The sequence below is a fragment of the Lysobacter sp. CA199 genome (genome assembly GCF_052078715.1).
In the GTDB taxonomy this organism is placed as follows: domain Bacteria; phylum Pseudomonadota; class Gammaproteobacteria; order Xanthomonadales; family Xanthomonadaceae; genus Lysobacter.
In genome coordinates this window covers 449,582-504,282 of record NZ_JBQJIL010000001.1, presented here as the reverse complement: position 1 = coordinate 504,282, position 54,701 = coordinate 449,582, and the positions used below count along the sequence as shown (strand labels likewise).

The following is a 54,701-nucleotide window of genomic DNA, read 5'->3' as shown; positions in this document are numbered from 1 at the left end:
GTCGGCGTTCGTCTACATCGTGGTCCGCAACAAGTTCTGGACCTTGTTCGCGCTGTTGTTCGGCATGGGTTTCGCGGTGATGCTGGAGCGCGCGGGAGCGGCCGGCCGCGATTTCCGTCCGATCTACCTGCGCCGCAGCCTGGGCTTGCTCGCGATCGGCTTGATCCATGCCTGGCTGATCTGGGCCGGCGACATCCTGGTGACCTACGCCTTGAGTGCGTTCGTGCTGCTGACGCTGCGCCGGCTGTCGGGCGAGGCATGGCTCAAGCTGGGCCTGGCGCTGTACCTGAGCGCGGTCGCTTATATGTTGCTGATCGCGGCGGCATTCACGGTGCCGGGCGTCGCTCAAGCCAACCCGACGGCGGTGGCGCGCGCGCAGGCCGAGCATGTCGCGGAAATCGTCGCGTACGGCCAAGGCGATTACTTCGCCGCGACCGCGCAGCGGCTGCGGTTCTTCGCCGAGAACACGATGGGCGGATGGAGCCTGATGCTGCCGCTGTCGCTGGGTCTGTTCCTGATCGGCGCCGGGCTGGTGCGCAGCGGGATCGTCGCCGATCCGGCCCGGCACCGCGACGCGTTGCGCGCGATGGTCGGTTACGGCTTGCCGATCGGCGCGGCCGCGACCGCGGCCAGCGTGATGCTCGACAGCGCGCCGTCGCTGGTGTTGTTCAGCGCTTCCTCGATGCTCGCGCAGACCCTGCACATGCTCGCGGGCTTGCCGCTGGCGCTGGCGCTGATCGCCGCGGTGCTGCTGATGCTGCAGGCCGGCGCGCGCTGGCCCTTGCGCTTCGCGCCGGCCGGCCGCATGGCGCTGAGCAACTATCTGGCGCAATCGTTGATCGCGACCTGGACGCTCTACCACCACGGCCTGAATCTGTGGGGACGGCTGTCGTTCGCCGAGCTGTTCGGCGTGGCCATGGTCTTGTTCGCGCTGCAGATGATCGCCAGCGCGTGGTGGCTGCGCCGTTACCGCTTCGGGCCGGTGGAATGGCTGTGGCGCGCGTTCGCGTACTGGCGGCGGCCGGCGATGCGCTTGCGCGGCGACGGCTAGGCGCGCGGGACGAAGAACGGCCCGCTTGCGCAGGCCGTTCGGTGTCGCGACGACTTCAGCGGATAAGGCGACGGCTCAGTTCACCTGCACCGCGGTCCAGGCGCGGGCGAGGGTGGTGTACTCGGCCGAAGTGTTGCCGTACAGATCCGCGGCGGCCTGCAAGGTCCAGGTGCGCGCCTGCGGATAAGTGGTGCTGGAGACGAAGTAACGGGTCAGCGCGCGGTACATGATCGCGCCGATCTTGTCGCGGCCGACGCCGGCGATCGTGGTGTCGTTGTTGCATACCAACTGGGCCTTCGTATAGTTGAAACCGCTCGGCACCACCGAACCTTCCGAAGCAAGGTAGAACACGCGGTTGAGCACTCCGGAAGTGAAGTGCGGATCGAAGGGACCGCGCGCATAGGTCTGCGATGCGGTGAATCCGCCGCTGGGGTAGCACACCTTCGACTTGCCGTCGGCGTCCTGCTTGAACATCTGGCGCAGGGCATTCTTGTCGCCCGGATTGCTGATGAAGATTTCCTCGCCCAACAGGTAGTCGCCCGGATCGTTCGGATTGCCGACGCTGAATTCGACCAGGGTGCCGAAGATGTCCGAGATGCCTTCGTTGATGCCGCCGGAGTCCTTGATGTTGTAGTAGCCCAGGCGCGCGGTCGCGCCGGTCACGCCGTGAGTCATCTCGTGGCCGGCTACGTCCAGCGCGACCAGCGGGCGATAGGTGACGCCGTCGCCGTCGCCGTAGAGCATCGACGAGCCGTTCCAGTAGGCGTTGACCAGATTGGTCGGGCCGTAATGCACATAGCTCTTGACCCCGCGGCCGTCGTTGAAGATGCCGTTGCGGCCGTGGATGCTCTTGTAATAGTCCCAGGTGGCGGCGACGCCGTAGTGAGCGTCGGCTGCGGCCGAGGCGCGGTCTGAGGTGGTGTTGTTGCCCCAGGTGTTGTCGGCGTCGCTGAACACCGTGCCGCTGGCGCTGCTGCGATTGCCGGCGTCCAGGGTCTGGCCGTTGCCGCGGCTGGGATCGGTCATCTGGAATCCGCCGGAGACCGAGTTGGTGACGATGCCGACGTTGCCCAGGGTGAGGCTGCGACCGGTGCCGTTGGCGGCGGCCGAATGGACGCGATCGTCTTCCTGCAGCAGCTTGCCGTTGCCGGCGTCGATGAAGTAGCTGATGTTGCCGGGCGCGGGATCGGCGCGGCGTTCGCCGAGCACGTCGACCTGATAGGCGAGGGTCGGCTCGACCGCGCGCGCGAACACCACCAATTGCGTCGAGGCGACCGAGGTCACCGTGCCGTCGAATGCGGCACCGGCTTCGATCCGCGCTTGTTCGGCGCTGATCTTGGGCTGGATGTCGGGACGGCCGAAGGTGCGCACGTTGTCGCCCTGGCTGATCGACTTGAGCTCGCCGTCCTGACTGTGCACGACGAAGTCGCCGCCGATCACCGGCAGGCCCTGGTAGCTGCGCTCCATGCGCACGTGCTCGGTGCCGTCGCGGTCGATCATCACGTCGCGGGCGATGAAGGCATCGGCCTGGACGCGATGGATTTCCTGCGCGGCCGCACCGGAGAGCAGTCCGCGCGCGCGGCTCGCGGCAGGCGAGGCGTCGGCTTGCGTCGGCGAATCGGAAGCCGTGGCCAGCTCGCTGCCCGGACGCGCGCCGGCGGCGCCGGCGATCGCGCCGAGCGCGGCGTGGTCGGATGCGGCAGGTTGCGCGAACGAAGCGGTGGCGTGCGCGGCCTGCGTCGGCCGCGATGCGGCGGCGGCTTTGAGCGAAGACGTCGGTGCCGGGGTGGAGTCCGCGCCGATCTGGGTGGACAAGGCGACGAGCGCGGCGACCACGGCCGTGCTCAGCAGAGCGGTCTTGAGTTGCATGCGTTTGGATCCCCTACAAGATGGATGGAATGTGCTCGCGCGCCTTCTCGCGAAAGTGCGCAAAACAAGCGCTCCCGAACCGATGGGAGACTCATCGACATTGAATGGCTGTGTTTTATTTGTCGGCGAGCATTGACGACCTTATGCCTGCGGCGCCGATGCACGCAGCGAAAACCAGCGCAAGGCGTCACACAATCGCGCCGGCCAGTTCGCAGCGCGTCACAGAACTTCACAGGGGAATAAGCGGAGCGCGATGCAGGGCCTCGTCGATGCGTTGGCTTGCGGCGTGGACGCGAACGCGTCGCCGGCGCGATCGGCTCGGGCGTCGCTGCACCCACGGTGGGAGGGCCTTCAGGCCGATGCTTTTCGTCCGGCTCGCGGCGATCGGACACGAAGACGCAGGGGTTGGAGCCCCTCCCACGGCACCGCGCCACCGCCAGCTTGCGCAAAGCCTCGCTAGCGGACCGGCGGCGACGCGCATGGGTGAAACCCTGTATCCGATCGGCATCGCAACCGCCTCGGTGCGGGGCCGGTACTATGTCGCGGTGCCGTATACGACGGCGCATGCCATTGCCGCGCGCGGGCGCGGAACCGTTCGGAGCCAGCGATGGAGCACCATGGGCGCAGTGCAGGTGGATGAGGCTCGGGCCGACCCGGCGACGGGCCGGCGCGAGGACGTGGTGATCGTGGGCGCCGGCGTGATCGGCCTGACCTGCGCGCTGGCCTTGCTGGCCGACGGTCGGGGAGTGCGGGTGCTCGACGCCCGCTCGCCGGGCGCCGGCAGCTCGCACGGCAACTGCGGCACCATCACCCCCAGCCATGCCACCCCGCTGGCCGCGCCGGGCGTCGTTGCCCAGGCACTGCGTTGGATGCTGACCCCCGACGCGCCCCTGTACGTGCATCCCAGATTCGACCCGCAACTGTGGCGTTGGCTGCTGGGATTCGCGGCGCGCTGCAATCCGCGCGACTGGCGGGCCAGCGCGCAGGCCAAGGCGGCGTTGCTCAACGATTCGCGTGAGCGGCTCGAAGACTGGGTCAGGCGGTACGGCCTGGTCTGCGAGTTCGACAGTTCCGGCGTCGACTACGTATTCCGCGATGCTGCCGCGTTCGCCGCCGGCCAGCACGAGCTCGACCTGCTGCGCGAGTTCGGCGTGCAAGTCGAACTGATCGACGGCGCGGCGTACGAAGCGCAGGATCCGGCGTTCAAGCCCGGCGTCGCCGGCGCGATCCGTTTCGATCACGACGCGGTGCTGCGGCCGGACAAGTACGTGGATGCGCTCGTGCGCGCGGTGACCGAGCGCGGCGGCGAGATCGTCGAGAACTGCGCCCTGCGCGGAGCGCAACGCGGTGACGACGGCATCGAACTGGACACCTCGCGCGGGCCGATGCGCGCGCGAGAGGCGGTGATCGCGCTCGGCGCGTGGTCGCCGCAGCTGTCCGAAGCGATCGGCCTGCCCGCGCTCAAACGGGTGATGCAGCCGGGCAAGGGCTATTCGATCACTTACGACCGTCCCGCGCTGACCCCGCGCCGGCCGGTGGTGCTGCGCGAGCGCAAGGTCTGCGTGACCATGTGGGACAGCGGCTTCCGCCTCGGCAGCACGATGGAATTCTCCGGTTTCGACGACAGCCTCAACCCGCGCCGTCTGGCGGCGCTGGAGCGCGGCGCGGCCGAATATCTGCACCAGCCCGTCGGCCCGGTCGAGCGCGAGCGCTGGCAGGGCTGGCGGCCGATGAGCATCGACGACGTGCCGCTGATCGGTCGCGTGCCCGGCCGCGACGGCCTGTGGCTGGCCACCGGCCACGGCATGATGGGCGTGAGCATGAGCGCCGGGACCGGCCAGTTGATAGCCGACCTGATCGCCGGCCGCGAAACCGCGATCGACCCGCATCCCTACCGACCGGAGCGTTTCGCTTGAACGCAGACGAACAAGGCAAGACCCATTTCGACCTGATCGTGATCGGCGGCGGCTCGGGCGGCCTGGCCGGCGCGTTCCGCGCGGCCGAGTACGGCGCGCGCGTGGCGCTGCTGGAACCGGCCTTGCTCGGCGGCACCTGCGTCAACGTCGGTTGCGTACCCAAGAAGGCGATGTGGCTGGCCGCCGACATCGCCGGAAAATTGCGCATGGCGCAGTCGCTGGGTTTCGCCATCGACCAGCCCGAAGGACGGCGCTGCGAGCTGGATTGGCCGACCTTCATCGTTCACCGCCAGCGCTACATCGCCAACATCCACGAAAGCTACCGCAAACGCCTGGACGCGAGCGGCATCGTGGTTGCGCCGATGCGCGCGCACCTGCTCGACGCGAATACGGTGGAATGCGAGAACGGCGCGCGGTTGAGCGCGCCGCGGATCTTGATCGCGACCGGCGGCCATGCGGTCAAGCCGGAGATTCCCGGCGCCGAACTCGGCGGCACCTCGGACGATTTCTTCGGCTGGAGCGCGGCGCCCGAGCGGGTAGCGATCGTCGGCGCGGGTTACATCGCGGTGGAACTGGCCGGCGTGCTGCAGGCCCTGGGCAGCCGGGTGGAAGTGTTCGCGCGCGGCCCGCGTCTGCTGGAGGGTTTCGACGCCGAACTCACCGCGCAGTTGTCCGACGATTACTGCCAAAGCGGCGTGCGCCTGCATTTCGGTCATGCCATCCAGGCCCTGGAAGCCGACGGCGAGCGCGTGCGCGTGCGCGGCGCCGACGGATCGCTCAGCGAAGCCTTCGACAAGGTGTTGTTCGCGACCGGCCGCCGGCCGAACACCGCGCGCATGGGGCTGGAACGACTCGGCGTGAAGCTGGACGCGCGCGGTCATATCGTCGTCGACGAACTGCATGCGACCAGCGTGGCCGGCGTGAACGCGGTCGGCGATGCGACCAGCGATGTGCAACTGACCCCGGTCGCGATCGCCGCCGCGCGGCGACTGATGGATCGCGTCTACGGCAAGCGCGAAGGCCAGCTGGATCAGCAGAACATTCCGACCGTGGTGTTCTCCCATCCGCCGATCGGCAAGGTGGGGCTCACGGAAGACCAAGCCAGGGCGCGACATGGTGACAATCTGCACATCTACCGCGCCGGTTTTCGGCCGATGCTGTACGCCCTGGCCGAGTCGCCGCAGCGCAGCTTGTTCAAGTTGATCTGCGTCGGCCAGGAGCGCCGCGTGGTCGGCATCCATCTGCTCGGCGATGCAGCCGACGAGATGCTGCAGGGCTTCGCGGTGGCGCTCAAGCGCGGCATCACCCTGGACGACCTGCGTGACACGGTCGCCATCCATCCGACCAGCGCCGAGGAAGTGGTGCTGATGCGTTGAAAACCGAAGCGAGAGGGGAACACACGGCATGAACGGCAACGATCGTAAGTATCCCCCGCATCGGATCCTGAGCGCGGCGAAGATTGCCAGGATTGCGGCGCTCGCGGCCGGCGCGGCATTCGCGGTCGGCGCGCAGGCCGCGGACTTCGACATCGCCGACCTGCTCGGCGCGCCCCAGCCCGAACAACTGACTGCAGCGCAGGGCGCGCCACTGCTGGCCTGGGTCGCCAACGAGCGCGGCGTGCGCAATCTGTGGGCCGCGCGCGCGCCGCAGTTCGCGCCGCGCCAGCTCACCGCCTTCGACGAGGACGACGGTCAGGTGCTCGGCGCGCTGCAGTTCAGCCGCGACGGCCGCTGGCTGGCCTATGCGCGCGGCGGCGGCGCCGACGCGGCCGGCAACAACAGCAATCCCACCGGCGATCCGGACGGGCAGGAACAAGCGGTGTGGCTGGTCGCCAGCGACGGCTCGGCCAAGCCGCAGCGCATCGCCGCCGGTCGCGCGGTGCAGTTCGCGCCGAACGGCGATGCCTTGATCGTGCAGGGGCGCGGCATCGGCTGCTATCCGCTGCCGGGCGCGACCGCGCCGGGCTGGTGCAAGGAAGCGTTGATCAAGACCCGCGGCGCCAACAGCGCCGCCGAGTTCTCGCCCGACGGCAAGCTGCTGGCCTTCAGCAGCAATCGCGGCGACCACGCGTTCGTCGGTGTGCTCGATCTGGCCGCGCGCTCGGTGCGCTGGATGGGCGCGGATTTCTACAACGACGCCAACCCGGTGTTCTCGCCCGACGGCCGCAGCATCGCCTTCCTGCGCACCGCCGCCACCCGCGGCGGCGAGGCGTTCGATCTGACCAACGCCCACCCCTTCGAAATCTGGACCGCCGACGCCAACACAGGGCTTGCGAAAAAAATCTTCCACTCCAAGCAGACCGCCGGCGGCTACGCCCAATTCAGCGCCACCCCCTTGCTGTGGAGCCGCGACAACCGCCTGATCTTCGCCTCCGAACAAAGCGGCTGGCTGCATTGGTACGCGATCTCGCCCGAAGGCGGCGCGCCGTCGCCGTTGAGCCGCGGCGAGTGCGAGGCCGAAACCGTCGACCTTGCCGACGACGGCGCGTTCTTGTTCAGCGGCAACTGCGCCCAGATCGATCACCGGCAGATATTCAGCGTCGATGCCAAGGGCGCGGCGCAGACCCTGCTCAGCGCGAAGGACGAGATCTCCACCGAACCGACCGTGCTCGCCGGCGGCGAGTGGATCGCGTTCCGCCATGCCGACGCGCGCCGGCCGACCGCGATCGCGGTGATGCCGCGCACCGGCGGCGAACCGCGGCGGATTTTCCCGGCGCGACTGCCGGCGCAATTCCCGCTCGACCGGCTGGTCGAGCCCAAGACCATGACTCTGCGCGCCAGCGACGGGGTGATCTCGCATGCGACCGTGTTCGAGCCGCCGGCCGGTTTCAAGGGCAAGCGGCCGGCGTTGATCTACGTGCACGGCGGCCCGATCCGGCAGATGCTGCCGGGCTGGCACTACAACAGCTACTACTACAACGACTACGCCAGCAACCAATGGCTGGCCAGCCGCGGCTACATGGTGCTGGCCTTGAATTACCGCGACGGCACCGGTTACGGCCAAGCCTTTCGCCGGGCCGAAAAACAGGGGCCGCGCGGAGCCTCCGAGTACCAGGATGTGCTCGCCGCGCAGGCCTGGTTGGCCCAGCGCGCCGACGTCGACCCGCGCCGCATCGGCATCTACGGCGGTTCCTACGGCGGTTTTCTGACCGCCTCGGCGCTCGCCCGCAATTCCGACCTGTTCGCCGCCGGCGTCGATCGCCACGGCGTGCACGACTGGCGCGAGAGCGCCAAGGGCGGCGACAACAGCGGTTCGTGGGGCATCAAGCCCGACGAGTTGGAAACCGCATTCAAGTCCTCGCCGGTCGCGCATATCGACGGCTGGCGCTCGCCTGTGCTGATCGTGCACGGCGACGACGATCGCGCGGTCAAGTTCGCCCAGAGTATCGATCTGGTCGGACGTCTGCGCGAACGTAAGCTGCCGGTGGAAACCCTGGTCGTTCCGGACGAGGATCACTTCTTCCTGCGCTACGCGACCTGGCTTCAGGTGCATCGCAGTACCATGGACTTCTTCCGCCGGCACCTGCCGCCCGGCGCCGACTGACATCCCCGCATGAACGTCCCGCATCCGACCGAACCGGTTTTCCAACTGCATCGCGGCAGCGCGCCGCTGCTGATCAGCCTGCCGCACGACGGCTCGCTGATTCCCGAGGCTTTCAAGGCGCGCATGGTCGAATCGGCGCGTCGCGCGCCCGATACCGACTGGCACGTCTCGCGCCTGTACGCATTCGCGCTCCAGCTGGGCGCCTCGATCCTGGTGCCGCGCCATTCGCGCTACGTGGTCGACCTGAACCGGCCGCCGGACGACGTCTCGCTGTACCCGGGCCAGAACACCACCGGCCTGTGTCCGGCCGTGCAGTTCAGCGGCGAGGCGGTGTATCTGGACGGCCAGGCGCCCGATGAAGCCGAAGTGGCCGAGCGGGTCGAACTGTACTGGCGGCCGTACCACGAAACCCTGGTCGCCGAACTCGACCGCATCCGCGGCGAGCACGGCCGCGCGGTGCTGTGGGAAGGCCATTCGATCCGCGGCGAAGTGCCGTTCCTGTTCGAGGGGCGGCTGCCCGACCTCAATCTCGGCACGGCCGCCGGCGCCAGTTGCCTGCCGCAACTGCAGGCCCGGCTCGAAGGCATCCTGGCCGCGCAGAACGACTACGACTGGATCGCCAACGGCCGCTTCAAGGGCGGTTACATCACCCGCCATTACGGCGATCCGGAGATCGGCGTGCAGGCGGTGCAGTTGGAGCTGAGCCAGCGCAACTACATGGACGAAGACAGCTTCGCCTTCGATGAGGCCAAGGCCGCGCGCCTGCAGCCGCTGTTGCGGGAGTTGCTGCGCGCGACCCTGGAATCGCAGGACGCATGAATTCGGCGCGCTCAGCGACGCGACGCGGCGCGTCTTCTTCGCCGGGCGATGGTTCGCCAAGCGACGCCGCCGTCGCAACCGAAACCTCGGCTGCGGTCGTGGTCGAAACCGCGCCGTCGCGCAGCGCTGCGGCCAAGCGCGTCGTATCCAAGGCCGCTACAGCCCCGACCCAAGCCGCGGCGCTCAGCCTGACTCAAGCGCGCGCGCTGCATCTGCACGCGCAAGGCCTGCTGACGCGGCCGCGCAAGCGCGCGGCGCGGCCCGATGCGCTGGCGGCGATCGCGCGCATGCAACTGCTGCAGATCGACACCATCCATGTCGTCGCGCGCAGTCCCTACCTGGTGCTGTTCTCGCGCCTGGGCGCTTACCCGGCGCATTGGCTGGAGGAGTTGCTGGCGCAGCGCGAGATATTCGAAATCTGGGCGCACGAAGCCTGCTTCGCGCCGATGGACGACTACCTGCTGCACCGCAACGCCTTGCCGCAACGCCAGCACCATTGGGCGATCCGCAACGCCCAGCATCATCGCCAGACCAGCGGCGCCAAGATCGATCGCCTGCTGGCGCATATCCGCGAACTCGGTCCGGTCAAATCCTCGGACTTCGAACGCGATCAGGCGCGCGTCGGCGCTGGCGGCTGGTGGGGCTGGAAGGACGAAAAACGCTGGCTCGAAACCGGTTTCGCCCTCGGCGAGTTGATGGTCGCGCGGCGCGAGAATTTCCAGCGGGTCTACGATCTGAGCGAACGCGTGGCCGGTATCGCCGTGTCGGGCTGGGACGGCACGCCGATCGATGCCGATACCGTGCGACGCGAGACCTTGCTTAAATCCGTGCGCGCGCTGGGCGTGGCTCAAGCGCGCTGGGTCGCCGACTATTTTCGTCTGCGTCCGCGCGTGCGCGATGCCGATCTGGAACCACTGGTCGCGCAAGGCGCCTTGCTGCGGGTGGAAGTCAAAGGCTGGAACGCGCCGGGCTACGTGCATCGCGATCATGCCGTCGCCCTGGCCGCCGCTTCGACTGGCCGTTTGCGCGCGACGCATTCGACCTTGTTGTCGCCGTTCGATCCTTTGGTCTGGGATCGCGAACGCGCCAGCGAGTTCTTCGGTTTCGACTACACCCTGGAGTGCTACACGCCCGAGCCCAAGCGTCGCTACGGCTACTTCGTGCTGCCGATCCTGGTGCGCGGCCGCCTGGTCGGCCGGCTGGATGCGAAGGCGCATCGCGCCAAGGGCGAGTTCGAAGTCAAGGCGCTGTATCTGGAAGAGGGCGTGGTCGCCGACGAGGCATTGGCGGCGGACATCGCCCGGGCCATCGTCGACTGCGCGCGCTGGCATGAAACGCCGAAGGTGAAATTGGGGCGTTGCCGCCCGGTTGCGTTCGCGAAGTCGCTCAAGGCCGCGCTGGCTGCGCTGATTTGAACGCGCTTGTTGGAATGGATCGCGGCCGCAGCCGATCCGCGTGATCGATGCGATCAGCAGACCAGAAAGCCCAGTACGATCACGTCGTCTTCGCGTAGCGGAAAGTCGCGATCCTGGCGCGCGCAGTGTTCGCCGTCGCCGCGCAGGACGTGGATGTCGACGTATTCCTCTTCGCCGCTGCGAAGGTCGCGGTGAATGAAATAGCGGCCGTTGTGATCCTGCGATTCGACGATCGCGACCGCGTACTCGGCCTCGTAGGCCGCGATCGCCTCGCCGAGAGAGGCGGCTCGCACCGACAGGCTTTCGTCGGGCATGCCCATTACTTCGGTGCGGTGCTTCGGGCCTTGGATCGAGGGCATGCGACGAGTCTTTGTCGGTTCGGTTCGGATTGCACAGGGCAGGCGCGATGGCCCGCGAGCGTCAGGCGCGATCGGCCAGCACCATATACGCCGCCAGCAGCCCCAGCAACGGAATCATGTTCAAGACCAACGCCGGCACCGCCAGCGAGCGGCGCTCGCCGCGGAACAGCGCGGTGATGCCCAGCAGCGAGCCGAACAGCCAGCTGGCGGCGCTGTACATGATCGCCTTGCCGGTGCAGCGCAGGCTCCAGTCGCCGCATTGGCTTTCCGGGGTCAGCGCGAACACCACCAGCCAGGCCAGCGCCGGGCCGATCAGCAGCGCGCACCAGGCCAGCACGCCGAACAAACGTCCGCTGGAGTCGCCGGGCGCCTTGCGCCTGATAGCTTCGCTTTCATAGGCCATGGGCACGTTCCTCGCCGTTGGAACGGCTGTTGGAGCGCACGAGGCAAACGCCGCATCCTTTCATTTTGATCTCCCGATGCATGCCGATGCCGGCAGATTGCCGTAAGGCGCCGCATGGCTGCGTGATTATGCGGCTGCGGCGATCGATGCCGGATGTGCCGAAAAAGTAACGCCGCCTGGCGGCGGCGTTTGAGGCGATGGAGCCAGGTTGAGCCTGCCGCGTCTTCGGGCGGACGATGCGGCGATCCGATCGGACTGCGCAGGGCCGCAGGCCCGTCAGACTTCAAGCGTAGCCAGGTCGCCCTTGGTTTCCAGCCAGCTCTTGCGGTCGCCGGCGCGCTTCTTGGCCAGCAGCATGTCCATCAGCGAATGAGTCTGAGCGTTGTCGTCGATGGTCAGCTGGACCAGCCTGCGGGTGTCGGGGTGGATGGTCGATTCGCGCAACTGCGAGGCGTTCATCTCGCCCAGGCCCTTGAAGCGGGTGACGTTGATCGCGCCGCTCAGGCCCTTCTTGCGGTCGCCCTTCTCGCGCTCGATCTTCTCCAGCAGGATGCGCTTTTCCTCTTCGTCGAGCGCGTAGAACACGGTCTTGCCCACGTCGACGCGGAACAGCGGCGGCATCGCCACGAAGATGTGGCCGGCCGCGACCAGCGCCGGGAAATGGCGCAGGAACAAGGCGCTGAGCAAGGTCGCGATGTGCAGGCCGTCGGAGTCGGCGTCGGCCAGGATGATGACCTTGCCGTAACGCAGCCCGGTGATGTCTTCCTTGCCCGGATCGCAGCCGATCGCCACCGCCAGATCGTGCACTTCCTGCGAAGCGAGCACGCTGCCAGAGGCGACTTCCCAGGTGTTGAGGATCTTGCCGCGCAGCGGCAGGATCGCCTGGAAATCCTTGTCGCGGGCCTGCCGCGCGCTGCCGCCGGCCGAGTCGCCTTCCACCAGGAACAGCTCGGTGCGCGAGAGGTCCTGCGAACTGCAATCGGCGAGCTTGCCGGGCAGGGCCGGGCCCTGAGTGATCTTCTTGCGGACGATCTGCTTTTCGGTCTTCAGACGCGCGGCGGCGCGCTCGATCGCCAACTGGGCGATGCGCTCGCCCAGTTCGGTGTGCTGGTTGAGCCACAGCGAGAACGCATCGTGCGCGGCGCCTTCGACGAAGCCGGCGGCCTGGCGCGAGGACAGGCGTTCCTTGGTCTGACCGCTGAACTGCGGATCGGTCATCTTGATGCTGAGCACGAACGCGACCCGGTCCCAGACGTCTTCCGGCGCCAGCTTGACCCCGCGCGGCAGCAGGTTGCGGAAGTCGCAGAACTCGCGCAGCGCGTCGGTGAAGCCGGTGCGCAGGCCGTTGACGTGGGTGCCGTGCTGGGCGGTCGGGATCAGGTTGACGTAACTCTCTTGGGTCAGCTCGCCGTCGGGCGCCCAGGCCACCGCCCAGTCGACTACTTCGGTGTCTTTCTTGAGCTGGCCGACGAACAGGTCCGGCGGCAGCAGCTCGCGCTGCGGCTGGCCTTCGCGCAACTCGCCGGACAGATAATCGCGCAGGCCGTCCTCGAAGTACCACTCGGTGCGCTCGCCGCTGGCTTCGTCGAACAGCTTGACGTTGAGGCCGGGGCAGAGCACCGCCTTGGCGCGCAGCACGTGTTTGATCGAGCGCAGGTTGATCTTGGGTGTGTCGAAGTACTTGGCGTCGGGCCAGAAGCGCACGCGGGTACCGGTGTTCTTCTTGCCGACCGTGCCGACGATCTCCAGCGGGGTGGCGCGGTCGCCGTCCTTGAAGGTCATGCGGTATTCGTTGCCGTCGCGCTTGATGTGCACTTCGACCAGCTTGGACAGCGCGTTGACCACGCTCACGCCGACGCCGTGCAGGCCGCCGGAGAAGGTGTAGTTCTTGTTGTTGAACTTACCGCCGGCGTGCAGGCGGGTCAGGATCAGCTCCACACCGGGGACTTTCTCCTCCGGATGGATGTCCACCGGCATGCCGCGGCCGTCGTCGGAGACCTCGCAGCTACCGTCGGCGTACAGGGTCACCTCGATCGTGCGGGCGTGGCCGGCCAGGGCCTCGTCCACCGAGTTGTCGATGACTTCCTGGGCCAGGTGGTTCGGCCGGGTGGTGTCGGTATACATGCCCGGGCGGCGTTTGACCGGGTCCAGTCCGGAGAGGACTTCGATGTCGGCGGCGTTATAGCGACTGCTCATTAACTGTTGGGCGTGGCCGTGGTGTTCGGAGCGGCGAGGATGAACACGGCGGGCGGGGTGGTCAAGCCGCGCGGTGTGAAGAGTGGCCGGGAAGCTTGCGCGGCGGGCGTCTCGCAGTTTGAGACCGCGCGGGCCGGAGCGGCCCGCGCGCGGAACGGGTCGGATGCGGGATCGCCGCCGACCGGTATCCTCATCGCTTGATATTGCCGGTTCAGCCCACAGCATGGGGGCAAGGGTTAGGGTCCGCCGCGTCGCCAGTGGAAAGGAACCCCCAAGGCGTATCGCGAGCCCGTCCAGCCCCGCCGGGCCGGCCCGCGACCCAGGTTCCCATTCGTAGGAGGCCACACCATGAAGATCAATCTGCGCAAAGCCAGCAAGCTGCTGCTCCCCGCCGCCATCGCCGCTGCCCTGACCGTGCTGATCGCGCCCAGCGCGTTCGCCCAGCAGGATCCGCAGGCCGATAAGAAGGCCGAAGACGCCAAGAAGGCCGAGGATGCGAAGAAAGCCGAGGCCAAGAAGAAGGCCGACGCGGAAAAGAAGAAGTCCGGCGACCGCGGCGTCGAGCCGGAGGAAGAAGGCGACAAGTAAGTCCGGCTCGTTCGGACGGCTCGCTCGAAACGACCAACGCCCCGGCTTGCCGGGGCGTTGGTCGTTTCGGGGCTGCTATTTTCTGCGAACCGGGCGAGTCGTATCGTCCGCCACCGCGAAACGGACGGGGGCGCTCTTGTCGAATCATCGCTTCACCACCGGGTTCGGTCTGTTGTTGGCCTGCCTCTTCAGCTTGCCGCTGTTCGCGCGCGAGCCGCGCTACACCGTGGTCCGGATCGATCCGCGTACGCAGACGCTGGGCCTGTATCTGCGCGACGAGCAAGGCCGGATGCTGCAGTCGCCGGCGCGACTGGACCGCTGGCTCGCCGCGCGCGGCCAGCACCTGCGTTACGCGATGAACGCAGGCATGTACGAGCCTGACTACTCGCCGGTCGGCCTGTTGGTCGCCGACGGTCAGGAACTGGCGCCGCTCAATCTGCGCGAAGGCGAGGGCAACTTCTACCTCAAGCCCAATGGCGTGTTCTTGCTGTCCGATGAAGGCGCGCGCGTGGTCGAGTCCTCGCGCTATCGCGCCGTGTCCCGGGGCGTACGCCTGGCGACCCAGTCCGGACCGCTGCTGCTGCAGGACGGACGCATCCATCCGCGCCTCGATCCACAGTCGACATCGCGGCATATCCGCAACGGTGTGGCGGTCAAGGACGGCATCGTCTTGCTGGTCATCAGCGACACGCAAGTGAGCCTGTACGAATTTGCCGCCTATTTTCGCGATGAGCTGCAGTGCCGCGATGCCTTGTACCTCGATGGCACCGTGTCGAGCCTGTATGCACCGGAATTGCGCAGGAAGGATTCGCGGGCCAAGCTCGGTCCGATGTTCGGGGTGATCGAATAGCGGCCCGGGCCGGCCTAAACAAACGCCGCCGGCCTGGAATCCCTAGCGCCAGAACCTCGGTGGTAACCGGGCAGGGCGCCCGGCCCTCCAGGTTTGGCGGCTGTCGTCTGGAGTCTGCTGCCTGCCTGGCGGCGCACGGTTCGGGGGCGGCGATGGAGCCGACCGAACCTCCGCCAAATCCCGCAGCAGCGGGCTGCGTGCCCGCTTCGGTATCGCCGCGGCGCTGTCAAGCAGTCGCAGCTTCACGCCCCAGCCTGTAAACTGCGGCTTTCCAGCGGCAGCAAAATCCATGACTCCCCTGATTTTCGTCACCGGCGGCGTGGTGTCCTCCTTGGGCAAGGGCATCGCAGCGGCCTCGTTGGCGGCCATCCTCGAAGCGCGCGGCCTGCGCGTGACGATGATGAAGCTCGACCCCTACATCAACGTGGACCCGGGCACCATGAGCCCGTTCCAGCACGGCGAGGTCTACGTCACCGACGACGGCGCCGAGACCGACCTGGACCTGGGCCATTACGAGCGCTACCTGCGCACGCGGCTGAGCCGCAAGAACTCGATCACCACCGGACGGATCTACGAGAACGTGATCCGCAAGGAACGTCGCGGCGATTACCTCGGCGGCACCGTGCAGGTGATCCCGCACATCACCGACGAGATCAAGCGCCTGATCGTGGAGGCCACTGAGGGCTTCGACGTGGCCCTGGTCGAGGTCGGCGGTACGGTCGGCGATATCGAGTCGCTGCCGTTCCTGGAAGCGATCCGCCAGCTGCGCACCGAGCGCGGCCCCGAGCACGCGTTGTTCATGCACCTGACCCTGGTGCCGTACATCGCCGCGGCCGGCGAGCTCAAGACCAAGCCGACCCAGCATTCGGTCAAGGAACTGCGCTCGATCGGTATCCAGCCCGACGTGCTGTTGTGCCGCAGCGAACAGCCGCTGCCCGACGGCGAGCGCCGCAAGATCGCCTTGTTCACCAACGTGCCGGAAAAGGCGGTGATCTCGGCGGTCGATCTGGACAATATCTACAAGCTGCCGCAGTGGTTCCATGAGCAGGGCCTGGACGCGATCGTGCTCGACCGTCTGCGCCTGCAGCCCGGTCCGGCCAACCTGAGCGAGTGGAACGAAGTCGTCGATGCCTCCGAGCATCCGGTCGACGAGGTCACCATCGCCGTGGTCGGCAAGTACATCGACCATCAGGATGCGTACAAGTCGCTGTCCGAAGCGCTCAAGCACGGCGGCCTGCGCCAGCGCACCAAGGTCAAGCTGAAGTGGCTCGAATCCAGCGAGATCGAGCGCGACGGCGTGGAGCCGCTCAAGGGCGTCGACGGCATCCTGGTGCCCGGCGGCTTCGGCGATCGCGGTTTCGAGGGCAAGGTCGCCACGGCCCGGTACGCGCGCGAGAACAAAATCCCGTATTTCGGCATCTGCTACGGCATGCAGGCGGCGGTGGTCGATTACGCGCGTCATGTGGTCGGTCTGGAAAACGCCAACAGCACCGAGAACGACAAGCACAGCCCGCATCCGGTGATCGGCCTGATCACCGAGTGGCGCACCGCCACCGGCGAGCTCGAGCGCCGCAGCGAAGCCAGCGACCTGGGCGGCACCATGCGCCTGGGCCTGCAGGACCAGCGGATCAAGCCCGGCACTCTGGCGCGCGAGTTGTACGCCAAGGACGTGGTCGGCGAGCGTCACCGCCACCGCTACGAGTTCAACAACCGCTACCGCACCCAGCTCGAAGACGCGGGCCTGGTGATCGCGGCCAAGTCGATGGACGACCTGCTGGTCGAAATGGTCGAACTGCCGCGCAGCCAGCATCCGTGGTACCTGGCCTGCCAGGCGCACCCGGAATTCCTGTCGACGCCGCGCGATGGCCACCCGTTGTTTATCGGCTTCGTGCGCGCCGCGCGCGAGGCCAAGGCCGGCGGCAAGTTGTTGAAGGAAGTGCGGGGATGAGCCCGGCCGTGCGGGCTGCGCCCTTCGAGTCCCAGGCGCTGAAACTCAGCGCCTGGCTGGCGGTGGCCTGCCTGGTCGTGCCGCTGCTGGGCGCGGCGGGATATCAGTATTGGCTGCGGAGTACCGGAGCGGGAGACGGCTTCGGGATGATGGGACTGTTTTTCGTGCTCGGCACGGCCGCGATCGAAGTGCCCTTGTTGATTTTCACCGTGATCGTGCTGGTGACCGGTGTGGTGGACCACCTGCGCAATCGTCGGGCCGCCAAGTCGGCGCCCGGATCGACACCCTGATCAATTGGAAACACACCATGAAACTGTGCGGTTTTGAAGTTGGTCTTGACCAACCGTTCTTCCTGATCGCCGGCCCCTGCGTGATCGAGTCGATGCAGTTGCAACTCGATGTCGCCGGCCAGCTCAAGGAAATCACCTCGGCGCTGGGCATTCCCTTCATCTTCAAGTCCAGCTTCGACAAGGCCAATCGCACCTCGGCGACCAGCTTCCGCGGCCCGGGCATGGAGGAAGGGCTCAGGGTGCTGGCCGAGGTCAAGCGCCAGATCGGCGTGCCGGTGCTCACCGACGTGCACGAATACACGCCGATGAACGAGGTCGCCTCGGTCGTCGACGTGCTGCAGACGCCGGCCTTCCTGTGCCGGCAGACCGATTTCATCCAGAACGTGGCCCGCGCCGGCAAGCCGGTCAACATCAAGAAGGGCCAGTTCCTCTCGCCCTGGGAGATGAAGCACGTCACCGCCAAGGCCAAGGCCACCGGCAACGAGGCGATCATGGCCTGCGAGCGCGGCGCCAGCTTCGGCTACAACAACCTGGTCAGCGACATGCGCTCGCTGAGCGTGATGCGCGACACCGGCTGTCCGGTGGTGTTCGACGCGACCCATTCGGTGCAACTGCCCGGCGGCATGGACGGCAAGTCCGGCGGCCAGCGCGAGTTCGTCCCGGTGCTGGCGCGCGCGGCGATCGCGGTCGGCGTCTCGGGCGTGTTCATGGAAACCCACCCGCGCCCGGAAGAAGCCCTGTCCGACGGCCCCAACGCCGTGCCGCTGCCGAAGATGCGCGGCCTGCTGGAGACCCTGGTCGAACTGGACCGGGTCACCAAGAAGAACGGGTTTTTGGAACAGGACTTCTGATGCGGCGCGGCTGGGGGATCGGGGTGTCGCGAGGGCTCGTGCTGCTGACGGGCCTCGGTCTGGTCTGCGCCCCGGCCATGGCCTGCAGGACGGTTCCCGCGCATCAGCCGCCGGCTGCGGTCGAGGTGGCCGATACCGCCGCATGGATCTTCATCGCCCACGTCGAGACGGTTCACCCGCTGACCCCGGAACAGGATGAGTTGGCGATGCGCATCATGTCCGGCAACGTACCCATGAACGTGAGTTTCAGTTTGCCGACGCAACTGGCCGATGCTTCGTTGAAGCGCGCTCTCAAGGGCGCGGGGGACGGTGCGAAACCGCTGGTGCTGCAAAGCGATGTCAGCAACTGCGGCTTACCGCTCAGCGCCGGCGCCGACTACCTGATCCTGGCCAACCCGCCGAAAAATGCGAACGACGGCATACGCCCCTTGGCCGGTTCGTTCAAACTCGACGACACTGCGGCCAGCCGAGCCAAGCTCGCCGAACTGCAAGCCCACCTTTCCACTCAGACCTCCTCGACCCCATGACCTCGATCACCCAGATCCACGCCCGCGAAATCCTCGACAGCCGAGGCAACCCGACCCTGGAAGCCGAAGTCACCCTGGCCGACGGCAGCTTCGGCCGCGCCCTGGTCCCCTCCGGTGCCTCCACCGGCAGCAAGGAAGCCGTGGAACTGCGCGACGGCGACAAGACCCGTTACCTCGGCAAGGGCGTGCGCAAGGCGGTCGAGAACGTCAACACCACCATCGCCCAGGCCATCAAGGGCCTGGATGCGACCGATCAGGCCGGCCTCGACCGCCGCATGATCGACCTGGACGGCACCGAGAACAAAGGCCGCCTGGGCGCCAACGCGCTGCTCGGCGTTTCGCTGGCCAACGCGCACGCCGTGGCCGCTTCGAAGAAGCTGCCGCTGTGGAAGTACCTGGCCGGCGACCGCCAGGCCGTGTTGCCGGTGCCGATGATGAACATCATCAACGGCGGCGCGCATGCCGATAACAATGTCGACCTGCAGGAATTCATGATCCTGCCGGTCGGCGTGCCGACCTTCGCCGAGGCGCTGCGCGCCGGCGCCGAGGTGTTCCACGCGCTCAAGTCGGTGCTCAAGGGCCGCGGCCTGAGCACGGCGGTCGGCGACGAAGGCGGTTTCGCGCCGGACCTGCGCAGCAACGAGGAAGCGCTGGAAACCATCCTGGAAGCGATCGGCAAGGTCGGTTACAAGGCCGGCGAAGACATCCTGCTGGGCCTGGACGTGGCTTCGACCGAGTTCTTTGATAACGGCAAGTACCACCTGGTCGGCGAGGGCAAGCGCCTGACCAGCGAGCAGTTCGTCGACTTCCTGGCCAACTGGGCCGCGCAGTACCCGATCGTGACCATCGAAGACGGCATGGCCGAAGACGATTGGAGCGGCTGGAAGCTGCTGACCGACAAGATCGGCAACAAGGTGCAACTGGTCGGCGACGATCTGTTCGTGACCAACCCGAAGATCTTCAAAGAGGGCATCGACAAGAGCGTGGCCAACGCGATCCTGATCAAGGTCAACCAGATCGGCACCCTGACCGAAACCCTGGAAGCCATCGCCATGGCCGACCGCGCCAAGTACGCAGCGGTGGTTTCGCACCGTTCGGGCGAAACCGAGGACACCACCATCGCCGACATTTCCGTCGCCACCACCGCGACCCAGATCAAGACCGGTTCGCTGTGCCGCAGCGATCGCGTGGCCAAGTACAACCAGTTGCTGCGCATCGAGGAAGCCCTGGGCGCGGGCGCCCGTTACGCCGGTCGCGACGCGTTCGTGTCGCTGCGCCGCTGAGTCCGGTCTGAGCGCTATGGCTCCGATGGCGGGCAAACGCTGGCTGGCCGTGCTGGTACTGGCCTTGCTGGGGTTGCTCGCCTTTCTGCAATACCGCCTGTGGTGGGCCGGCGGCGGCAGCGGCGGCAGCGTCGCTGCGCTACAGGCCCAGGTCGACGGGCAGACCCGCGACAATCAGGGGCTGCAGCAGCGCAACGGCTCGCTGGCGGCGGAAGTGGAAGACCTCAAGTCCGGCGAGGCCGCGGTCGAGGAACGCGCGCGCAGCGAGCTGGGCATGATCAAGCCCGGCGAGACCTTCTATCGCGTGGTCGAAGCCAAGCCGCAACAGCCCGGCCCGAATGCGGCTGCGGCGGTCAGCGCGGTGCAGAACGGCCCGGCGGCCGACGATCGCACGACCGATGAAGAACCGGGGCTGGAAGAACAGGTCGACGAACCGCCGACCGAAGTGCCGCCGCAGACACCGCCGCCGCAACCCATGCCCGCGCCTGTGCAAGAACGGCCCGGGCATTGAGGCAGGCGATGAAGCGCGCGCGCGATGGCGTGGTTCTCGCCGCTGGCTCGATGGAGGTATCGGGCGCTTGGGATGTTCGCGACGTCTCGCGAAACCAGCGCGGCAGATGCGACCAGCGCAGCGCGGGCGATGCGCGAAATGGAAATAACCGGCGAAAATCGAACACCGTCGTTTCGGCGTTCGCCGGAACCAGGGAAGCCATGAGGGCGGGAGTGGCGATGACGGCATCGATTCAAGCCGCGAAACCGGCCGCCCGCGCGCGCATCGGCGGCAAGCTTCGCAACCGGTGGCTCGCATGATTTGGGCCGTGCTTCCCGCCGCCGGCCGCGGCCAGCGCTTCGGCGGCGACACGCCCAAGCAGTATCTGCGCGCGGCCGGAAAACCGCTGATCGAACACGCGCTCGACGCCTTGCTGTCGCATCCGCGCGTGACCGGCGCGATGGTCGCTTTGTCGGCCGGCGACGCCTTGTGGCCGGGCTGGACGCAGTTGCACGGCAAACCGGTGCTGCGCTGCGTGGGCGGCGGCGAACGCGCCGATTCGGTGCTCGCCGCCTTGCGCGCGCTGCCGGCCGAACTCGGCGACGACAGCCTGGTGTTGGTGCACGACGCGGCGCGGCCCAATCTGCGCGGCGAGGATATCGGTCGGCTGATCGATGCGGCCGAAGCCTCGGAACAAGGCGCGATCCTCGGCGCGCCGTTGCGCGACACGCTCAAACGCGCGGGCGAGGGCTGCATCGTCGGCACCGAGCCGCGCGGGGGATTGTGGCGCGCATTCACGCCACAGGCCTTCCGTCGCGCGGCGCTGACCGCGGCACTGGCCGATGCCGCGGCGGCGGGCGTGATCGTCACCGACGAGGCGTCGGCGATGGAGCGCATGGGCGTGCGCCCGCGTCTGGTCGAAGGCCGCGAGGACAATCTGAAAGTGACCACGCCGGCGGATCTGGCGCTGGCTGAGTTTTTGCTGGGCAAACGCTGAGCGCGAGGAGGAAACCGATGGCGAGGATCGCGAGGATGATCGGCGTGCTGATCTGCCTGGTCGCGTTGATGGTCGCCGCTTTCGCGATGCTGGCCTTGCTCGACCCGGCCGGCGCCCAACTCGCCAACGATGCCGACCCCTTCGGCACGCCGCCGTCGACGGCGGCGTTATTGGGTCGGTTAGCGGTTTCGCTGGCTGTCATGGCCGGCGGAATATGGCTATTGTTGCGCCCCCGCGGCGGCCGCGCGCGACGCGACCGCCGATCCACGCCCGAACCGATCTCCGGCCAGCGCGGCACCTCCAAGGAATCTCAATGAACATCCGCATCGGCCAGGGCTACGACGTCCACGCCTTCGGCGACGGCGACCACGTCATGCTCGGCAGCGTGCGCGTGCCGCACGATCGCGGCGTGCTCGCCCATTCCGATGGCGATGTGGTGCTGCACGCGCTGTGCGACGCCATGCTCGGCGCGCTCGCGCTCGGCGACATCGGTCAGCACTTTCCACCCAGCGACGAACGCTGGCGCGGCGCCGACAGCCGCCAGTTCCTGCGCCATTGCAATGCGCTGGTCGGACAACGCGGGTATCGGCTCGGCAACTGCGATGTGACCGTGGTGTGCGAACGGCCCAAGGTCGGTCCGCATGCGCTGGCCATGCGCGAGGCGATCGCCGCCGATCTGGGCGTGGCGCTCGATGCGGTCAGCATCAAGGCCACCACCACCGAACAACTGGGTTTCACAGGGCGCCGCGAAGGCATCGCGGCGATGGCGGTCTGCCTGTTGGTCGGCGCATGAGCGACGCGCGCGATCCAGCCACAGATGCGGCCCTGCCGCGCGCCAACGGCGAGGCGGCCTTGCGCGCGCGCATCCGCAGCGCGCCGGAGGATTTTCGGGTCGAGGAGTTGCCGGGTTTCGCCGCCACCGGCAGCGGCGAGCATCTGCTGCTGACCGTGGAAAAGCGCGGCATGAACACCGCCTTCGCCGCCAAGCGCCTGGCGCAGTGGGCCGGCGTGGGCGAGGTCGCGATCGGTTATGCCGGACTCAAGGACCGCCACGCGGTCACCGTGCAGCGCTTCAGCGTGCATCTGCCCAAGCGGGTCGCGCCGGATCTGGCGGCGCTGGAAAGCGATGAGCTGCGCGTGCTCGAACACCACTGGCACGCGAAGAAATTGCCGCGCGGCGCCTTGGCCGGCAATCGTTTCGTATTGACGCTGCGCGAGGTCGAAGGCGAGCGCGAGGCGATCCAGACGCGATTGCAGCGCATCGCCGAACGCGGCGTGCCGAATTATTTCGGCGAGCAGCGCTTCGGCCGCGAAGGCGACAACGTCGCCAATGCGCTGGCGATGTTCGCCGGCCGCCGGGTGCAGCGCGAACAGCGCAGCATGCTGCTGTCGGCGGCGCGTTCGGAATTGTTCAACCGGGCGTTGGCCGCGCGCGTGCGCGACGGCAGTTGGGACGGCCTGCGCGCGGGCGAAGCGCTCGCGGGCGAGGTCTGGTCGTTGGCCGGCAGCCGCAGCGTGTTCGGCCCGGAGCCGTGGAGCGAGGCCTTGGCGCAACGCCTGGCCGCGTTCGACATTCACCCCAGCGGGCCGTTGTGGGGCCGCGGCGAGCTGCGCAGCCAGGACGCGGTGCGCGCGTTGGAGCTCGAGGCGATGGCCGGCGAACAGGCCGCGTCCTTGCGCGCCGGGCTGGAAGCGGCCGGCCTGGATCAGGAGCGGCGCGCGCTGCGTTTGCGTCCGGATGGGCTGAGCTGGCGATGGCTCGCCGACGACGCGCTGGAAGTTTCGTTCGTGTTGCCGGCGGGCGCGTATGCGACGGTGGTGTTGGCCGAACTCGGCCGGATCGAGGGCGCGCGATAGTACGACCCGTCGCATGGCGGCGAGCGAGGCGGTTTCAAAGCCCCCACGACCACCGATCCCGCCCCTGGACAGGCCGCATTCGGACACCGCGAACGACCGCTCGTCGGGTGGTATCGATGGGCACTGGCTCACGGTTTTCGCCGGCGTATAAGCCGAGTTAACAGCCGGCAGGGGCCGGTTGCCGCCCGGCGGCCAGCGCGGCCGGGTTTCATGCACGTCAGGGAGCTCAGGTCATGAACGCATCGTTGCGTGTTGCCGTCCTGTCGTTGTCCATTCTCGGTCTGGCCGCTTGCGCCGGTACTCCGACCAAGACCGCCTACGCCGCACCGGGTTTGTCCAAGCACGCGATCGAGGGCATGGACCGCGACAGCCAGTACGTGTCCGCGGTCGAGCGCGTGGCGCGGCGTCGCGGCATCGATGTGGTCTGGGTCAATCCGCCGGACCGGCGCAAGTTGGCTCGCACGCCCACGCCGTAGCGGCGAACCGGCCGTCGCGTCGGCGCGCGCGTCGACGCAGCGGCCCGATCGGCCCGCAACGGCTCAACGCCGCCGCTGCGGTTTGGCCAGCAGCACCAGCACCGCTCCGGTGCCGCCCTGCGCGGGCGGCGCGGAGTGGAAGGCGAGGATGTCGGCGCGTTGCCGCAGCATCCGGTCGACCAGATTCTTCAATACCGGCGCACCGCGGCTGTCGAGGTAATCGCTGACGCCGTTGCGGCCCTTGCCGTGGATGATCCGCACGCAGCCCAGTTCGTGCGCGCGCGCGTCGTTGAGGAAGGCGCGCAGCAGCGCTTCGGCTTCGCGCGCGCGGCTGCCGTGCAGATCCAGTTCTTCCTGCGCCGAGATCTCGCCGCGGCGCAACCGCGCGAACACCTTCGGCGGCAGCTCGTCGCTGCGATAGCTCAGCGCGTCGCCGGCCTCCAGCAGGCTTTCGTCCAGAGCGTGGCGGAATTCCTCGCGCGCCAGCGCTTCGTCGCGCTCGGCCATGCGCGGACGCGGCTTGGGTTTCGGCGCGGCCGGCGGCGGGGCCACTTCGGGCAGGCGACGGACCTCGCCGATCGCGGCACGAAACAGGGCCGCGTCGTCGTCGCCGTCGGTATCCGGGTCGGGGCGGTCGGGCAGGGGCGTCATCGGTACAGGATAATCGCCGCGCGGGGCGGAGCGCCGATCGCGCACGCCCCGATCGGCCAATTCCCGCGCGACGGGGAGAATAAAAGCCCCGGCCCTTCCTTGGGACCTGCGACCCGTCGGTAATCGGGCCAGCACCGGGGAAACACTGGCGAGGAGGGCGCGTGCCGCGCTTACTCCGTGCACCGCGCGCGTGGCGGCGATGCCGTACGAGAAAGTTGACCATGCGCGGCCGCGGGCGCGAGGTGGGTACTGTCAAAACTGACAGGTGCGGGGGCGAGCTCAGGGCAAGCGCGCGAGCGAGCGTTCGTTTGCCGGGATGGGCGTGGGGCGATACGAAATCGCGAGAACCGCGCGTGGATTCGTCGCATGCGCGAAGTCAGGGCGCCGCTGAGGCGGCGAGTGAGGCGAGAGTTCAATCGGCTGATTCGGCAAAGTCTTTGCGGCGCGGTGCCGTTGCGGGCATCGATTGGACGCGGGCGTCGTCGCTAACGAGTCTGGGCAGGTTGCGTCGACGTTGTATTCGCGCGGTCGCCGCTCGCGCCGCTCCTACGGTCGCCCTATGCAGGAGCGGCGCGAGCCGCGACCGCGAAACCTCATCTGCGACGAACCCGCCGGCCCGCGCTCACAGCACGATCAACCCCAGCGCGACCGCGCGCGCGCAGGCCGCGCGCCGGCCCTTGACGCCGAGCTTGCGCGAGACCTGTTGCAGGTGGAAGTTCACCGTGCGCTCGCTGATGCGCAGGATCATCGAGATTTCCCACGAGGTCTTGCCGATCGCCGACCAGCGCAACACCTCGCATTCGCGATCGCTGAGCTTGGCCGAACCGACTGGGCGGCGCAGCAGGCGATCCATCGCCGCGTGCATGCAACTGACGAAGTACACCGATTCGCCTAGCACCGGCAGCAGCTCGCGCGGATCGAGTTGCGACTTGTGGGTGAAGGTGGTGAAGGCCCAACTGGTGCCCGGCGACCAACTCGGCACGGTGATGCCGCCGTGCAGGCCGAATTCACCGGCCTGGGTCAGGGTTTTGCGCGTGCGCAACGCCAGGGTAATGCGCGGCACCTCGTAACTGGTGTGGCCGCGCGAATTCCACGCCACCGCCGGGAGGCCTTCGCGCGAAAGCACGATGCGCGGATCGGTCTGCTCGGATTGGGGCATGATCAGCTTGGGGTAGGTCTTCGACCAATCGCTGTCGAAGTCCTCGAAGAACACGAAGTCGCTGCCGCCGCTGAGCGGCTCGCGCAGCCGGGTGGCATAGCCGTGATGCTGGAACCCGGCCGCCCGCGTAAAGGCGGTCGCGGCCGCTTTGACCTCGTCCAGCGTGCCGGCGCGCATTACGCGATCGATATGATCCCAGTACTCCATGCCGTACCTGTATACCTGCGTCCCGGCGGGTCGAACCCATCATACGCCCCCGCGTTGGGGCTCGCGGTACGCGAAGGCGGTCGCCCTATCGGGTATCATTCAGCCTCTGATTGCCTGTCTTTTTACCAGCGGAGACTCATGCGCGTATTGGTCAGCAACGACGACGGCGTCGACGCGCCCGGCATCCGCATCCTCGCTCAGGGGCTGCGCGAGGCCGGTCACGAAGTGCTGGTGGTCGCTCCCGATCGCGATCGCTCCGGCGCCAGCAACTCGTTGACCCTGGACATGCCGGTACGGGTGAGCCAGCTCGACGAACGCACCTGGCGCGTGTACGGCACGCCGACCGACTGCGTTCACCTGGCCCTGGCGGGGATGTTGCAACTGGAACCCGATATCGTGGTGTCCGGGATCAACACCACCACCAACATGGGCGACGACGTGATCTATTCAGGCACCGTCGCCGCGGCGATGGAAGGCCGTTTCCTCGGCCTGCCCGCGGTGGCGATGTCGCTGGCGCACGGCGATGGCGAGGAGCGTCACTACCAGACCGCAGCGCGCGCGGCGGTGGAGATCATCGCCCGCCTGCGCACCGATCCGCTGCCGGCCGACACCATTCTCAACGTCAACGTGCCCGATCTGCCCTGGGCGCAGGTCGCCGGTTTCGAGGTCACCCGGCTGGGCAACCGCCATCGCGCCGAGGCCTGCATCCAGCAGACCGATCCACGCGGCCGCGCGTGGTGGTGGATCGGTCCGGCCGGCGCCGAAGCCGACGCCGGTCCGGGCACCGACTTCCATGCCGTGCGCACCGGCAACATCTCGATCACCCCGATCCACGTCGATCTGACCCGTTACCAGGCGCTGGAACAAGTCGCCAGCTGGGTCGGTGGCCTGGCCGCGGCGCTGGACGCACCGCAGCCCGAAGGCGCGAGCGTGGAGGGCGGGGCATGATCCAGCGCATGCGTTTGCAGCCCGAGGCCATCGGCAGCGGCCTGACCTCGCAGCGGGTGCGCGACCGCCTGGTCGAACGCTTGCGCGAGGCCGGCATCCGCGACGAGCGCGTGCTCAACGCGATCCGCACCGTGCCGCGCCATCTGTTCGTCGACGAAGCCCTGGCGATGCGCGCTTACGAAGACACCGCGCTGCCGATCGGCCACGGCCAGACCATCTCCCAGCCGTGGGTGGTGGCCAAGATGACCGAAGCGCTGTTCGAGGACGGCGTTCCGGGCAAGGTGCTGGAGATCGGCACCGGCTCGGGCTATCAGGCCGCGATCCTGGCCGCGCTGGGCCTGGAAGTGCACACCGTCGAACGCATCGGCGAGTTGTTGCGCACCGCGCGCAAGCGCTTCCGCCAGCTTGGCCTGAACGTGCGCAGCAAGCACGACGACGGCCGCATCGGCTGGCCGGAGAACGGCCCCTTCGACGCGATCATCGTCACCGCCGCCGCGCCGGCCCTGGTCGATGCGCTCACCGACCAGCTCGCGGTCAACGGCACCTTGATCGCACCGGTCGGCGCCTCGTCGTCGCAGTCGCTGCTCAAGTTGCGCAAGGACGCCGAAGGCAATATCAGCCAACACACGCTCGCACCGGTGGTCTTCGTGCCGCTGCTGTCGGGCATGATCGACTGACCCCCGCAGCCGACAGGAACGCACGCTTTGAAGATTTTCGGCCCGCTCTACGAGCGCACCATCACCTGGGCACGGCACAAGCACGCGCCGGCTTATCTGACCGGTTTGAGTTTCGTCGAGGCGATCATCTTCCCGGTGATGCCCGAGGTGATGCTGGCGCCGATGTCGGTGGCGCAGCCCAAGCGGGCGTTCTGGTTCGCGACCTTGAGCTTGACCGGTTCCATGCTGGGCGCCTTGGTCGGTTATTTCCTGGGCCATTACGCCTTCGAAGCGCTCAAGCCGATGTTCGCCGCGCTCGGTATGCTGCCGGCGATCGAATCGGGCATCGCCACGGTGCAGGCCAAGATGGCCGAGTCGCCGTGGGCGGTGTTCTTGTTCCTGGTGCTCGGCGGCTTCATGCCGATTCCGATGAAGGTATTCACCTGGGCGTCGGGCATCGTCGGCGTGCCTATGCTGCAATACGTGCTGAGCATGCTGATCGGCCGCGGCAAGCGCGTGTACCTGCTCGCGCTGGCGATCCGCATCGGCGGCGAACGCGCCGAGGCGGCGTTGCGGCGCTACATCGAGCCGATCGGCTGGATCGCCACCGCGCTGGTGGTCGCCGCCGTCGCCTGGTTGGTCTGGCGTTCACAACACTGAGCCACTGCTGCCGCCACACTGACGGCGGCGGCTGCACCTTCCAGATCCAATCCGCGCGAGCAGCGGCGCAGCAAGAGGACAGGCATGAGCAAGACGACCCGAACCCCGACCCTGGCGATGGCCGCCTGCATCCTGGCATCGCTCGCCCTGATCGGTTGTTCGAGCACCGTCGTCCGCGAGCCTTCCCGCGGTGGCCGTCCGACTTCTTCGCGGCCCAGCGGCGCGCGTCCGGCACCGGCGGCCTCCAAGCCGAAGTACGGCGCCACCTACACCGTGCAGCGAGGCGAGGGCCTGTACCGCATCGCCGCCAACAACGGCATCCAGATGGCCGATCTGGCCGCCTGGAACAATCTCTCGCCGCCCTACAGTCTCAACCCCGGCCAGCGCCTGCGCCTGTATCCGTCCGGCGGCGAGCGGCCCGCTTCCGGATCGCCTTCGACCGGCGCCGCGCCGCCGCGCGCGAGTGCGCCGGCGCCTGCGCCGGCCGCGCCGGTCAACAGCGGCATCCGCTGGCGCTGGCCCGCCGACGGCCCGTTGCTGGGCCGTTACGTGGCCAACGAACCGACCAAGCAGGGCGTCGACATCGGCGGCGCCAGCGGCACGCCGGTGCGCGCGGCCGCCGACGGCGTGGTGGTGTATTCGGGCACCGGCCTGGTCGGTTACGGCGAGCTGATCATCGTCAAGCACAACGAACAATGGCTGTCGGCTTACGGCCACAACCGCAAGCGCCTGGTCAACGAAGGCCAGGTGGTCAAGGCCGGCGACCAGATCGCCGAGATGGGCCGCAGCGGCGCGGCGCGCGACATGCTGCACTTCGAGGTGCGCTACAACGCCAAGCCGGTCGATCCGATGTTGTATCTGCCGGCCAAGTGAGCCGGGGGCACGCAGGCGTCGGCCGGATGCGCGAACCTCGAGTCCGGCGGCGATGATTTCGCGAGCGTGAGGGCGCGCTGAGCGCGAAACTGTCTGAAGGATCAGCATGTCGGCATCGACGGATGAAGCGCAAACCCAGCCGCTGAGCGAACTGGAAATCGATCGGCTCACCGAACTCGATTCGGGCGGGTATCTGGAGGCGCTGGCCTTCCTGGTGGTTCCCATCGTTACGGTGATCGTGTCCGACCGCTACAGCGCCGGCATGGTGTGGCCGGTGGTGGTGACGAGCTGCGTCGTGTTCGGCCTGATGCTGCTCGGCCACTTCGGCGTACGCGCGGCCATCAGGGCGGATATCGATGCGGGCATCAAGCGGTTCGCGACCGCGCGGGTCGTCAAGCTGATCGAATCCGACGAGTATCCGTTCTATCGCCTGGAGATGCTCAGCGAGGAAACGCCGGCGCAGACATTCCGCTTCACCGCGCGGCCGTCGCTGAACCTCAAGATCGTGGAGAACGAACGCGTCCGGATCGCTTATGCGCCGGCCAGCAAGACCATCATGAATATCGTCGCGGCGTCGTGCGAGTACGCATTCGCCGCCGAGAAGCAGATTTAGGCGGCGACCGCGGCCCGCCCGCCGATCAGCGACGGCTTGGGCGGCGGGGAGGGCAGTTTCGAACGCAGATAATCCAATCCGCGTCGATCCGGCGACGGGCCGTCGATGTCGTCTTGAGATTGGCTGGCGGTCATGGGCGAACTCCGAAACAACTATCGCTTTCAGTCCGAACCGAACTGATCCGGCCGGGTCGGTCGATATCGGCCTTCCGGCAACGATTCGTTCGTACGCCGATTCGAAGCCGAAGCGAATGGCCCATCGGTTCGAGTTCAAACGAAAACAGCGAAACGCGTCGTGGTTCTTCGCTTGCCATCGGTCGGCGATATCGAGCCGATTATCGTCGTGCACGACGAATCGCGTTTTCGCGGCTGAAAGTCACCGATGCAAGTGACTGGCGAATGAATGGTGACCGATGGCTACCGACGAGCGGCTCGCTGATGTCGACCGGCGGCGCGGCTGCGTTGGCAATACGCACTCACTTCTCGATTCGGCGAGTTAACTGCCAGCGAAGTAAATGAACTGATTGCGCCGCGACTGTACTGATGCGGCTTTTGGCGAGTGCGCTTGCGCGCAAAAAATAGCGACCGGCTGTCGCAGATCGAAATCGTATCGATCGCGCCCCGGCCGCATTCGAATAGTTGTTCGATATTTCGCGTGCTAGTGTCGCGCCGCGCTGGGAAGGGGGCGGCGAACGAAACTCACATAGCGCGATGGATCGCACCACAGCGGAGGGAGCCGCGACGCAAACGCATAGCCGGGAAACCAAACCATGTTGAATTTGACCCTAGACGATACGGGCCGCCAGACGGACGAGCTCGAGACCCCCGCGACTTTCGACGCGAAACCGGAAACCCGCCAGCAGTTGAGTCACAGCGAGCGCAATGCGCTGGCCGCAAAAAGCGGCGGATATTGGAAAGTGCTGGGGGCGTTGTTGATCGGCGCCGCGATAGCCGGATCGTTGGCGCTGCCGTTGGGCTTCGGCGCGGGCGTGGCCTTCGTGGCGGCGTCTCTTGCTTTCATGTTGTCGCTGAATTTTCCGATTGCGGAAAACCGCGGACGTTATGTGCGCGACGACATCGAGTTGGGAACCAAGGCGGCCGTCAGCGGCCGGGTCGTGGCGATGCGCATCGGTGGAGGCCGCTTGCGCTCGCATTGCGTGCTCACCCTGCTCAGCGACCGCACCCCCGCGCACACCTTGCAGTTCAAGCTGCCGCGTTCGGCCTACGCGGTGTTGCGCCAGGAGCAGCCGGTAACCGTCTGGTACGCGCCGTCCAGCGGAATCGTGCTGGAGTTGAATTCGGCTTCGTATCGGTATCGCCTGGGCGATAACGAACACGCGGCGCGGGTTTAAGGTTCGCTCCGCATTCGAAGCGGCGAAGCAGTAGCCCCTCTCCCGCAAGCGGGAGAGGGAGAGAGACAAGGATTGAGCCAAGTCGGCTCGTCAGAGTTTCTCGCGCTGCACGCACAGCGACGAAGGCCGCTTGTAGTCGTAGCCCCAGGTACGGAAGCCGGCGCTGTCCACATGCAGACGACGCGCGTCGTAGAAACCCAGGCCGAACCCGGTCGCCGGTCCGCGTTTGCGCCAGAACGCGCACAGCGACTGCGCGTCGATATCGGCGGCGAGGTCGAAATCGTAGGCGCCGCCGCTCATATGCCGGCTGCGCGAGCTGCCGCCTTCGCAGCGATTCAAGGCTGGCTCGCGGTAAGCGGACGTGATTTCGGCGCCTTCCAGCAGGTCGGCGCGGCGTAGCTCACCGATCAGACGCAGCGTGCGTGCGGTATCCGGCCAAGCGGGTTTCGGCGGCAACGCGAATTCGGCTGCGCCGCACAGTCGCCAGCGCCGTCCGGAGCGTAGCAACTCGCTCATCGGCACGAGATCGGCGACGCCTTGAGCACGCAGATAACCCCGGTATTCATCGGCTTTTTCGCGTTGGCCGCCGGCGAGCCAAGTTTCATAGCGTTCGGCAGGCGAGGGCGCGCGGCAGCCGGCGATCAGAATCGCCAAGGTCAGACACGAACACCACGCTGCGGTGAAACGAATGTTCGAGTCTGTAGTTTTCTTCGGGCTGCTCGCTGTAGGAGCGACGCGAGTCGCGACTGCGACCTCTAAGTTCCGACGCAGCCGCGATGTCGCGGTCGCGACTCGCGTCGCTCCTACAGTCGGATAGGGGCTGGTCGCGGTATTGGCGGGTTGCTTCGAACAGGCCGCGCGCGAACTCACGCGCCGAGGACGAATCCGGCGACCACGCGCCGGCCTTCGCCGGCCAGCACGTTGAAGGTGCGCGCGGCGGCGGCGTTGGTCATCGATTCCAGCCCGACGCCGCGGCGCAGGCAGGCGGCCAGGGTCGCGGCGGGCGGAAACGCCTGGGTCGCGCCGCAGCCGAGCACGATCAGCTCCGGTTCCAGCGCGAACAGCGGCTCGAGTTCTTCGATGCTCAGCGTGCGCGCACCGCCCACCGCCCAGTCCTCGATCAGTTGGTTCGGCGCCAGGATGAAGCTGCGCTCGAGCCGGCGTTGGTTCACCAGGGCGGCCTGGCCGTCGGCGCCGCGCAAGAAGAACTCGTGATCGGGGTTTTCCAGAGTCAGTAGCATGGGGTGAAGATTTGGGATGGGTGATTCGTTAAAGCGATCGCGTGGTCTCGTCGAAGATCTCGGAATCCCGAATCCCGGCCTCTCAGGCCCGCGGCAACACGATCTGCCGCTTGTCCTTGCTGGCCCGGTACAGCACGGCGGTGTGGCCGATGCGTTGGACCAGGGCGGAGTCGGTACGGGCGGCAATCTCACCGATCAGTGAGTCGCGACCCTCGCGGTCGTCGGCGCCGACCTTCACCTTAATAAGCTCGTGGTGCTCCAGGGCCAGATCGATTTCGGCGATCAAAGTGTCCGTCACCCCCTTACCGCCGACCTGGAGCATCGCTTTGAGGTCGTGGGCCAGTCCGCGCAGGAAGCGGGTCTGGGCGGAGGTCAGCAGGGTCGGCATCGGGTCACACGAACGGAGCGGGAAGGGCGCTCAGGGTATCATGGCGCCCCCAACCCTCACCGGGACGGCCGCCCGCCCATGGCGACCCGCAGCAAATCCAGCCAGCGCTGGCTCAAGGAACACTTCTCCGACCCCTTCGTGAAGAAGGCCAAGGCCGAAGGCTTGCGCTCGCGCGCGGCCTACAAACTCGAAGAACTGGTCGAACGCGACCGCCTGCTCAAGCCGGGCATGGTGGTGGTCGACCTCGGCGCCGCCCCCGGCGGCTGGTCGCAGTGGATCCGCACCGAGCTGGACCGGCTCAACGCCAAGCAGCCCGGGCGGATCATCGCCCTGGACATCCTCGACATGCCCGGACTGGCCGGGGTCGAGTTCATCCTCGGCGATTTCCGCGAGGACGAAGTGCTGGCCCGGCTGGAAGCCGGCCTGGGCGGGCAAAGCGTGGACCTTGTGCTGTCGGACATGGCCCCCAATATGAGTGGCGTGGACGCGGTGGACCTGCCGCGGGCGATGCACCTTTCGGAGCTGGCGATGGATTTCGCCGACCGGCACCTGAGGGTCGAGGGCACGTTCCTGATCAAGCTGTTCCAGGGCGTGGGTTTCGACGATTACGTGCGCGAACTGCGCCGTCGCTACGCCAAGGTCTCGATCCGCAAGCCGGCGGCCTCGCGCAAGCGGTCGCCGGAGGTGTACGCGCTGGCACAGGGCAAGAAGGCGGCGGCGACCTGAGCGTAAGACAAACAGGTTGTTGCGCCGAAGGCCGAACCGGCCGAATCTCGTCAGGTGCCCGGTCGCGGGTGTGTGACAATCTGGGCGTTACCACCGGCGCACGAGGCGTCGGAGGACACCGACCCTACGGGGTCGCAGGGTAGGAAATACATGAACGATTTGGCCAAGAATCTGCTGCTCTGGGTGATCGTCGCCGTCGTATTGATGGTGGTGTTCCAGGCGTTCGGTCCGCGCACCCCCGGCACCGAGGCGCTCGCCTACAACGACTTCATCAGCCAGGTCCAGAACGATCGCATCAAGGAGGTCAAGATCTCCGATGACGGCACGACGATCACCGGCAAGCGCAAGGACGACAGCACGTTCACGACCTACAGCACGCGCGACCCGTACCTGATCAACGACCTGATCAACCACAAGGTCGTCACCGAGCAGACCCCGCCGTCGAGCAGCCCGTCGCTGATCATGATCCTGGTCAACGTGCTGCCGTGGCTGCTGTTCATCGGCATCTGGGTCTATTTCATGCGCCAGATGCAGCAGGGCGGCAGCAAGGGCGCGATGAGCTTCGGCCGTTCGCGGGCCAAGCTGCAGGGCGAGGACCAGGTCAAGGTGACTCTGGCCGACGTCGCCGGCTGCGACGAGGCGAAGGAAGAAGTCGGCGAACTCGTCGAGTTCCTGCGCGATCCATCCAAGTTCCAGAAACTCGGCGGCAAGATTCCGCGCGGCGTGCTGATGGTCGGCCCGCCGGGTACCGGCAAGACCCTGCTGGCCCGCGCTATCGCCGGCGAGGCCAAGGTGCCATTCTTCTCGATCTCCGGTTCGGACTTCGTCGAAATGTTCGTCGGCGTCGGCGCCAGCCGCGTGCGCGACATGTTCGAGCAGGCCAAGAAGCACGCACCGTGCATCATCTTCATCGACGAAATCGACGCGGTCGGTCGTCATCGCGGCGCCGGCCTGGGCGGCGGTCACGACGAGCGCGAGCAGACCCTCAACCAGTTGCTGGTCGAGATGGACGGTTTCGAAGGCGGCGAAGGCGTGATCGTGATCGCCGCGACCAACCGCCCCGACGTGCTCGATCCGGCGCTGCTGCGTCCGGGCCGTTTCGACCGTCAGGTCGTGGTCGGCTTGCCCGACGTCAAGGGCCGCGAGCAGATCCTGCGCGTACACATGCGCAAGTTGCCGCTGGCCGACGACGTCGTGCCGATGACCATCGCCCGCGGCACTCCGGGTTTCAGCGGCGCCGACCTCGCCAATCTGTGCAACGAGGCGGCGCTGTTCGCCGCGCGCGAGAACGGTAAGGAAGTGCGCATGGAGCATTTCGACCGCGCGCGCGACAAGATCATGATGGGCACCGAAAACCGCTCGATGGCGATGAGCGAGGACGAGAAGAAGCTCACCGCGTATCACGAGGCCGGCCATGCGATCGTCGGCCGTCTGGTCCCGGATCACGACCCGGTCTACAAGGTCACCATCATCCCGCGTGGCCGCGCGCTGGGCGTGACCATGTACTTGCCCGAGGGCGACCGCTACAGCTACAACAAGATCAATATCGAAAGCCGGCTGTGTTCGCTGTACGGCGGCCGCGTCGCCGAAGAGCTGGTTTTCGGCGCCGACATGGTCACCACCGGTGCGTCCAACGACATCGAGCGCGCCACCAAGATGGCCCGCAACATGGTCACCAAGTGGGGTCTGTCGGAACTCGGTCCGATCACCTACGGCGAAGAAGAGGACGAAGTCTTCCTCGGCCGTTCGGTGACCCAGCACAAGAACGTGTCCGACGAGACCGCGCGCAAGATCGACGAAGTCGTGCGCAGCATTCTCGACAACGCCTACTCGCGCACGACCGATATCCTCAGATCCAATATGGACAAGCTGGAAGTGATGGCTCAGGCCTTGCTGCAGTACGAGACCATCGACGCTGGCCAGATCGACGAGATCATGGAAGGCCGCGATCCCGGTCCCCCGGCCGACTGGATCAAGTCTGGCAAGACCAGCAAGGACGACAAGGGTCGCCCGGGCGCGATCGGCGGGCCTGCGGCGCAGACTTGATCGGCTCGAGTTTGATCGGTTGAAGCCGCGAAAGCGGACACCGCTGAGAAATACGAAAGCGCCGGAGCTTGCTCCGGTGTTTTCTTTTGTGCGGCTGGTGGTGAGGTGGGGCTGAGTCGCTCGTGGTCGAAAGGCGTCGGGGCTCAAGCGCCTCCCACAAAAGACTTCGGGCTGAAGTTGCCCTCCGGGAGACTTCGGGCTGGAGTTGCTCTCATAAAGACTTCAGGGCCGAGGTCGCTCTCACAAGAAGTTTCGAAACTTGCGCTGCGATGTCGGCGCCTCTCCTGAGCGAAGCGCGAAGTCTTTTGTGGGAGGCGCTTCAGCCCCGACGCTTTTCGATCCCACCTGATCGAGACCGCGGCAAGGCCTCCGAGTCCGCATCGCCCGGCAAGCGGTTAGCATTCGAACCATCGTCGCCCGCACGGAACCGCCCATGTTCGACCTCGCCCCCACCCTGGACTGCAACGGCCGCCGCCTGACGCTCGACCGCCCGCGTGTGCTCGGCATCGTCAACGTCACGCCGGATTCCTTCTCCGACGGCGGCGCCCACGACACGCTCGAAGCTGCGGTCGCGCATGGACTACGGCTGGCGCAGGAAGGCGCCGACGCACTCGATATCGGTGGCGAGTCGACCCGGCCCGGCGCCGATGAAGTGCCGGTCGAGGAGGAACTGCGCCGCACGATTCCGGTGATCGAACGGCTCGCGCGCGAGACCTCGCTGCCGATCAGCATCGACACCTCCAAGCCCGAAGTCATGCGCGCCGCGGTCGCCGCCGGCGCCGGCCTCATCAACGACGTCTACGCGCTGCGCCGCGAAGGCGCGCTGGAGGCCGCGGCGGAACTCGGCGTACCGGTGATCCTCATGCACATGCTCGGCGAGCCGCGCTCGATGCAACACCAGCCCGAGTACGACGACGTAGTCGCACAGGTGCACCGCTTCCTGGCCGAGCGCATCTTCGCCGCGGAGATGGCCGGTATCGCCAAGAAGCGTATCGTCATCGACCCCGGCTTCGGCTTCGGCAAGACCCTGCAGCACAACCTCACCTTGTTGGCGCAGCTCGAGCGTTTCGCCGAACTGGGCGTACCGGTGCTGGCCGGCCTGTCGCGCAAACGCAGTATCGGCGAACTCACCGGCCGCGAGGACGCGCGCGAGCGCATCCACGGCTCGGTCGCCGCGCACCTGATCGCGGCCCAGCGCGGAGCCAAGCTGCTGCGCGTGCACGACGTTGCCGCGACCGTCGATGCGATCAAGGTATGGGAAGCGGTGGCGGCGCAGCAGCCCCCCAAGCGCGCCGCATCGCCCGCGCCGCCGAAGTGGCCCGACGACGAATGAGCGGGCTGTCGATCGCGTAAGCATCCTTGTCCACAGCGATTGTGGACATCGATAGAACCAAGCGTTCATTCGAACCCAGCACCGATCTTGCGCTAACCCGAACTCCCTGTAGGAGCGACGCGAGTCGCGACCGCGACCTGCGGTTTACGACGCAACTGCGAGGTCGCGGTCGCGAATTTCGTCGCTCCTACAGGAGGCGCTTGCGGGGACGATCCTGAGGCGAAAACGAACTGGCGATAATTTAGCCAAACTTGCCGGACCCTTGCGATGCAAAGCGTGAAACACGATTCCACTGTGTGTATCCGCAGGTTTATCCACAGCGCGTGTGGACATCGATAGCGTCAAGCATCCATTCGAACCCAGCACCGATCTTGCGCTAACCCGAACTCCCTATAGGAGCGACGCAAGTCGCGACCGCGACCTGCGGTTTACGACGCAACTGCGAGGTCGCGGTCGCGACTTGCGTCGCTCCTACAGGAAGCGCTTGCGGCGACGATCCTGAGGCGAAAACGAACTGGCGATAATTTGGCCAAACTTATCGAGCCCTTGCGAGGTAAGGCGGGAAACATGATTCCACTGTGTGTATCCGCAGGTTTGTCCACAGGCGCTGTGGAAATCGCGAATGCAGTGTTCGCGAAGGCGAAGATCGCTCGCGACCGGGGACGCCGATTTCGCCGTTCAAGTCAAGAAAATTTACTGGTCAAATTTTCGCCAACCCTCTTGCAATGCTTATGCCGCAACGCTTCGCGCGGCGTGGTCCAGAATCTGTCCGCAGGTTTGTCCACAGGCTGTGTGGACAACCGTAACCGGGTGGTCAAAAAATAGACAAACCGCCGCAATCCGTTGCGGGGCCTGCGATGCAGGCGCTTATCAACAGGCTTGCCCCAGTGGTTCTCCACATGCGCTGTGGGAAACCCGGCCGTCCCCGCGCACACGCCCGATCCGGGCGCCGCTTTCGCCGCGCCCGCGCCTGTGCGAGGCTGCCGGCTCGTTACGCTTCGCCGCCCGCATGAGCACCGCTTCCGATCCGCGCCCAATCGCCATCGCCCTGATGGGGCCGACCGCCTCGGGCAAGACCGCGCTCGCGCTGGATTGGGCGCAGCGCCTGGACGGCGAGATCGTCAGCGTCGATTCGGCCCTGGTCTACCGCGGCCTGGACATCGGCGCGGCCAAGCCGAGCGCGCAGGAGCAGGCGAGGGTGCCGCATCACCTGATCGATCTGCGCGATCCCTGGCAGACCTATTCGGCGGCCGAATTCGCCGTCGATGCGCGCCGGGCGATGGCGCAGATCGCCGAGCGCGGCCGCGTGCCGATCCTGGCCGGCGGCACCGGCCTGTACTTCCACGCTCTGTTGCAGGGACTGTCGGACATGCCCGAGGCCGACCCGGACACCCGCGCGCGGATCGCGGCCGAGGCGGCGGAGCTGGGCTGGGACGCGATGCACGCGCAGTTGGCAGCGATCGATCCGGAAGCCGCCGCGCGTATTCACGCCACCGATGCCCAACGCATCCAGCGCGCGCTGGAGGTCCACCGGCTGTCCGGCCGCAGCATCAGCGAGTGGCGCCGCGCGCCGGCGTCGGTGCCGCGGTTGCCGTTCCGCGTGCTCAAGCTGGTGCTGGCGCCGGCCGAGCGCGCGGTGCTGCACCAACGCATCGAGCGGCGGTTCGATCAGATGCTCGACGCCGGCTTCCTCGATGAGGTCCGCGGCCTGCGCGAGCTGCCCGGGCTGCGCGCGCATCCACGGCCGCTGGAACTGCCGGCGATCCGCGCGGTCGGCTATCGCCAGGCCTGGGAACATCTGGACGGCGCCTATGCCGCGGCCGAGTTCCGCGAACGCGGCATCTACGCCACCCGCCAGCTCGCCAAGCGCCAACTGACCTGGCTGCGCGGCGAACTTGACGCGCGCTGGTTCGATCCTTTGCGCGACTGCGCGGAACTGTCTTGCGCCTTGAGGCTGTTCGCTGGCGCCCGGCTGCGGGAACGGCCGCCGGGCGCATAGAATCGGGCGTGCAAACCCGGAACCGGGTCGCAATGTTTGCTTGCACTTGCGTTACCATCGGGCGGTCGCCCCTGTGGGGACAACAGCCGGCGATACGGAAGCACCCCCTTCGGGCCCCCGGGCCACGCATCGGGAACCCGCGGGTCGGGGCGCGCCGTCCTAATAACTAGAACATGCTGGGGAACTAGAAGATGTCTAAGGGGCAATCCCTGCAGGATCCTTTCCTGAACGCGCTGCGTCGCGAACGTGTACCGGTCTCGGTCTACCTGGTCAACGGCATCAAGCTGCAGGGTACGATCGAATCCTTCGACCAATTCGTGGTGCTGTTGCGCAACACCGTAAGCCAGATGGTCTACAAGCACGCCATTTCCACCGTGGTCCCCGCGCGCAACGTCCGCGTCGGCCCGGGCGGCGGCTACGTGCAGTCCGCCGACGGCAGCGACAACGGCGGCGGCGACGACGAAACGGAATGATGCGAGCGGCGGGCGGGTGAATTGAGAAACCGGTACGTCGCCTCCATATGTATTGGTTCTCTCTCCTCACCCCTCGTTGCCCATAGCCGATGTTCGAGCGTTCCAAAAAGGGCGAACACGCCCTGTTGATCCAGCCTCATGCCGGCGGCGCGCCGGATGAGGACTTGCTGGAAGAGTTCGCCGATCTGGCGCGGTCGGCCGGGGCCTCCGTGGCCGCGGTCCTGACCGCGCGCATCGACCGGCCCAATGCGGCCATCCTGATCGGCAGCGGCAAGCTCGACGAGGTCAAGGCCGCGGCCGAAGCCAGCGGCGCCGACCTGATCCTGGTCAATCATTCGTTGAGCCCGGGCCAGGAGCGCAATCTCGAGCGCCTCCTCGAACGCCGGGTGGTTGACCGCACCGGCCTGATCCTGGACATCTTTTCCCAGCGCGCGCAAAGCGCTGAGGGCAAGCTGCAGGTCGAACTGGCCCAACTCAAGCACATGTCCACCCGCCTGATCCGCGGCTGGACCCACTTGGAACGCCAGCGCGGCGGCTCCATCGGTCTGCGAGGTCCCGGCGAAACCCAGCTGGAAACCGACCGCCGGCTGCTGCAGAAGCGCCTGGAACAATTGCAGAAGCGCCTGGACAAGGTCGAAGTGCAGCGCACCCAGATGCGCCGCGCGCGCATGCGCAGCGAGCTGCCGCGCGTGGCCCTGGTCGGCTACACCAACGCCGGCAAGTCCACCTTGTTCAATGCGATGACCGGCGCGGACGCCTACGCCGCCGATCAGCTGTTCGCGACCCTGGACCCGACCGTGCGCCGGATCGATCTGCCGGGCGGCGGGGCGGTGCTGGCCGATACGGTGGGCTTCGTGCGGGATCTGCCCCATGACCTGGTCGCTGCGTTCCGCTCGACCCTGTCGGAGGCGCGCGAGGCCGACCTGCTGCTGCACGTGATCGACGCCGCCGACCCGCTGCGCGACGAGCGCATCGCCCAGGTCGACGCGGTGCTGGCCGAAATCGGCGCCGGCGACCTGCCGCAGGTGCTGGTGTTCAACAAGATCGACCGGCTCGAAGGCGTGGTCCCGCGCATCGACCGGCCGGGCGAGGAAAAGCTTCGGGTGTTCGTCTCGGCCCGCGACGGCCTGGGCCTGGACCTGCTGCGCACCGCGCTGGGCGAGGCTCTGCAACTGCAGCACCTGCAGGGCAGCGTGCACATCGCCTCGCGCGATGCGCGCTTGCGAGCGCGTCTGCACGAGCTGGGCGCGGTCCGCGCCGAACAGGCCGACGAGCAGGGTTGGACGGTCCAGGTCGACCTGGCCGTGGCCGACGCCCAGCGTCTGTTCGCCCAGGCTCACGGCGAGGCATTGCGCCCCTTGCTTGAGGCGGCCCAGGCCCCCACCTAGAATCGACAGGTTCGCGCGCGGTTCGCCGCGCGCGAGTCGCCGCGGCGCCCATGCGCCGCAGGCCGGTGCCGGCGTTCGCCGCGGCCCGGTGCAGCAGGCGGGACAGGACGTCTCGTCTGGCATCCACTTCTTTTAGGAGCAGGCATGGCCTGGAACACCCCCGGTAGTGACAATTCCGGCGACAACCGACCGTCGCGGCAACGCAAAACCCCAGGCCGCGGCCTGGATGCGCTGATCGAGCCGCTGCGCGGCCTGTTCGGCAACGGAGGCGGCGGCATCCTGCGCTGGGTCGCGTTGCTGATCGGCCTGTGGCTGGTGTTCAACTGCTTCGTGCTGGTGACCGAGCAGGAGCGCGGCGTGGTGCTGCGCTTCGGTACGTTCTCGCGCGTGCTCCAGCCCGGCCCGCACTTCAAGGCGCCGTGGCCGATCGAGAGCGTGAAGAAGGTCAACGCCACCCAGAGCAAGGCCTACAGCGAAACCGTGCCGGTGCTGACCCGCGACGGCAACATGGTCAACGTCGACGTCAACGTCCAGTACCGGATCGAATCGCCGCGCCTGTACCTGTTCGGTTCGCGCACGCCCGAGGAAGTGCTCAAGCAGGCCGCGCAGAGTGCGGTGCGCGAGCAGATCGGCCGCTCCGACCTGGACACCGTGCTCGGCGCGCGCAGCGTGCTGACCACCCAGGTGCGCCAGCGTCTGCAGGGTTCGCTCAAGGATTACGAGACCGGCCTGACCGTGACCGAGCTCAATCTGCCCAACGCGCGCCCGCCCGACGAGGTCAAGGACGCGTTCGACGAGGCCCAGCGCGCCAACGCCGACAAGACCACCGCGATCAACGAGGCCCAGGCCTACGCCAAGAAGATCGTGCCCGAGGCGCGCGGCGAAGCGCAGCGAGTGCGCACCACGGCCGAGGGCTACAAGACCTCGATAGTGGCGCGCGCGCAAGGCGAGTCGACCCACTTCTCGCTGCTGGTCGAGCAGTACAAGAACGCGCCCGACGTCACCCGCAAGCGTCTGTGGCTGGACACCGTGCGCGACGTGCTGAGCCAGAACCGCAAGATCATCGGCGGCGATTCGCGTCAGCTGCTGAATGTATCGATCGGCGGCGATCGCGGCGGCGTGCCGGTCACGCCCGGTCCGGTCAGCGTGCCGCTGACCCAGACCGAGATGCTGAGCCCGGTCACCGCGACCGACTCGTCGTCCTCGACCGTTCCCTACGTCGGCCGACCGCCGCGTCCGAAATCCCGCGATGAGGTGATGCGATGAGAGTTCCCGCCCTAGTAGCCGCGGGCATCGCCCTGCTGCTGGCCCTGCTGGGCTCGGTGTTCATAGTCACCGAAGGCCACAGCGCGATCGTGTTCCGCCTGGGTACGGTGGTGCGCGAGGACGTCGGCCCCGGTCTGCGCTTCAAGTGGCCGTTGATCGAAAGCGCGCGCGTGTTCGATCGCCGCCTCAACGTGCTGCCGGCCGAGCCGGAGCGCTACCTCACCGCCGACAAGCTCGACGTAAGCATCGACTTCTTCGCGATCGGCCGGATCGAGGACATGCGCCGCTTCTTCCAGGCCACTGGTGGCGACGAGACCGTCGCGGCCGAGCGCCTGGCGCCGATCATCCGCGATTCGCTGCGCAACGAGATCAACTCGCTCAACCTGCTCGACGTGGTCAAGGGCGATCGCGAAGCGGTGATCGGCAAGCAGTTGGAGACCATCAACCGCGGCGCGGCGACCTTGGGCGTGAAGATCCAGGACATCCGGATCAAGCGCATCGATCTGCCGCAGGACAGCAACGTGTTGTCGTCGGTCTATAACCAGATGCGCTCGCAGCGTCTGCAGGTAGCCAGCCAGTTGCGCGCGGAAGGCTTCGAGCAGGCGCAGGCGATCCGTTCGGCGGCCGACCGCGACAAGACCGTGATTCTGGCCGAGGCCGAGCGCGACGCGCAGCGGATGCGCGGCGAGGGCGATGCCGAGGCCACCCGCCTGTACGGCGAGGCCGCTTCCAAGGATCCGTCGTTCTTCGTCTTCCAGCGCAGCCTGGAGTCGTATCGCAAGTCCTTCGCCGACGGCCAGAGCGTGATCCTGCTCGACCGCGACGATCCGTTCCTGCAATACCTCAAGTCCGATCGCTGATCGGACATGGTCGGTGAATTGATCCGTGCACTGTGCCTGGTCGCAGTGCTCGAAGGCCTGTTCCTGTTCGTCGCGCCGCGCGGTTGGAAGCGCGCGGCCGAACAGTTGCAGGCGTTGCCCGACAAGCAACTGCGCATCGTCGGCGGCATCGTCGTCGCGGTCGGAGTGATCGCGTTGTGGGCGTTGCGCGGCGGCTGATCGGCCGCGCGCCGCGCGATCGTCTACCTCTTGTCTTGCGAACGCGACCGGCCCAGGCCGGTCGCGTCGTTTCGTCATGACGCCGGATGACGCGGCGCGTAGTGCAGCGCGACGATGCCGCAGTCGAAACGGATCGAGTCGAGCAATCGCAACGGCCGTTGCGTACCGTCGGCTTCGAACAAGCGCGTGCCGCCGCCGAGCAGGGTCGGATTGACCAGGATCCGATATTCGTCGATCAGCCCCGACGCCATCACGCTGCGCGCCGCACCGGCGCCGGCGAACAACGCCAGGCCGCGATCGGATTGCCGTTTGAGATCGCCCAGAACGCCGCCGACGTCGCCGCCGATGGCGTGCGAGTTAACCCAGTCGCTGCGGTAATCCGAATTCGACAGCACGTACTTCGGCAAGCGGTTCATCAACTGCGCGGCTTCGCGATGGCGCGGGCCGATCCCGGGCCGCGACGCGGCGTCGGGCCAGTACCGCGCCAGCAATTCGTGCGCCTTGCGCCCGAAGATCATGCCGTCGATCGAGCGCAGTTGATCGTTGATGTAATCCTCGAACGCCGGGTCGTCGTCGCCGGCGAACCAGTCGATGCCGCGCTCGCGGTCTTCGATGTAGCCGTCCAGCGATACATTGATGGATAGAAAAAGCTGGCCCATGCGATGCTCCTCATCGGGCGCCGGGAGCGCCTGTCTTAGTCGAGCGACGAACCGGACGGCGCCGATTCGACTCGGAGCGGTCGCGCGAGCGATCCGCGTTAAGGCCCCGCTCACGCCGGCGCCGCCTGGATCAGAACAAGAACGGCGTCGACGACGACATCGAGGCCCGTCAGGCGCCCGCGCGGGACCAGTACGGTCCTGAGCGTTTGAGGTCGCCGGGTGCGACCGCCCGGCGATGGCGGGTGCGGCGTAAGGCCGGGTCCGCCTTTTCTCCCTCGGGGCCGACCGGCCGGCATCGGGGCGATCCGGGCCGATAGGGTCTTCGGGGCGTGGTTGCGGCCGCCGCCGTATGAATGGATCGGCGCAAATACCGTCGATCGACCGACTTCGAACCGCCCCGGGCCGTTTTGGACCGTTTTTGGGGTGGCCTTGGCCCCCGGAAGTCCGGATAATGCACAAAAGCCGGACGGGGCCATCCCCGCCGGCTTTTTTCCGTTCATGGTCCTGTGGCGCGGCATCGGCTGCGACTGGACCGGGACGGGTCTCGCGGCGATCGCCGCTTTATCAGCAAAGCGCAGGAGTTTGGACTCATGGGTCAGTCAGTCGTCGTTCTCGGTGCCCAGTGGGGCGATGAAGGCAAGGGCAAGATCGTCGATCTGCTGACCGAGCGGATCGGTGCGGTCGTGCGTTTCCAGGGCGGCCACAACGCCGGCCACACCCTGGTGATCGGCGGCAAGAAGACCGTCCTGCACCTGATTCCCTCGGGCATCCTGCGCGAAGGCGCGTTGTGCCTGATCGGCAACGGCGTGGTGCTCAGTCCGGCCGCGCTGCAAAAGGAAATCGGCGAATTGGAAGCGACCGGCGTGGAAGTGCGTTCGCGCCTCAAGATCAGTCCGGCCACGCCGCTGATCATGCCGTACCACATCGCCCTGGATCAGGCGCGCGAGAAGGCCGCCGGCGGCAAGGCCATCGGCACCACCGGCCGCGGCATCGGTCCGGCGTATGAAGACAAGGTGGCGCGCCGCGGCATCCGCGTGGCCGATCTGCATTACCCGACTCAGCTCGCCGAGCTGCTGCGCAGCGCGCTGGATTATCACAACTTCGTGCTGACCAAGTACCTGGGCGTGGAAGGCGTGGACTACCAGCAGACTCTCGACGAGGCGCTCGCCTTCGGCGAATACGTCGAGCCGATGAAGTCCGACGTCGCCGGCATCCTTCACGAGCTGCGCAAGCAGGGCAAGCGCGTGCTGTTCGAAGGCGCGCAGGGTTCGCTGCTCGACATCGATCACGGCACTTATCCGTACGTGACCTCGTCCAACACCACCGTCGGCGGCGCGCTCGCCGGCACCGGCGTGGGCGCGGACTCGATCGACTACGTGCTCGGTATCGCCAAGGCCTACGCCACCCGCGTCGGCGGCGGTCCGTTCCCGACCGAACTGGACGACGAAATCGGCCAGGGCATCCGCGACCGCGGCCAGGAATACGGCGCCACCACCGGCCGTCCGCGCCGCTGCGGCTGGATCGACATCGTCGCGCTCAAGCGCGCCGTTGCGATCAACGGCATCACCGGCCTGTGCATCACCAAGCTCGACGTACTCGACGGCATGAAGACCTTGAAGATCTGCATCGCCTACGAATACCGCGGCAAGCGCACCGAATACGCGCCGCTGGACGCGGCCGGCTGGGACGAGTGCACGCCGGTGTACCTGGAATTCCCGGGCTGGGACGAGAACACCCACGGTATCACCGAGTGGGACAAGCTGCCGCCGGCCGCGCGCGCGTATCTGCGTGCGCTGGAAGAACTCGCCGGCTGCCAGGTGGCGATCGTCTCCACCGGTCCGGACCGCGACCACACCATGGTGTTGCGCGATCCTTGGGCGTAAGCCCCACGGCGTCCGCAGCCCTGGTTCGCCCGAGAGAGCCCCGCAATCGCGGGGCTTTTTCGTTGCCCGCGTTCGCCGCGATTGGTGCCCATGGCTCCCTGCTGTCGGGTCTAAAGCGAACCCATCGGTGCTTGATGCGACTGTATCGTGTGGCCATCGACCCCTAGGTGCCTTCGCGATGAACACTGTCTCCGCCACGTCCGAATCCGCCGTCGCCGCGATCGCCGGCAAGCGCGTGCTGATCGTCTACGCCCATCCCGAACCCGAATCCTTGAACGGCGCGCTCAAGGACGCGATGCGCGAGCACTTGCTGGCGCGCGGACATCAGGTCGAGGTCAGCGATCTGTACGCGATGCAATGGAAGGCCGGCGTCGATGCGGCGGATTTTCCCCAACGCGACCCGGCCGCGAAGTTGGTGGTGCCGGTGGATTCGCGCCGCGCGTTCGACGGCGACGCGCTGACCGCGGACGTGCGCGCCGAACAAGACAAGCTGCGCTGGGCCGATGCGCTGATCCTGCAGTTTCCGCTGTGGTGGTTCTCGATGCCGGCGATCCTCAAGGGCTGGTTCGATCGCGTCTATGCCTATGGCTTCGCCTACGGCGTGGGCGAGCATTCGGACCGGCATTGGGGCGATCGCTACGGCGAGGGCAGGTTGGCCGGCAAGCGCGCGCTGGTCTCGGTGACCGCCGGCGGCTGGCAGGAGCACTACAGCCCCCGCGGCATCAACGGGCCGATCGAAGACATGCTGTTTCCGATCAATCACGGCGTGCTGCATTACCCCGGATTCGACGTGTTGCCCTCGTTCGTGGTGTATCGCACCGGCAAGGTCGACGGGCCGGCGTTCGCCGCGATCCGCGAGCGGCTGGGCGAACGCCTGGACCGGTTGTGGACCGACGCGCCGATTGCCTATCGCCGGCAGAACGCCGGCGACTACGAAGTACCGGCGCTGACCCTGCGCCCGGGGTTGGAGCGGCCGGGCACGCACGGTTTCGCCCTGCACGTGGGCGACTCAGCGGGAGCGGTTTTCGAATAGGGCGTCGGCCCGGCCGAGCGGCCGGCCAGGTCGATCCCAGGCCAGGCCGCGCCCGGGGCTAGGGTCGCCCGGTCTATGCGTTCAGGTCGTTCACCCGGATTTGCCTTCTCGCTCAGACGTTCCCTTGACATACCCTCCTCTTAAAATGTGATCTATGACACGTTTATAGTGTGTCTTAGTTCCGATTCGGCCTGGCCGGACGGCTGCAGGTCGATGGAGCCGCTCCCGCACGGGACCGGAACTCCTGCCCAGGATGGCGACGACCGCGCGGCCAGTGATGGCGCGGTCGTTCGTCAGGGGGAGTCCGTCCGATGTTCGTAGTCAACACCCAGTGCCCGCCGCGTCGCGCGGGCCTGTCCATGCTCGCCCTGGTGATCGCCGGGGCGGCGCTGCCGGCCCAGGCCCAGGTCCAACGCACCTTCGTCAATCTCGGTTTCGAACAGCCCGATCTGGGCACCGGTGCTTGCGTGGGCTTCTTCGCCGGGCCGGCCCAGGTGACCGGCTGGAACACCACCCATCCGTCGGGCAATGCCGGCGGTTGCGGGGTGACCGCCAATCCGGCCACCGGCCCGCTGGTGGAGCTGTGGGGCAACAGCTTCAATGCCACCCCCGCGCGCGCCGGCAAGCAGCACGCCGAACTCAATGCCAGCCGGGCGTCGCGCATCTACCAGAACATCTGCCTGACCAACGGCGAGGTGATCACCTGGCGGCTCAGCCACCGCGGACGCGATTCGGCCAGCACCCCGGACGTGATGAGCTTCGGCATCAACGCCAGCGGCAGCACCACCACCGCGGTCACCAGCCAGATCGCGCGTATCGGCACCACCAACAACGGCAGCGACCGGGTCGACACCGTCGGCACGCCGTCCTCGGCGACCCTGGGCACGCTGACCATCGGCGGCACCAGCAACGGTTGGCGCGATTACAGCGGCAGCTTCACCTACACCGGCACTTCGGCCGTGCAACAGGTGGGGTTCGCCGCCGACAGCAGCAGCGGCGGCATCTCGTTGGGCAATTTCCTCGACGAAATCCAGATCACCCTGCGCCCGTACGTCGAATTCGACGCGGCCAGCTACACCACCCGCGAGGGCCAGACCGCGGTGTTGCCGCGGCTGCGCATCATTGGCACCGTGCCGGCCGGCGGCATCGTGGTGCCGGTGCGGATCACCGGCGGTACCGCGGCGCGGGGCAGCGACTACACCGTGACCAGCGGCAGCGGCGACATCGTCAACGTCGGCATTCCGGCCGGCACTTACGACAACAGCCTTTTCGCGCTGCCGGTCGTGGTCGTCGACGACGCGGTGATCGAGAACAACGAAACGGTGACCTTCGCCGCGCAGACCAACGCCAACGATTACACCCTGACCTCGACCACCGCCTGCGGCACCAGCGCGACGGGCCAGGCCACCGCGACGCTGACCATCGTCGACAACGACGTGGATCTGCAAACTACCAAGCAACTCGACACCAGCGCGCCGCCGGTGCCGGGCGGCAACGCGGTGTTCGTCGTGACCTACCGCAACAACACCGCGCGGCCGACGCTCGCCGACACCGCCGCGCACGATGCGGTGGTGAGCCTGTCCGACGCGGTGCCCGTCGGGCTGACGTTCGCCTCATGGACCTGCACGCCGGTCGGCGCCGCGACCTGTCCGGCCGCCAGCGGCAGCGGCGCGATCGGCGGCACCGCGACCTTGCCGGCCGGCAATGCCGCCGCCGGCTCAGGGCTGACTTATCGGATCACCGCGACTCTGGGCGCGGGGCAATGCGCGCGGATCGTCAACACCTCCACCATCGCCGCCGACGCGCCGTTCGCCGAAGGCAGTTCTGCGCAGAGCGACTTCATCACTCCGGCGCCGGGCGGTAATGCCGACAACAGCGCCAGCGCCACGGTCGATGCAGTGTGCGTGTCGCTGTCGTTGAGCAAGAACGACGGCAACGCGAACTACACCCCGGGTTCGCAGGCCGACTATCTGGTGCGCGCGTGCAACCGCAGCGGCCCGGACGCGGCCGTCGACGCAGTCGTCAACGATCCCTTGCCGCGCGGCGCGACTCTGCGCGCGCCGTGGTCGTGCGCGCCCAGTACCGGCAGCGGCACGTGTCCGAGCGGCGGCGGCACGGTCGGCGCCAACAGCATTTCGGTAAGCGGCATCGGACTGCCGGTGGGCGCTTGCGTGGATATCAACGTGCCGGTGCGCTTCAGCGCGAATCCCGCGGATTATTGAATGCAGCGATGATGGCGACGAGGGCCGTGCACGGCCCCCGTCGCTCACGCACGGGCCGGGCTTATGCTGTGTCGTCTGCACGCACTCGTGTCGCGGTGCCGGCAATCCGGGTGAAACATGCGCGAAGCAGATCGAGCGCCATTGCGCGATTGTTTACGTCGAGCGCTAGGCGACGAGCGTTATTTCAGGTTCGTCTTGCGCGGTAAGGAAGATCGCCTGCTGTGGTGGCAGGAACGGGTCTGGGCCGAGTTCGTCGCCGAGCAGCCGCGGTTCGCCTGCACTCCGCGGCAACTGCTGGCGACGCTGCGCCATTGCATGTTGCACGAGGTTGCGATGCTGCGCGGAACCACCGCGCCGTTTCTGGATTTGTCGGTGTCTAGCGAGTACCGGCGGGTCAAACCGCGGCACTTCGCCTTTGCCGACTCGGGTAGGGTGATCGACGAACGCGAACCCCATGAGGGCATCGGTGAGGGGTGGTTCTGTCCACGATGCCGAACGGTGGAAACCGAGTGGATCGTCGAAGACGCGAAGGCGCCGATACCGGCGGATTGGCGGCAACGCCGTTTCGAACGCGATCGGCTCCAGGACGAACTGTCGCGATGATCGCATGCGTACGCAGCCATGCGCGTGCGCGATGGACTGCCGGCGGAACCGGGCGTGCATTGGCAACGCAATTTGGCCGGATTCATCGACCGATACGAACATGGCGATGAGTGCTGGACGTTCGAAAATCTCCCCACCGACGCAAGCGGCATCGCCGATCGCGCGGGTTTCGTCCTGCGCCGCGCCGGCGCGGTGAAGGCCAAATTCCACGCTTTCGGCCGTTGAGCGGCCTCCGCGGCGAGGCTCGGCGACCGCTCAATGGTGCGAAATTGTGATAACCAACCGCGTTATCGCGCCGTTGCTCGCTCGCCGCGTTGGTCGCGTGTTTCAGCGGCTCACACTTTCCACGAGCCCACTGGCTGCCTGACCGCGACGTTGAGCCGGTTCCAGACGTTGATGTTGGCGATGGCGACCACCAACGCAGCCAGCGCCGCTTCGTCGTAGTGCCGCGCGGCCTCGTCCCAGATTTCGTCGGACACCGATTCGGGACGGTCGCTGATCCGGGTCAAGGCTTCGGTCAGTGCCAGCGCGGCGCGTTCGGCCGCATCGAAGTACGGCGCCTCGCGCCATGCCGCCACCGCGAACAGACGCTCGTCGCTTTGGCCGGCCTTCTTGCCCATCTTGGCGTGCATGTCGACGCACACGCCGCAGCCGTTGATCTGGCTGGCGCGCAGTTCGATCAGGATCAGCGTGGATTCGGGCACGCCCTTGTGTTCGACCGAGGACTTCAGCGCCCACAGCGCCTTCATCGTCTCGGGCAACACCACGGCGGGGTTGTTCATGCGGGCTTGGATGTTCATGGGCGGATCTCCTGTCGAGGGTCGGTTCGGTTGGGTGTGTTGCGCGTTCATAGGTCTGACGAAGCAGGCGGCGCTGGCGTGACATCGGCGTTGCCGGCGATATCGCGCTTGCATAGCGGCCTTACTTGGGACTGACGAACGGGCGGATGCGAACGTGACCTGCCCGATGGGAAATATTCTTTTGATGGCTCGACGCAGGGATGGCCTGGGTCTGGAAGCCTTCGGACTGGATCGCGATCCGACCGAAGAGCGTCGGGGCTGAAGCCCCTCCCACAAAAGCTGGCCAGAGCTCGCAGAAGCTCGTCTGGGGCAGCGTCGCGATGCGCGCCAACAAAGCCACGGCGTGAGCGAGAAGTCTTTTATGGGAGGGGCTTTCAGCCCCGACGCCTTTCGCTCCGAAGCTCGCAGAAGCTCGTCTGGGGAAGCGTCGCGATGCGCGCCAACAAAGCCGCGGCGTGAGCGAGAAGTCTTTTGTGGGAGGGGCTTTCAGCCCCGACGCCTTTCGATCTGATCATCGCGATCCGACCAGTGAGCACTGCGGCTACAGCGCCCACGACAAGCACTTACTTCAATCGCTGCAACAACTCCTTAGCCACGTCCGCCGCCGATCCCGGGTTCTGCCCGGTAATCAGTTCGCGATCGACCACCACCTTGGAGGTCCACGGCTGGGTATTGCTTTGATAACGCACGCCGGCTTGTTCCAACGCGGTCTGCGGATAGAACTTCATCGCGCCGCCGCCGAGCTGCGGCTTGGCGATTTCTTCTTCCTGGTTGCTGATGACAGTGACCTGATAGCCGGCGTAGATCCACTGCGGCGGCGCCTTGACGCGGTCGTCGGCGGCCAGGCGGGCGGTGAAGCCGGCGGCGTCGGGCAGGGTGGACAGCAGCGCGATCGGGCCGTGGCAGACCAGCGCGGTGGTCTTGCCCTTGGCGTGGAAGTCGCCGAGCAAGCGACCCAAGGCCGGGCTGCTCAGCAGATCCTGCATCGGCGCATGGCCGCCGGGAATATAGACCGCATCAAAGCGGTCGTAGCCGAGTTGCTCGATACGCGCCAGGCTAACCACCGGCGATTTCTCCGGCGCGGTCAGTGCCAGCGTGTCGAGCAGCGCCTGATGCGCGCGCAGCGCCTGCGCATCGCCGCCGAAGTACATCGCATCGACCGAGCCGCGATCCAGGGTCGGCGCGCGGCCTTGCGGCGTGGCGAAGGTGATGCGGTGACCGGCGTCCATCAGCGCCTTGACCGGCTGCATCAATTCGTTGAGATAAAAACCGGTGGAGAATGTCTTGCCGTCCTTGAGGTCGAGGCGGTCGGCATCCGACAGCACCACCAGTACGTTGCCGGCGTGCGCGCTGCCGAAGGACAGGCCCAGGGCGAGCGCGGCGGCGAGGATCGATAAGGTTTTCATGGAAGTCTCGTTGGAGTGGAGGCGTCAGGCGCAGGTATCCGGCGCGGATAACCAGGCCGCGGCCGGCTCAGGCCGCGCCGCGCGCCAGCAGCAGTTCGCGCAGTGCGGCGCCGACGCCGCCGGCCGATTGCGGGTTCTGGCCGGTGATCAGGCGGCCGTCGACCACCACCTGCCGGGTCCAGTCGGGCGCGGCCTGATGCAGCGCGCCGCGTTCGCGCAGGGTGCTGGCGAGCAGGAACGGCACCACCTGGGTCAGGCCGACTGCGTGTTCTTCCTCGTCGGTGAAGGCGCTGAGCCGCTTGCCGTCGACCAGCGCGGCGCCGTCGCTCAGGCGTACGTTGACCAGCGCCGCCGGGCCGTGACACACCGCCGCGACCGCGCCGCCGGCTTCGAAGATCTCGCGGGTCAGCCGCTGCACCGCGGCGCTGTTCGGAAAGTCCCACATCGCGCCGTGGCCGCCGGCGAAGAAAATCGCCGAGTAGCGCGAGGCGTCTGCGTCGTCGAGCTTCATGGTCTGGCGCACCGCGGCGCGGAAACCGGCGTCGTTCCAGTAGCGCGCATTGAGCGCATCGTCGACCTCCAGTCCGTCCACCGGCGGCTCGCCGCCCTGGATCGAGGCGAACTCGACCGCGATGCCCGCGGCCTCCAGTTCGGCCAGGGGGTGGGTGACTTCGCCGAGGTAATAACCGGTCGGCTGGCCGGTGGCGCCCTTGACGCGGTGGCTGGTCAGCACGAACAGCACGGGCTTGAGCGACTGCGAGGTATTGGGGTTCATGGCGGCTCCGATGGGTGGGGATGGCGGCCACTGTATTGATTCCGTTGATGGAGATAAAATCCCGCGAAAGAAAATCATTTGTTCTTCAGGAGCAAAGATGGGCCGCCGATTCGACCACCTGGGCGACGTGGAGACTTTCATCGCGGTGGTCGAGCAAGGCTCGCTGACCGCCGCGGCGGTGGTGCTGGCGACCACCCCGTCGGTGATCAGCCGCGCCATCGTCCGCCTGGAGAACCGCCTGGGCACGCAGCTGCTGCGCCGGACCACCCGTCGCCAGGGCCTGACCGACGCCGGCCGGGTCTATCTGGAACACGCCCGCTCCGCCTTCGCTCTGGTCGACGACGCCGAGCGCTCGATCCAGGGCGAGGGCGAAGAACTCAGCGGCCGGGTGCGGCTGAGCGTGCCGACCACCTACGGCCACTATCGTCTGCCCGCGGTGCTGCAGCGTTACGCGCAGCGCTATCCCAAGGTGGCGATCGAACTCAATATCGCCAACCGCAACGTCGACCTGGTCGCCGAGGGCTACGACCTGGCGATCCGTCTGGGCCAGTTGCCCGACAGCGGACTGGTCGCGCGCAAGCTCGAAGACGCAGCCTTGTGCGTGGTGGCCTCGCCGGCCTACCTGCAACGCGCCGGCGTGCCGCGCACTTTGCAGGATCTGTCCGCACACCGATGCCTGCCGTTCGAGATGCCGAGCACCGGACGCATCGCGCAATGGCAGTTTCGCGACGAACAGCGCGATATCGACTGGACGCCCGACTCGTTGCTGCGGGTGTCCGAGGATGTGCTCGGCGTGGTCTCGCTGGCCGAACACGGCGCCGGCGTTTGCCAGACCTACGACTTCATCGTCGCCGACCGGCTGCAGCGCGGCACCCTGGTCGAAGTATTGCCGCAACTGCGCGGACGTTCGCGTCCGTTCTCGTTGATCTATGCACCGCACCGGCGCTTGTCGGCGGCATCGCGCGCCTTGATCGATCTGCTGGCCGGGCAGGAGTGAAGCGGCCGCTCCGAGGCGATACGGGGCCGTGTAGTGCGCGGACGCATGCGGCGCGCGCGAAGGTTTTCCCTAACCGCCGCTAAACCCGAACGTAGTTATTTGTTTCAGCAGGTGGCAATGCCACCGGCTTTAAACAACTCTTAAAGAACGCGGGCTAGTTTCGCGACGTGCGAACAGCGCGGCCGTGCCGCTCGCGCATCCCCACATCCAACAGGACCCTCTTCATGCGTATCGTTCGCGTCGCATCGCCGTTGCTGTTATTGCTTCCCTTCGCGGTATCGGCCCAGGTCACCAAGGAAGGAGAAGAGCGCGCCGATGTCGCTCCCTCCAGTTGGAGCATCGGTGTCGCCGCGGGCATTCGCAACGAACTCTACGCGGGCGAGGGCAACCACACCCGCGCGATCCCGTTCTTCGGTTACGAGGGCGAGCGCTTCTATTTCCGCGGCATCAGCCTGGGCTACCACTTCGTGAAGACCGACAGTTTCGTGCTCGACGGCTTCATCTCCGGCCGCCTGGACGCGATGGACGCCGACGATTTCGGCCGCCGCGAACTGGCCCGCCGCGGGATTAACCGCGACCTGCTCGAAGACCGCGACGACAGCGCCGATGCCGGCGCCTCGGCCAGTTGGCGTGGCAGCGCCGGCGAGGTCCAGTTGGAGGTCAAGGCCGACATCGCCGACGTCAGCGGCGGTTACGAGGTCGATCTGAGCTACAGCTACCCGATGCAGGCCGGCGGCTGGTTGCTGACGCCCACCGTCGGCGTCAACGCCTTGTCCAAGGACCTGGCCAACTACTACTACGGCACCTTGGACAAGGAAGTCGCGCGCGGCGTGATCGACTACAAGCCCGGCAGCGTGACGATTCCTTATGTCGGCCTGACCGTGGCCAAGCCCTTCGCCGAGAAGTGGCGTGTGATCGCCAACCTGAGCTATCAGGTGCTGCCCGACGACATCACCGACAGCCCGCTGGTGGCCGAGGACACCGACGGAGTGGGGCAGTTGTTCATCGGCGTAACGCGCAGTTTCTGAGCGCGGCCGCGCGGCCCTGCGGTATGAGGCGCAGGGCCGCGATCGTCCGCAGGCGATCGCACAGGAGTCCGAACCATGCAGCAAACCGCAGTGCCCGCATTGCGGCCGTCCGGCGCCGGCTTGTTGGAACGCGCCGTTACCCGTCTGCTGATGCGAACGGTACGGATCGATTCGGTGCAGGCGCCGGATCCGGATTTCCGCCTGATCGCGATGCAGGGCGAAGCGCTCAAGGGCTGCGACTGGTCGCCCGGCGACAAAGTCCAGCTCAAGCTCGACGGCGGATTGCAGACGCGGACGTACACGCCGATCGAATTCGATCCGGTTGCCGGCCGCATGCGCATCCTCGCGTATTGCCACGGCGCCGGTCCCGGTTCGGATTGGGCGCGCGGGGCCGCCGCGGGCCAGGTGCGTTCGCTGTTCGGTCCGCGCAGCTCCCTGAATCTGCAGAACCTGGCCTCGTGCACGGTGGTGTTCGGCGATGAGACCTCCTTCGCCCTGGCCGCGGCGTTGATGCGCGAGGAGCCCGGTTTG

General features: G+C 67.1%; 56 protein-coding genes and 1 pseudogene (2 of these 57 running past the window's edge). 42 read left to right on the top strand and 15 right to left on the bottom strand.

The genetic code is table 11. From position 1 onward, the window contains the following. Nucleotides 1-1,051 carry the 3' portion of a DUF418 domain-containing protein gene (locus tag ACTOWJ_RS02410; RefSeq protein WP_441332976.1) on the top strand. 182 nt of this gene lie to the left of the window's left edge, so only the last 1,051 of its 1,233 coding nucleotides appear in the window; its start codon lies off the left edge, out of view; the stop codon is at nt 1,049-1,051. A 75-nt stretch (nt 1,052-1,126) separates the two neighbouring features. Here ACTOWJ_RS02410 and ACTOWJ_RS02405 read toward each other — a convergent pair whose 3' ends face one another. Next, on the bottom strand, nt 1,127-2,920 hold the full coding sequence (locus ACTOWJ_RS02405; RefSeq protein WP_441332975.1) for a M4 family metallopeptidase: 1,794 nt from the start codon (nt 2,918-2,920) through the stop codon (nt 1,127-1,129). Nucleotides 2,921-3,537: 617 nt separating this feature from the next. Between ACTOWJ_RS02405 and ACTOWJ_RS02400 the strand changes: the two genes are divergently transcribed. From ACTOWJ_RS02400 to ACTOWJ_RS02380, 5 genes are all read left to right on the top strand, one after another. Continuing rightward, complete coding sequence (locus tag ACTOWJ_RS02400; RefSeq protein ID WP_441332974.1) at nt 3,538-4,836, top strand: NAD(P)/FAD-dependent oxidoreductase; 1,299 nt, start codon at nt 3,538-3,540, stop codon at nt 4,834-4,836. Continuing rightward, entirely contained in the window at nt 4,833-6,212 is a 1,380-nt protein-coding gene (gene gorA / locus ACTOWJ_RS02395) for a glutathione-disulfide reductase (RefSeq protein WP_441332973.1), read from the top strand. Before ACTOWJ_RS02400 ends, gorA begins: the two co-directional genes overlap by 4 nt. 28 nt (nt 6,213-6,240) lie before the next feature. Then, nucleotides 6,241-8,379 carry a prolyl oligopeptidase family serine peptidase gene (locus ACTOWJ_RS02390; RefSeq protein WP_441332972.1) on the top strand — a complete coding sequence of 713 codons (2,139 nt, stop codon included), beginning with the start codon at nt 6,241-6,243 and terminating at the stop codon, nt 8,377-8,379. Nucleotides 8,380-8,388: 9 nt separating this feature from the next. Beyond that, complete coding sequence (gene hutG / locus ACTOWJ_RS02385) at nt 8,389-9,198, top strand: N-formylglutamate deformylase (RefSeq protein WP_441332971.1); 810 nt, start codon at nt 8,389-8,391, stop codon at nt 9,196-9,198. Nucleotides 9,199-9,296: 98 nt separating this feature from the next. After that, entirely contained in the window at nt 9,297-10,613 is a 1,317-nt protein-coding gene (locus ACTOWJ_RS02380; protein WP_441332970.1) for a winged helix-turn-helix domain-containing protein, read from the top strand. Nucleotides 10,614-10,666: 53 nt separating this feature from the next. On the opposite strand, the gene ACTOWJ_RS02375 is transcribed toward ACTOWJ_RS02380, so the two are convergent. The 3 genes from ACTOWJ_RS02375 to parE all read right to left on the bottom strand — a co-directional run bounded on the left by ACTOWJ_RS02375 (nt 10,667) and on the right by parE (nt 13,571). Next, nucleotides 10,667-10,972, bottom strand: coding sequence for a hypothetical protein (locus ACTOWJ_RS02375; RefSeq protein ID WP_441332969.1), 306 nt, complete (start codon nt 10,970-10,972; stop codon nt 10,667-10,669). Nucleotides 10,973-11,033: 61 nt separating this feature from the next. Next, complete coding sequence (locus ACTOWJ_RS02370) at nt 11,034-11,375, bottom strand: hypothetical protein (RefSeq protein WP_441332968.1); 342 nt, start codon at nt 11,373-11,375, stop codon at nt 11,034-11,036. Between the two features lie 276 nt (nt 11,376-11,651). After that, on the bottom strand, nt 11,652-13,571 hold the full coding sequence (gene parE / locus ACTOWJ_RS02365) for a DNA topoisomerase IV subunit B (RefSeq protein ID WP_441332967.1): 1,920 nt from the start codon (nt 13,569-13,571) through the stop codon (nt 11,652-11,654). Nucleotides 13,572-13,919: 348 nt separating this feature from the next. On the opposite strand from parE, the gene ACTOWJ_RS02360 reads away from it, so the two are divergent. From ACTOWJ_RS02360 to ACTOWJ_RS02295, 14 genes and pseudogenes are all read left to right on the top strand, one after another. Next, the gene (locus ACTOWJ_RS02360) at nt 13,920-14,159 is read left to right on the top strand and encodes a hypothetical protein (RefSeq protein WP_441332966.1); all 240 of its coding nucleotides are present in this window, start codon (nt 13,920-13,922) and stop codon (nt 14,157-14,159) included. 136 nt (nt 14,160-14,295) lie between these two features. Next, nucleotides 14,296-15,009, top strand: coding sequence for a phosphodiester glycosidase family protein (locus ACTOWJ_RS02355; protein ID WP_441332965.1), 714 nt, complete (start codon nt 14,296-14,298; stop codon nt 15,007-15,009). A gap of 289 nt (nt 15,010-15,298) precedes the next feature. After that, complete coding sequence (locus ACTOWJ_RS02350) at nt 15,299-16,957, top strand: CTP synthase (protein WP_441332964.1); 1,659 nt, start codon at nt 15,299-15,301, stop codon at nt 16,955-16,957. Continuing rightward, complete coding sequence (locus ACTOWJ_RS02345; RefSeq protein ID WP_441332963.1) at nt 16,954-17,247, top strand: hypothetical protein; 294 nt, start codon at nt 16,954-16,956, stop codon at nt 17,245-17,247. Before ACTOWJ_RS02350 ends, ACTOWJ_RS02345 begins: the two co-directional genes overlap by 4 nt. Nucleotides 17,248-17,264: 17 nt before the next feature. Then, complete coding sequence (kdsA, locus tag ACTOWJ_RS02340; RefSeq protein WP_441332962.1) at nt 17,265-18,098, top strand: 3-deoxy-8-phosphooctulonate synthase; 834 nt, start codon at nt 17,265-17,267, stop codon at nt 18,096-18,098. After that, nucleotides 18,098-18,625, top strand: coding sequence for a hypothetical protein (locus tag ACTOWJ_RS02335; protein ID WP_441332961.1), 528 nt, complete (start codon nt 18,098-18,100; stop codon nt 18,623-18,625). The genes kdsA and ACTOWJ_RS02335 overlap by 1 nt, the downstream gene beginning before the upstream one ends. After that, on the top strand, nt 18,622-19,908 hold the full coding sequence (gene eno / locus ACTOWJ_RS02330) for a phosphopyruvate hydratase (RefSeq protein ID WP_441332960.1): 1,287 nt from the start codon (nt 18,622-18,624) through the stop codon (nt 19,906-19,908). Before ACTOWJ_RS02335 ends, eno begins: the two co-directional genes overlap by 4 nt. A gap of 25 nt (nt 19,909-19,933) precedes the next feature. Continuing rightward, nucleotides 19,934-20,296, top strand: a pseudogene (ftsB, locus tag ACTOWJ_RS02325) (cell division protein FtsB); the annotation flags it as partial. A 131-nt stretch (nt 20,297-20,427) separates the two neighbouring features. Further along, nucleotides 20,428-20,718 carry a hypothetical protein gene (locus ACTOWJ_RS02320; RefSeq protein WP_441332959.1) on the top strand — a complete coding sequence of 97 codons (291 nt, stop codon included), beginning with the start codon at nt 20,428-20,430 and terminating at the stop codon, nt 20,716-20,718. Beyond that, nucleotides 20,706-21,395 carry a 2-C-methyl-D-erythritol 4-phosphate cytidylyltransferase gene (gene ispD / locus ACTOWJ_RS02315; protein WP_441332958.1) on the top strand — a complete coding sequence of 230 codons (690 nt, stop codon included), beginning with the start codon at nt 20,706-20,708 and terminating at the stop codon, nt 21,393-21,395. Before ACTOWJ_RS02320 ends, ispD begins: the two co-directional genes overlap by 13 nt. A gap of 35 nt (nt 21,396-21,430) precedes the next feature. Beyond that, the gene (locus ACTOWJ_RS02310) at nt 21,431-21,712 is read left to right on the top strand and encodes a hypothetical protein (protein ID WP_441332957.1); all 282 of its coding nucleotides are present in this window, start codon (nt 21,431-21,433) and stop codon (nt 21,710-21,712) included. Beyond that, nucleotides 21,703-22,188, top strand: coding sequence for a 2-C-methyl-D-erythritol 2,4-cyclodiphosphate synthase (ispF, locus tag ACTOWJ_RS02305; protein WP_441333074.1), 486 nt, complete (start codon nt 21,703-21,705; stop codon nt 22,186-22,188). The genes ACTOWJ_RS02310 and ispF overlap by 10 nt, the downstream gene beginning before the upstream one ends. Next, nucleotides 22,185-23,252, top strand: coding sequence for a tRNA pseudouridine(13) synthase TruD (truD, locus tag ACTOWJ_RS02300; RefSeq protein ID WP_441332956.1), 1,068 nt, complete (start codon nt 22,185-22,187; stop codon nt 23,250-23,252). Before ispF ends, truD begins: the two co-directional genes overlap by 4 nt. A gap of 233 nt (nt 23,253-23,485) precedes the next feature. Further along, on the top strand, nt 23,486-23,728 hold the full coding sequence (locus ACTOWJ_RS02295; RefSeq protein WP_441332955.1) for a hypothetical protein: 243 nt from the start codon (nt 23,486-23,488) through the stop codon (nt 23,726-23,728). Nucleotides 23,729-23,791: 63 nt separating this feature from the next. Here ACTOWJ_RS02295 and ACTOWJ_RS02290 read toward each other — a convergent pair whose 3' ends face one another. Beyond that, entirely contained in the window at nt 23,792-24,379 is a 588-nt protein-coding gene (locus ACTOWJ_RS02290) for a Smr/MutS family protein (RefSeq protein WP_441332954.1), read from the bottom strand. A gap of 622 nt (nt 24,380-25,001) precedes the next feature. Further along, nucleotides 25,002-25,715, bottom strand: coding sequence for a LuxR C-terminal-related transcriptional regulator (locus ACTOWJ_RS02285; protein ID WP_441332953.1), 714 nt, complete (start codon nt 25,713-25,715; stop codon nt 25,002-25,004). Nucleotides 25,716-25,883: 168 nt separating this feature from the next. Here ACTOWJ_RS02285 and surE point away from each other — a divergent pair, with 168 nt between their 5' ends. From surE to ACTOWJ_RS02260, 5 genes are all read left to right on the top strand, one after another. Next, nucleotides 25,884-26,693, top strand: a complete 810-nt coding sequence (gene surE / locus ACTOWJ_RS02280; protein ID WP_441332952.1) for a 5'/3'-nucleotidase SurE — start codon at nt 25,884-25,886, stop codon at nt 26,691-26,693. Continuing rightward, nucleotides 26,690-27,370, top strand: coding sequence for a protein-L-isoaspartate(D-aspartate) O-methyltransferase (locus ACTOWJ_RS02275; protein WP_441332951.1), 681 nt, complete (start codon nt 26,690-26,692; stop codon nt 27,368-27,370). The genes surE and ACTOWJ_RS02275 overlap by 4 nt, the downstream gene beginning before the upstream one ends. A gap of 27 nt (nt 27,371-27,397) precedes the next feature. Continuing rightward, a complete protein-coding gene (locus ACTOWJ_RS02270) occupies nt 27,398-28,009 on the top strand; it encodes a YqaA family protein (protein ID WP_441332950.1) in 612 nt (203 codons plus the stop codon). An 84-nt stretch (nt 28,010-28,093) separates the two neighbouring features. Beyond that, complete coding sequence (locus ACTOWJ_RS02265) at nt 28,094-28,882, top strand: peptidoglycan DD-metalloendopeptidase family protein (RefSeq protein WP_441332949.1); 789 nt, start codon at nt 28,094-28,096, stop codon at nt 28,880-28,882. Between the two features lie 106 nt (nt 28,883-28,988). Further along, nucleotides 28,989-29,495, top strand: coding sequence for a hypothetical protein (locus ACTOWJ_RS02260; RefSeq protein ID WP_441332948.1), 507 nt, complete (start codon nt 28,989-28,991; stop codon nt 29,493-29,495). Here the strand turns inward: ACTOWJ_RS02260 and ACTOWJ_RS02255 are convergent. Continuing rightward, a complete protein-coding gene (locus ACTOWJ_RS02255; protein ID WP_441332947.1) occupies nt 29,492-29,629 on the bottom strand; it encodes a hypothetical protein in 138 nt (45 codons plus the stop codon). The genes ACTOWJ_RS02260 and ACTOWJ_RS02255 overlap by 4 nt on opposite strands. Nucleotides 29,630-30,264: 635 nt before the next feature. Here ACTOWJ_RS02255 and ACTOWJ_RS02250 point away from each other — a divergent pair. Beyond that, a complete protein-coding gene (locus ACTOWJ_RS02250) occupies nt 30,265-30,846 on the top strand; it encodes a hypothetical protein (protein ID WP_441332946.1) in 582 nt (193 codons plus the stop codon). Between the two features lie 90 nt (nt 30,847-30,936). Here ACTOWJ_RS02250 and ACTOWJ_RS02245 read toward each other — a convergent pair whose 3' ends face one another. From ACTOWJ_RS02245 to yhbY, 3 genes are all read right to left on the bottom strand, one after another. Beyond that, the gene (locus tag ACTOWJ_RS02245) at nt 30,937-31,500 is read right to left on the bottom strand and encodes a D-Ala-D-Ala carboxypeptidase family metallohydrolase (RefSeq protein WP_441332945.1); all 564 of its coding nucleotides are present in this window, start codon (nt 31,498-31,500) and stop codon (nt 30,937-30,939) included. Nucleotides 31,501-31,712: 212 nt separating this feature from the next. After that, nucleotides 31,713-32,087 (bottom strand): Mth938-like domain-containing protein, encoded by a 375-nt coding sequence (locus ACTOWJ_RS02240; RefSeq protein WP_441332944.1) that lies wholly within the window; start codon nt 32,085-32,087, stop codon nt 31,713-31,715. Between the two features lie 82 nt (nt 32,088-32,169). Continuing rightward, nucleotides 32,170-32,475, bottom strand: a complete 306-nt coding sequence (gene yhbY / locus ACTOWJ_RS02235) for a ribosome assembly RNA-binding protein YhbY (protein ID WP_441332943.1) — start codon at nt 32,473-32,475, stop codon at nt 32,170-32,172. A 78-nt stretch (nt 32,476-32,553) separates the two neighbouring features. Here yhbY and rlmE point away from each other — a divergent pair, with 78 nt between their 5' ends. The 9 genes from rlmE (at nt 32,554) to ACTOWJ_RS02190 (ending at nt 42,764) form a co-directional block, all read left to right on the top strand. Next, nucleotides 32,554-33,201 carry a 23S rRNA (uridine(2552)-2'-O)-methyltransferase RlmE gene (rlmE, locus tag ACTOWJ_RS02230; RefSeq protein ID WP_441332942.1) on the top strand — a complete coding sequence of 216 codons (648 nt, stop codon included), beginning with the start codon at nt 32,554-32,556 and terminating at the stop codon, nt 33,199-33,201. A 150-nt stretch (nt 33,202-33,351) separates the two neighbouring features. Then, on the top strand, nt 33,352-35,247 hold the full coding sequence (gene ftsH / locus ACTOWJ_RS02225) for an ATP-dependent zinc metalloprotease FtsH (RefSeq protein WP_441332941.1): 1,896 nt from the start codon (nt 33,352-33,354) through the stop codon (nt 35,245-35,247). A 433-nt stretch (nt 35,248-35,680) separates the two neighbouring features. Continuing rightward, nucleotides 35,681-36,580 (top strand): dihydropteroate synthase, encoded by a 900-nt coding sequence (folP, locus tag ACTOWJ_RS02220; RefSeq protein WP_441332940.1) that lies wholly within the window; start codon nt 35,681-35,683, stop codon nt 36,578-36,580. A 1,009-nt stretch (nt 36,581-37,589) separates the two neighbouring features. Then, the gene (gene miaA, locus ACTOWJ_RS02215) at nt 37,590-38,579 is read left to right on the top strand and encodes a tRNA (adenosine(37)-N6)-dimethylallyltransferase MiaA (RefSeq protein ID WP_441332939.1); all 990 of its coding nucleotides are present in this window, start codon (nt 37,590-37,592) and stop codon (nt 38,577-38,579) included. Nucleotides 38,580-38,770: 191 nt separating this feature from the next. After that, complete coding sequence (gene hfq / locus ACTOWJ_RS02210; RefSeq protein WP_441332938.1) at nt 38,771-39,052, top strand: RNA chaperone Hfq; 282 nt, start codon at nt 38,771-38,773, stop codon at nt 39,050-39,052. Nucleotides 39,053-39,141: 89 nt separating this feature from the next. Next, entirely contained in the window at nt 39,142-40,440 is a 1,299-nt protein-coding gene (hflX, locus tag ACTOWJ_RS02205; protein WP_441332937.1) for a ribosome rescue GTPase HflX, read from the top strand. A 144-nt stretch (nt 40,441-40,584) separates the two neighbouring features. Next, nucleotides 40,585-41,706 carry an FtsH protease activity modulator HflK gene (gene hflK, locus ACTOWJ_RS02200; protein ID WP_441332936.1) on the top strand — a complete coding sequence of 374 codons (1,122 nt, stop codon included), beginning with the start codon at nt 40,585-40,587 and terminating at the stop codon, nt 41,704-41,706. After that, the gene (gene hflC, locus ACTOWJ_RS02195; RefSeq protein ID WP_441332935.1) at nt 41,703-42,566 is read left to right on the top strand and encodes a protease modulator HflC; all 864 of its coding nucleotides are present in this window, start codon (nt 41,703-41,705) and stop codon (nt 42,564-42,566) included. Before hflK ends, hflC begins: the two co-directional genes overlap by 4 nt. 6 nt (nt 42,567-42,572) lie before the next feature. Continuing rightward, nucleotides 42,573-42,764 (top strand): DUF2065 domain-containing protein, encoded by a 192-nt coding sequence (locus ACTOWJ_RS02190; RefSeq protein WP_441332934.1) that lies wholly within the window; start codon nt 42,573-42,575, stop codon nt 42,762-42,764. Between the two features lie 74 nt (nt 42,765-42,838). Here the strand turns inward: ACTOWJ_RS02190 and ACTOWJ_RS02185 are convergent, their stop codons facing one another. Further along, nucleotides 42,839-43,423: a dihydrofolate reductase family protein gene (locus ACTOWJ_RS02185; protein WP_441332933.1), complete on the bottom strand. Its 585-nt coding sequence runs from the start codon at nt 43,421-43,423 to the stop codon at nt 42,839-42,841. Nucleotides 43,424-44,013: 590 nt separating this feature from the next. On the opposite strand from ACTOWJ_RS02185, the gene ACTOWJ_RS02180 reads away from it, so the two are divergent. The 3 genes from ACTOWJ_RS02180 (at nt 44,014) to ACTOWJ_RS02170 (ending at nt 48,561) form a co-directional block, all read left to right on the top strand. After that, entirely contained in the window at nt 44,014-45,306 is a 1,293-nt protein-coding gene (locus ACTOWJ_RS02180) for an adenylosuccinate synthase (protein WP_441332932.1), read from the top strand. A gap of 178 nt (nt 45,307-45,484) precedes the next feature. After that, nucleotides 45,485-46,339 carry an NAD(P)H-dependent oxidoreductase gene (locus ACTOWJ_RS02175; RefSeq protein WP_441332931.1) on the top strand — a complete coding sequence of 285 codons (855 nt, stop codon included), beginning with the start codon at nt 45,485-45,487 and terminating at the stop codon, nt 46,337-46,339. A 311-nt stretch (nt 46,340-46,650) separates the two neighbouring features. After that, on the top strand, nt 46,651-48,561 hold the full coding sequence (locus tag ACTOWJ_RS02170; protein ID WP_441332930.1) for a hypothetical protein: 1,911 nt from the start codon (nt 46,651-46,653) through the stop codon (nt 48,559-48,561). Nucleotides 48,562-48,726: 165 nt separating this feature from the next. Here ACTOWJ_RS02170 and ACTOWJ_RS02165 read toward each other — a convergent pair whose 3' ends face one another. Together ACTOWJ_RS02165 and ACTOWJ_RS02160 are read right to left on the bottom strand one after the other, a co-directional pair. After that, complete coding sequence (locus ACTOWJ_RS02165) at nt 48,727-49,374, bottom strand: hypothetical protein (protein WP_441332929.1); 648 nt, start codon at nt 49,372-49,374, stop codon at nt 48,727-48,729. A gap of 125 nt (nt 49,375-49,499) precedes the next feature. Beyond that, entirely contained in the window at nt 49,500-49,964 is a 465-nt protein-coding gene (locus ACTOWJ_RS02160) for a carboxymuconolactone decarboxylase family protein (RefSeq protein WP_441332928.1), read from the bottom strand. A gap of 200 nt (nt 49,965-50,164) precedes the next feature. On the opposite strand from ACTOWJ_RS02160, the gene ACTOWJ_RS02155 reads away from it, so the two are divergent. Next, nucleotides 50,165-50,311 carry a DUF6053 domain-containing protein gene (locus ACTOWJ_RS02155; RefSeq protein ID WP_441332927.1) on the top strand — a complete coding sequence of 49 codons (147 nt, stop codon included), beginning with the start codon at nt 50,165-50,167 and terminating at the stop codon, nt 50,309-50,311. A 216-nt stretch (nt 50,312-50,527) separates the two neighbouring features. On the opposite strand, the gene ACTOWJ_RS02150 is transcribed toward ACTOWJ_RS02155, so the two are convergent. Next, nucleotides 50,528-51,370 carry a type 1 glutamine amidotransferase domain-containing protein gene (locus tag ACTOWJ_RS02150; protein ID WP_441332926.1) on the bottom strand — a complete coding sequence of 281 codons (843 nt, stop codon included), beginning with the start codon at nt 51,368-51,370 and terminating at the stop codon, nt 50,528-50,530. Nucleotides 51,371-51,437: 67 nt separating this feature from the next. Beyond that, complete coding sequence (locus tag ACTOWJ_RS02145) at nt 51,438-52,145, bottom strand: type 1 glutamine amidotransferase domain-containing protein (protein ID WP_441332925.1); 708 nt, start codon at nt 52,143-52,145, stop codon at nt 51,438-51,440. A 97-nt stretch (nt 52,146-52,242) separates the two neighbouring features. Here ACTOWJ_RS02145 and ACTOWJ_RS02140 point away from each other — a divergent pair, with 97 nt between their 5' ends. The 3 genes from ACTOWJ_RS02140 to ACTOWJ_RS02130 form a co-directional block, all read left to right on the top strand. Then, a complete protein-coding gene (locus ACTOWJ_RS02140) occupies nt 52,243-53,142 on the top strand; it encodes a LysR family transcriptional regulator (RefSeq protein WP_441332924.1) in 900 nt (299 codons plus the stop codon). Nucleotides 53,143-53,366: 224 nt separating this feature from the next. Beyond that, nucleotides 53,367-54,170: a MipA/OmpV family protein gene (locus tag ACTOWJ_RS02135; protein ID WP_441332923.1), complete on the top strand. Its 804-nt coding sequence runs from the start codon at nt 53,367-53,369 to the stop codon at nt 54,168-54,170. Nucleotides 54,171-54,245: 75 nt separating this feature from the next. Next, nucleotides 54,246-54,701, top strand: partial view of a siderophore-interacting protein gene (locus ACTOWJ_RS02130; RefSeq protein WP_441332922.1) — the 5' portion only. 282 nt of this gene lie beyond the right edge of the window; the window shows 456 of its 738 coding nt (coding positions 1-456); its start codon is at nt 54,246-54,248; its stop codon lies beyond the right edge, outside the window.

Excerpts from the sequence above, each read along its gene's own strand:
- ACTOWJ_RS02350 (WP_441332964.1), top strand. The coding sequence starts at position 15,299 with ATGACTCCCCTGATTTTCGTCACCGGCGGCGTGGTGTCCTCCTTGGGC.
- ACTOWJ_RS02310 (WP_441332957.1), top strand. The coding sequence starts at position 21,431 with ATGATCGGCGTGCTGATCTGCCTGGTCGCGTTGATGGTCGCCGCTTTC.
- miaA (WP_441332939.1), top strand. The coding sequence starts at position 37,590 with ATGAGCACCGCTTCCGATCCGCGCCCAATCGCCATCGCCCTGATGGGG.
- surE (WP_441332952.1), top strand. The coding sequence starts at position 25,884 with ATGCGCGTATTGGTCAGCAACGACGACGGCGTCGACGCGCCCGGCATC.
- ACTOWJ_RS02370 (WP_441332968.1), bottom strand. The coding sequence starts at position 11,375 with ATGGCCTATGAAAGCGAAGCTATCAGGCGCAAGGCGCCCGGCGACTCC.
- ACTOWJ_RS02275 (WP_441332951.1), top strand. The coding sequence starts at position 26,690 with ATGATCCAGCGCATGCGTTTGCAGCCCGAGGCCATCGGCAGCGGCCTG.
- hutG (WP_441332971.1), top strand. The coding sequence starts at position 8,389 with ATGAACGTCCCGCATCCGACCGAACCGGTTTTCCAACTGCATCGCGGC.
- ACTOWJ_RS02170 (WP_441332930.1), top strand. The coding sequence starts at position 46,651 with ATGTTCGTAGTCAACACCCAGTGCCCGCCGCGTCGCGCGGGCCTGTCC.
- ACTOWJ_RS02400 (WP_441332974.1), top strand. The coding sequence starts at position 3,538 with ATGGGCGCAGTGCAGGTGGATGAGGCTCGGGCCGACCCGGCGACGGGC.
- ACTOWJ_RS02345 (WP_441332963.1), top strand. The coding sequence starts at position 16,954 with ATGAGCCCGGCCGTGCGGGCTGCGCCCTTCGAGTCCCAGGCGCTGAAA.
- hflK (WP_441332936.1), top strand. The coding sequence starts at position 40,585 with ATGGCCTGGAACACCCCCGGTAGTGACAATTCCGGCGACAACCGACCG.
- ACTOWJ_RS02190 (WP_441332934.1), top strand. The coding sequence starts at position 42,573 with ATGGTCGGTGAATTGATCCGTGCACTGTGCCTGGTCGCAGTGCTCGAA.
- ACTOWJ_RS02295 (WP_441332955.1), top strand. The coding sequence starts at position 23,486 with ATGAACGCATCGTTGCGTGTTGCCGTCCTGTCGTTGTCCATTCTCGGT.
- eno (WP_441332960.1), top strand. The coding sequence starts at position 18,622 with ATGACCTCGATCACCCAGATCCACGCCCGCGAAATCCTCGACAGCCGA.
- folP (WP_441332940.1), top strand. The coding sequence starts at position 35,681 with ATGTTCGACCTCGCCCCCACCCTGGACTGCAACGGCCGCCGCCTGACG.
- hflX (WP_441332937.1), top strand. The coding sequence starts at position 39,142 with ATGTTCGAGCGTTCCAAAAAGGGCGAACACGCCCTGTTGATCCAGCCT.
- ACTOWJ_RS02290 (WP_441332954.1), bottom strand. The coding sequence starts at position 24,379 with ATGACGCCCCTGCCCGACCGCCCCGACCCGGATACCGACGGCGACGAC.
- ACTOWJ_RS02265 (WP_441332949.1), top strand. The coding sequence starts at position 28,094 with ATGAGCAAGACGACCCGAACCCCGACCCTGGCGATGGCCGCCTGCATC.
- hflC (WP_441332935.1), top strand. The coding sequence starts at position 41,703 with ATGAGAGTTCCCGCCCTAGTAGCCGCGGGCATCGCCCTGCTGCTGGCC.
- ACTOWJ_RS02145 (WP_441332925.1), bottom strand. The coding sequence starts at position 52,145 with ATGAACCCCAATACCTCGCAGTCGCTCAAGCCCGTGCTGTTCGTGCTG.
- ACTOWJ_RS02250 (WP_441332946.1), top strand. The coding sequence starts at position 30,265 with ATGTTGAATTTGACCCTAGACGATACGGGCCGCCAGACGGACGAGCTC.
- ACTOWJ_RS02405 (WP_441332975.1), bottom strand. The coding sequence starts at position 2,920 with ATGCAACTCAAGACCGCTCTGCTGAGCACGGCCGTGGTCGCCGCGCTC.
- ACTOWJ_RS02375 (WP_441332969.1), bottom strand. The coding sequence starts at position 10,972 with ATGCCCTCGATCCAAGGCCCGAAGCACCGCACCGAAGTAATGGGCATG.
- truD (WP_441332956.1), top strand. The coding sequence starts at position 22,185 with ATGAGCGACGCGCGCGATCCAGCCACAGATGCGGCCCTGCCGCGCGCC.
- ACTOWJ_RS02360 (WP_441332966.1), top strand. The coding sequence starts at position 13,920 with ATGAAGATCAATCTGCGCAAAGCCAGCAAGCTGCTGCTCCCCGCCGCC.
- parE (WP_441332967.1), bottom strand. The coding sequence starts at position 13,571 with ATGAGCAGTCGCTATAACGCCGCCGACATCGAAGTCCTCTCCGGACTG.
- ACTOWJ_RS02180 (WP_441332932.1), top strand. The coding sequence starts at position 44,014 with ATGGGTCAGTCAGTCGTCGTTCTCGGTGCCCAGTGGGGCGATGAAGGC.
- yhbY (WP_441332943.1), bottom strand. The coding sequence starts at position 32,475 with ATGCCGACCCTGCTGACCTCCGCCCAGACCCGCTTCCTGCGCGGACTG.
- rlmE (WP_441332942.1), top strand. The coding sequence starts at position 32,554 with ATGGCGACCCGCAGCAAATCCAGCCAGCGCTGGCTCAAGGAACACTTC.
- ACTOWJ_RS02335 (WP_441332961.1), top strand. The coding sequence starts at position 18,098 with ATGCGGCGCGGCTGGGGGATCGGGGTGTCGCGAGGGCTCGTGCTGCTG.
- ACTOWJ_RS02160 (WP_441332928.1), bottom strand. The coding sequence starts at position 49,964 with ATGAACATCCAAGCCCGCATGAACAACCCCGCCGTGGTGTTGCCCGAG.
- ACTOWJ_RS02185 (WP_441332933.1), bottom strand. The coding sequence starts at position 43,423 with ATGGGCCAGCTTTTTCTATCCATCAATGTATCGCTGGACGGCTACATC.
- hfq (WP_441332938.1), top strand. The coding sequence starts at position 38,771 with ATGTCTAAGGGGCAATCCCTGCAGGATCCTTTCCTGAACGCGCTGCGT.
- ACTOWJ_RS02150 (WP_441332926.1), bottom strand. The coding sequence starts at position 51,370 with ATGAAAACCTTATCGATCCTCGCCGCCGCGCTCGCCCTGGGCCTGTCC.
- ACTOWJ_RS02285 (WP_441332953.1), bottom strand. The coding sequence starts at position 25,715 with ATGCGCGCCGGCACGCTGGACGAGGTCAAAGCGGCCGCGACCGCCTTT.
- ACTOWJ_RS02260 (WP_441332948.1), top strand. The coding sequence starts at position 28,989 with ATGTCGGCATCGACGGATGAAGCGCAAACCCAGCCGCTGAGCGAACTG.
- ACTOWJ_RS02175 (WP_441332931.1), top strand. The coding sequence starts at position 45,485 with ATGAACACTGTCTCCGCCACGTCCGAATCCGCCGTCGCCGCGATCGCC.
- ACTOWJ_RS02240 (WP_441332944.1), bottom strand. The coding sequence starts at position 32,087 with ATGCTACTGACTCTGGAAAACCCCGATCACGAGTTCTTCTTGCGCGGC.
- ACTOWJ_RS02155 (WP_441332927.1), top strand. The coding sequence starts at position 50,165 with ATGGCCTGGGTCTGGAAGCCTTCGGACTGGATCGCGATCCGACCGAAG.
- ftsH (WP_441332941.1), top strand. The coding sequence starts at position 33,352 with ATGAACGATTTGGCCAAGAATCTGCTGCTCTGGGTGATCGTCGCCGTC.
- ACTOWJ_RS02320 (WP_441332959.1), top strand. The coding sequence starts at position 20,428 with ATGAAGCGCGCGCGCGATGGCGTGGTTCTCGCCGCTGGCTCGATGGAG.
- ACTOWJ_RS02255 (WP_441332947.1), bottom strand. The coding sequence starts at position 29,629 with ATGACCGCCAGCCAATCTCAAGACGACATCGACGGCCCGTCGCCGGAT.
- kdsA (WP_441332962.1), top strand. The coding sequence starts at position 17,265 with ATGAAACTGTGCGGTTTTGAAGTTGGTCTTGACCAACCGTTCTTCCTG.
- ACTOWJ_RS02135 (WP_441332923.1), top strand. The coding sequence starts at position 53,367 with ATGCGTATCGTTCGCGTCGCATCGCCGTTGCTGTTATTGCTTCCCTTC.
- ACTOWJ_RS02140 (WP_441332924.1), top strand. The coding sequence starts at position 52,243 with ATGGGCCGCCGATTCGACCACCTGGGCGACGTGGAGACTTTCATCGCG.
- ACTOWJ_RS02390 (WP_441332972.1), top strand. The coding sequence starts at position 6,241 with ATGAACGGCAACGATCGTAAGTATCCCCCGCATCGGATCCTGAGCGCG.